The sequence below is a fragment of the Enterobacter sp. TCD1-1 genome (assembly GCF_020567405.1).
GTDB classification, from domain to species: Bacteria; Pseudomonadota; Gammaproteobacteria; order Enterobacterales; family Enterobacteriaceae; genus Enterobacter; species Enterobacter quasiroggenkampii.
Genome location: NZ_JAJCXF010000001.1, coordinates 2119466 through 2177136, shown reverse-complemented (window position 1 = coordinate 2177136; position 57671 = coordinate 2119466). Strand labels below are relative to the sequence as shown.

At 54.5% G+C, this 57671-nt stretch carries 51 protein-coding genes, 4 tRNA genes and 1 other annotated feature (1 of these 56 cut by a window edge); of the genes, 27 read left to right on the top strand and 28 right to left on the bottom strand.

Annotated features, from left to right (window positions below):
* The 7 genes from LJA86_RS10530 to LJA86_RS10500 all read left to right on the top strand — a co-directional run.
* Positions 1-923, top strand: the 3' portion of a protein-coding gene (locus tag LJA86_RS10530) for a rhamnan synthesis F family protein (protein ID WP_047074845.1). It extends 994 nt beyond the left edge of the window; the window shows 923 of its 1917 coding nt (coding positions 995-1917); the start codon falls outside the window, past its left edge; the stop codon is at positions 921-923.
* Between the two features lie 2 nt (positions 924-925).
* Complete coding sequence (locus tag LJA86_RS10525; protein WP_045908610.1) at positions 926-1780, top strand: NAD-dependent epimerase/dehydratase family protein; 855 nt, start codon at positions 926-928, stop codon at positions 1778-1780.
* A complete protein-coding gene (locus tag LJA86_RS10520; RefSeq protein ID WP_229226118.1) occupies positions 1752-2672 on the top strand; it encodes a glycosyltransferase family 2 protein in 921 nt (306 codons plus the stop codon). The genes LJA86_RS10525 and LJA86_RS10520 overlap by 29 nt, the downstream gene beginning before the upstream one ends.
* Entirely contained in the window at positions 2669-3442 is a 774-nt protein-coding gene (locus tag LJA86_RS10515; RefSeq protein ID WP_229226117.1) for a glycosyltransferase family 2 protein, read from the top strand. Before LJA86_RS10520 ends, LJA86_RS10515 begins: the two co-directional genes overlap by 4 nt.
* Before the next feature lie 240 nt (positions 3443-3682).
* Positions 3683-5089, top strand: a complete 1407-nt coding sequence (gene gndA / locus LJA86_RS10510; RefSeq protein ID WP_039266706.1) for an NADP-dependent phosphogluconate dehydrogenase — start codon at positions 3683-3685, stop codon at positions 5087-5089.
* 231 nt (positions 5090-5320) lie between these two features.
* Positions 5321-6487 carry a UDP-glucose 6-dehydrogenase gene (gene ugd, locus LJA86_RS10505; protein WP_045908606.1) on the top strand — a complete coding sequence of 389 codons (1167 nt, stop codon included), beginning with the start codon at positions 5321-5323 and terminating at the stop codon, positions 6485-6487.
* Between the two features lie 185 nt (positions 6488-6672).
* Complete coding sequence (locus tag LJA86_RS10500) at positions 6673-7746, top strand: acyltransferase family protein (RefSeq protein ID WP_229226116.1); 1074 nt, start codon at positions 6673-6675, stop codon at positions 7744-7746.
* 258 nt (positions 7747-8004) lie between these two features.
* Here LJA86_RS10500 and LJA86_RS10495 read toward each other — a convergent pair whose 3' ends face one another.
* The 10 genes from LJA86_RS10495 to hisL form a co-directional block, all read right to left on the bottom strand.
* A complete protein-coding gene (locus LJA86_RS10495) occupies positions 8005-9009 on the bottom strand; it encodes an NAD-dependent epimerase (RefSeq protein ID WP_045908604.1) in 1005 nt (334 codons plus the stop codon).
* Positions 9010-9151: 142 nt separating this feature from the next.
* Positions 9152-9763, bottom strand: a complete 612-nt coding sequence (hisIE, locus tag LJA86_RS10490) for a bifunctional phosphoribosyl-AMP cyclohydrolase/phosphoribosyl-ATP diphosphatase HisIE (protein WP_045908603.1) — start codon at positions 9761-9763, stop codon at positions 9152-9154.
* Positions 9757-10533, bottom strand: coding sequence for an imidazole glycerol phosphate synthase subunit HisF (gene hisF / locus LJA86_RS10485; RefSeq protein ID WP_048029350.1), 777 nt, complete (start codon positions 10531-10533; stop codon positions 9757-9759). The genes hisIE and hisF overlap by 7 nt, the downstream gene beginning before the upstream one ends.
* Positions 10515-11252: a 1-(5-phosphoribosyl)-5-[(5-phosphoribosylamino)methylideneamino]imidazole-4-carboxamide isomerase gene (hisA, locus tag LJA86_RS10480; RefSeq protein ID WP_229226115.1), complete on the bottom strand. Its 738-nt coding sequence runs from the start codon at positions 11250-11252 to the stop codon at positions 10515-10517. Before hisA ends, hisF begins: the two co-directional genes overlap by 19 nt.
* Positions 11252-11842, bottom strand: a complete 591-nt coding sequence (hisH, locus tag LJA86_RS10475; protein ID WP_045908601.1) for an imidazole glycerol phosphate synthase subunit HisH — start codon at positions 11840-11842, stop codon at positions 11252-11254. The genes hisA and hisH overlap by 1 nt, the downstream gene beginning before the upstream one ends.
* Entirely contained in the window at positions 11842-12909 is a 1068-nt protein-coding gene (hisB, locus tag LJA86_RS10470; RefSeq protein WP_229226114.1) for a bifunctional histidinol-phosphatase/imidazoleglycerol-phosphate dehydratase HisB, read from the bottom strand. Before hisB ends, hisH begins: the two co-directional genes overlap by 1 nt.
* Positions 12906-13967, bottom strand: a complete 1062-nt coding sequence (gene hisC, locus LJA86_RS10465) for a histidinol-phosphate transaminase (RefSeq protein WP_021241431.1) — start codon at positions 13965-13967, stop codon at positions 12906-12908. The genes hisB and hisC overlap by 4 nt, the downstream gene beginning before the upstream one ends.
* Positions 13964-15268: a histidinol dehydrogenase gene (gene hisD, locus LJA86_RS10460; protein WP_229226113.1), complete on the bottom strand. Its 1305-nt coding sequence runs from the start codon at positions 15266-15268 to the stop codon at positions 13964-13966. The genes hisC and hisD overlap by 4 nt, the downstream gene beginning before the upstream one ends.
* A 5-nt stretch (positions 15269-15273) precedes the next feature.
* The gene (gene hisG, locus LJA86_RS10455; RefSeq protein WP_000886595.1) at positions 15274-16173 is read right to left on the bottom strand and encodes an ATP phosphoribosyltransferase; all 900 of its coding nucleotides are present in this window, start codon (positions 16171-16173) and stop codon (positions 15274-15276) included.
* Between the two features lie 45 nt (positions 16174-16218).
* Positions 16219-16342, bottom strand: a sequence feature (His leader region).
* On the bottom strand, positions 16318-16368 hold the full coding sequence (gene hisL, locus LJA86_RS10450; RefSeq protein WP_001364200.1) for a his operon leader peptide: 51 nt from the start codon (positions 16366-16368) through the stop codon (positions 16318-16320). (Overlaps the previous feature by 25 nt.)
* 175 nt (positions 16369-16543) lie before the next feature.
* Between hisL and LJA86_RS10445 the strand changes: the two genes are divergently transcribed.
* From LJA86_RS10445 to plaP, 4 genes are all read left to right on the top strand, one after another.
* Complete coding sequence (locus LJA86_RS10445; RefSeq protein WP_111968054.1) at positions 16544-17368, top strand: SDR family oxidoreductase; 825 nt, start codon at positions 16544-16546, stop codon at positions 17366-17368.
* A gap of 41 nt (positions 17369-17409) precedes the next feature.
* Positions 17410-18339: a LysR substrate-binding domain-containing protein gene (locus LJA86_RS10440; RefSeq protein WP_045908598.1), complete on the top strand. Its 930-nt coding sequence runs from the start codon at positions 17410-17412 to the stop codon at positions 18337-18339.
* A 219-nt stretch (positions 18340-18558) separates the two neighbouring features.
* A complete protein-coding gene (gene yoeI / locus LJA86_RS22275; protein WP_100245854.1) occupies positions 18559-18621 on the top strand; it encodes a membrane protein YoeI in 63 nt (20 codons plus the stop codon).
* Positions 18611-19969, top strand: coding sequence for a putrescine/proton symporter PlaP (plaP, locus tag LJA86_RS10435; RefSeq protein ID WP_008499462.1), 1359 nt, complete (start codon positions 18611-18613; stop codon positions 19967-19969). Before yoeI ends, plaP begins: the two co-directional genes overlap by 11 nt.
* Positions 19970-20092: 123 nt before the next feature.
* On the opposite strand, the gene sbcB is transcribed toward plaP, so the two are convergent.
* On the bottom strand, positions 20093-21529 hold the full coding sequence (gene sbcB, locus LJA86_RS10430) for an exodeoxyribonuclease I (protein WP_370974986.1): 1437 nt from the start codon (positions 21527-21529) through the stop codon (positions 20093-20095).
* A 198-nt stretch (positions 21530-21727) separates the two neighbouring features.
* Between sbcB and dacD the strand changes: the two genes are divergently transcribed.
* From dacD to LJA86_RS10410, 4 genes are all read left to right on the top strand, one after another.
* On the top strand, positions 21728-22894 hold the full coding sequence (gene dacD, locus LJA86_RS10425) for a serine-type D-Ala-D-Ala carboxypeptidase DacD (RefSeq protein ID WP_032646438.1): 1167 nt from the start codon (positions 21728-21730) through the stop codon (positions 22892-22894).
* Positions 22895-23013: 119 nt separating this feature from the next.
* A complete protein-coding gene (gene sbmC / locus LJA86_RS10420) occupies positions 23014-23487 on the top strand; it encodes a DNA gyrase inhibitor SbmC (protein ID WP_045908596.1) in 474 nt (157 codons plus the stop codon).
* A 92-nt stretch (positions 23488-23579) separates the two neighbouring features.
* Entirely contained in the window at positions 23580-24638 is a 1059-nt protein-coding gene (locus LJA86_RS10415; RefSeq protein WP_045908595.1) for an FUSC family protein, read from the top strand.
* 158 nt (positions 24639-24796) lie between these two features.
* Positions 24797-25132, top strand: a complete 336-nt coding sequence (locus LJA86_RS10410) for a DUF496 family protein (protein ID WP_008499467.1) — start codon at positions 24797-24799, stop codon at positions 25130-25132.
* A gap of 47 nt (positions 25133-25179) precedes the next feature.
* Here the strand turns inward: LJA86_RS10410 and LJA86_RS10405 are convergent, their stop codons facing one another.
* Both LJA86_RS10405 and LJA86_RS10400 read right to left on the bottom strand, forming a co-directional pair.
* Complete coding sequence (locus LJA86_RS10405; RefSeq protein ID WP_229226112.1) at positions 25180-25515, bottom strand: gamma-glutamylcyclotransferase family protein; 336 nt, start codon at positions 25513-25515, stop codon at positions 25180-25182.
* A gap of 53 nt (positions 25516-25568) precedes the next feature.
* Positions 25569-25644: transfer RNA gene (locus LJA86_RS10400), tRNA-Asn, on the bottom strand.
* A gap of 161 nt (positions 25645-25805) precedes the next feature.
* Between LJA86_RS10400 and emmdR the strand changes: the two genes are divergently transcribed.
* Both emmdR and LJA86_RS10390 read left to right on the top strand, forming a co-directional pair.
* Positions 25806-27260 (top strand): multidrug efflux MATE transporter EmmdR, encoded by a 1455-nt coding sequence (gene emmdR / locus LJA86_RS10395; protein WP_306580310.1) that lies wholly within the window; start codon positions 25806-25808, stop codon positions 27258-27260.
* A 103-nt stretch (positions 27261-27363) separates the two neighbouring features.
* Positions 27364-27439: transfer RNA gene (locus LJA86_RS10390), tRNA-Asn, on the top strand.
* A 145-nt stretch (positions 27440-27584) separates the two neighbouring features.
* Here LJA86_RS10390 and LJA86_RS10385 read toward each other — a convergent pair.
* The 3 genes from LJA86_RS10385 to shiA form a co-directional block, all read right to left on the bottom strand.
* Positions 27585-29357, bottom strand: a complete 1773-nt coding sequence (locus LJA86_RS10385) for an aminopeptidase P family protein (protein WP_229226111.1) — start codon at positions 29355-29357, stop codon at positions 27585-27587.
* An 18-nt stretch (positions 29358-29375) separates the two neighbouring features.
* On the bottom strand, positions 29376-30830 hold the full coding sequence (locus LJA86_RS10380; RefSeq protein ID WP_045908120.1) for an AMP nucleosidase: 1455 nt from the start codon (positions 30828-30830) through the stop codon (positions 29376-29378).
* A 73-nt stretch (positions 30831-30903) separates the two neighbouring features.
* Positions 30904-32220, bottom strand: a complete 1317-nt coding sequence (gene shiA, locus LJA86_RS10375; RefSeq protein ID WP_229226110.1) for a shikimate transporter — start codon at positions 32218-32220, stop codon at positions 30904-30906.
* 256 nt (positions 32221-32476) lie between these two features.
* On the opposite strand from shiA, the gene pagP reads away from it, so the two are divergent.
* The gene (gene pagP, locus LJA86_RS10370) at positions 32477-33052 is read left to right on the top strand and encodes a lipid IV(A) palmitoyltransferase PagP (RefSeq protein ID WP_229226109.1); all 576 of its coding nucleotides are present in this window, start codon (positions 32477-32479) and stop codon (positions 33050-33052) included.
* On the opposite strand, the gene LJA86_RS10365 is transcribed toward pagP, so the two are convergent.
* Genes LJA86_RS10365 through LJA86_RS10355 form a run of 3 tightly spaced genes read right to left on the bottom strand, consistent with a single transcriptional unit; the run spans position 33049 to position 38158 of the window.
* Entirely contained in the window at positions 33049-34014 is a 966-nt protein-coding gene (locus tag LJA86_RS10365) for an acyltransferase (protein ID WP_063622046.1), read from the bottom strand. The genes pagP and LJA86_RS10365 overlap by 4 nt on opposite strands.
* Positions 34011-37073, bottom strand: a complete 3063-nt coding sequence (locus LJA86_RS10360; RefSeq protein ID WP_229226108.1) for an efflux RND transporter permease subunit — start codon at positions 37071-37073, stop codon at positions 34011-34013. The genes LJA86_RS10365 and LJA86_RS10360 overlap by 4 nt, the downstream gene beginning before the upstream one ends.
* Positions 37073-38158: an efflux RND transporter periplasmic adaptor subunit gene (locus LJA86_RS10355; RefSeq protein ID WP_229226107.1), complete on the bottom strand. Its 1086-nt coding sequence runs from the start codon at positions 38156-38158 to the stop codon at positions 37073-37075. The genes LJA86_RS10360 and LJA86_RS10355 overlap by 1 nt, the downstream gene beginning before the upstream one ends.
* Positions 38159-38554: 396 nt before the next feature.
* Here LJA86_RS10355 and LJA86_RS10350 point away from each other — a divergent pair, with 396 nt between their 5' ends.
* The 3 genes from LJA86_RS10350 to ldtA all read left to right on the top strand — a co-directional run bounded on the left by LJA86_RS10350 (position 38555) and on the right by ldtA (position 42685).
* Positions 38555-38986 carry a universal stress protein gene (locus tag LJA86_RS10350; protein ID WP_028019628.1) on the top strand — a complete coding sequence of 144 codons (432 nt, stop codon included), beginning with the start codon at positions 38555-38557 and terminating at the stop codon, positions 38984-38986.
* Positions 38987-39033: 47 nt separating this feature from the next.
* Positions 39034-41727, top strand: coding sequence for a cation-transporting P-type ATPase (locus LJA86_RS10345; protein WP_229226106.1), 2694 nt, complete (start codon positions 39034-39036; stop codon positions 41725-41727).
* Positions 41728-41788: 61 nt separating this feature from the next.
* Positions 41789-42685: a L,D-transpeptidase gene (ldtA, locus tag LJA86_RS10340; protein ID WP_229226105.1), complete on the top strand. Its 897-nt coding sequence runs from the start codon at positions 41789-41791 to the stop codon at positions 42683-42685.
* Positions 42686-42819: 134 nt separating this feature from the next.
* On the opposite strand, the gene LJA86_RS10335 is transcribed toward ldtA, so the two are convergent.
* A tRNA-Asn gene (locus tag LJA86_RS10335) sits at positions 42820-42895 on the bottom strand.
* 320 nt (positions 42896-43215) lie between these two features.
* Between LJA86_RS10335 and nac the strand changes: the two genes are divergently transcribed.
* Positions 43216-44133, top strand: coding sequence for a nitrogen assimilation transcriptional regulator NAC (gene nac, locus LJA86_RS10330; RefSeq protein ID WP_045908128.1), 918 nt, complete (start codon positions 43216-43218; stop codon positions 44131-44133).
* A 96-nt stretch (positions 44134-44229) separates the two neighbouring features.
* Entirely contained in the window at positions 44230-45180 is a 951-nt protein-coding gene (gene cbl, locus LJA86_RS10325; protein ID WP_028013741.1) for an HTH-type transcriptional regulator Cbl, read from the top strand.
* 42 nt (positions 45181-45222) lie between these two features.
* Here the strand turns inward: cbl and LJA86_RS10320 are convergent, their stop codons facing one another.
* Positions 45223-45831: a glutathione S-transferase family protein gene (locus LJA86_RS10320; RefSeq protein WP_229226104.1), complete on the bottom strand. Its 609-nt coding sequence runs from the start codon at positions 45829-45831 to the stop codon at positions 45223-45225.
* A 170-nt stretch (positions 45832-46001) separates the two neighbouring features.
* Between LJA86_RS10320 and LJA86_RS10315 the strand changes: the two genes are divergently transcribed.
* From LJA86_RS10315 to LJA86_RS10305, 3 genes are all read left to right on the top strand, one after another.
* The gene (locus tag LJA86_RS10315) at positions 46002-46895 is read left to right on the top strand and encodes a LysR substrate-binding domain-containing protein (protein WP_229226103.1); all 894 of its coding nucleotides are present in this window, start codon (positions 46002-46004) and stop codon (positions 46893-46895) included.
* A gap of 175 nt (positions 46896-47070) precedes the next feature.
* Entirely contained in the window at positions 47071-47424 is a 354-nt protein-coding gene (locus tag LJA86_RS10310; RefSeq protein ID WP_229226102.1) for a type II toxin-antitoxin system RelE/ParE family toxin, read from the top strand.
* A gap of 4 nt (positions 47425-47428) precedes the next feature.
* Complete coding sequence (locus tag LJA86_RS10305; protein WP_029741460.1) at positions 47429-47731, top strand: XRE family transcriptional regulator; 303 nt, start codon at positions 47429-47431, stop codon at positions 47729-47731.
* A gap of 68 nt (positions 47732-47799) precedes the next feature.
* Here the strand turns inward: LJA86_RS10305 and LJA86_RS10300 are convergent, their stop codons facing one another.
* The gene (locus LJA86_RS10300) at positions 47800-48720 is read right to left on the bottom strand and encodes a LysR family transcriptional regulator (protein WP_229226101.1); all 921 of its coding nucleotides are present in this window, start codon (positions 48718-48720) and stop codon (positions 47800-47802) included.
* A 141-nt stretch (positions 48721-48861) separates the two neighbouring features.
* Between LJA86_RS10300 and LJA86_RS10295 the strand changes: the two genes are divergently transcribed.
* Positions 48862-49251, top strand: a complete 390-nt coding sequence (locus tag LJA86_RS10295) for a RidA family protein (RefSeq protein WP_229226100.1) — start codon at positions 48862-48864, stop codon at positions 49249-49251.
* A gap of 192 nt (positions 49252-49443) precedes the next feature.
* Here LJA86_RS10295 and LJA86_RS10290 read toward each other — a convergent pair.
* The 6 genes from LJA86_RS10290 to LJA86_RS10265 all read right to left on the bottom strand — a co-directional run bounded on the left by LJA86_RS10290 (position 49444) and on the right by LJA86_RS10265 (position 57650).
* Positions 49444-49519 (bottom strand) — tRNA-Asn (locus LJA86_RS10290).
* 164 nt (positions 49520-49683) lie between these two features.
* Positions 49684-51873, bottom strand: a complete 2190-nt coding sequence (locus LJA86_RS10285) for a TonB-dependent siderophore receptor (protein WP_229226099.1) — start codon at positions 51871-51873, stop codon at positions 49684-49686.
* Between the two features lie 26 nt (positions 51874-51899).
* The gene (locus LJA86_RS10280; protein WP_229226098.1) at positions 51900-53225 is read right to left on the bottom strand and encodes a lysine N(6)-hydroxylase/L-ornithine N(5)-oxygenase family protein; all 1326 of its coding nucleotides are present in this window, start codon (positions 53223-53225) and stop codon (positions 51900-51902) included.
* A complete protein-coding gene (gene iucC / locus LJA86_RS10275; protein ID WP_324254937.1) occupies positions 53222-54964 on the bottom strand; it encodes an aerobactin synthase IucC in 1743 nt (580 codons plus the stop codon). Before iucC ends, LJA86_RS10280 begins: the two co-directional genes overlap by 4 nt.
* Positions 54961-55908, bottom strand: coding sequence for a GNAT family N-acetyltransferase (locus tag LJA86_RS10270; RefSeq protein ID WP_229226097.1), 948 nt, complete (start codon positions 55906-55908; stop codon positions 54961-54963). The genes iucC and LJA86_RS10270 overlap by 4 nt, the downstream gene beginning before the upstream one ends.
* On the bottom strand, positions 55908-57650 hold the full coding sequence (locus LJA86_RS10265) for an IucA/IucC family protein (protein WP_229226096.1): 1743 nt from the start codon (positions 57648-57650) through the stop codon (positions 55908-55910). The genes LJA86_RS10270 and LJA86_RS10265 overlap by 1 nt, the downstream gene beginning before the upstream one ends.
* Between the last annotated feature and the right edge of the window lie 21 nt (positions 57651-57671).

Sequence of the window (57671 nt, the reverse complement as noted above, 5' to 3'; positions counted from 1 at the left end):
TTTCAACCTCAAGCGAAAAAGATGCATCCATACTAAGAGAAAAAACGAAAGATATCGGGCAGTATGTTGAGGTTCGCGTCGTTGAGGAAAACAGAGGACGTGATATGTCCTCATTATTTATCACATTTAAGGACATTGGTACCAGTGATAAATATGATTATATCTGTCGCTTACACTCGAAAAAATCCCCGCAGAATGGATTTGCACGTGCTGATTCGTTTAAAAAACATCTCTATGAGAACCTTCTCGGGTCACCAGAATATATTACCAACGTTATTGGTTTGATGAACAAGCGTAATGATATAGGAATAATTTGTCCACCGCTTGTTCACATCGGTTTCCCTACAATGGGCCATGCCTGGTTTGCAAACTATTGGCCAACAAGTGAATTATGTAAGAAGCTTGGCGTTGTTGTTCCATTGGATGATGACACTCCTGTTGCAGTATATGGGACGATGTTCTGGTTCAGGCCCGCTGCTTTACGTCCTTTATTTGAGCATAATTGGAAATGGACAGATTTTAATGCTGAGCCAGCGCATGTCGATGGTAGTTTATCGCATGTTCTTGAGCGCATTATTAGTTATGTAGCAAAAAATGAAGGATTTAGTGTTTATAGTGTAATGACACCAACTCAAGCAGAAAAGAATTATGCTAAGTTAGAATTTAAGCATCAGAAAATTATGTCTGCCCTGCCTAATGGTGACGTTTACTGGCAATATTCAAGCTTGCTTAGGTTGTTTACCGAAACTAAATCGGGTAAACCGGATTTCCTTGCTGTATTAAGCGGATGTTCAAGACTGCTGTTTAGTTCGTTTAGACGTACGGTTTGGGATAAATATCCTCGTGTGGCTAAAACGCTATATGGACCATATCGTTTAACGAAAAAAGCCTATAAACTTGTAAAATTTAAGAAGAACAACTGATTATGAAAATTGCTGTTACTGGTGCTGGTGGTTACATAGGTAAACATGTCGTGAAAGCATTGACTTCAATGCATCACGATGTTGTCGCAATAACATATCCCGGTTCAAGAAATACGATTACATCGGAAGTTCTTGAAATGGATATTTTAGATGCGAGTGATGATAAAATCATTGAAGTTTTCTCTGACTTTGATGCTGTGCTTCATCTAGCCTGGAGTGCTGGTTTTAACCATCACGACCAGGGTCATATCGCTAATGTTATGAACCACTATCGATTTTTAAAAGCCTTGATTAGCGCAGGTGTACAAAATATTTCAGTGGCCGGAACCATGCATGAAATAGGTTATCATGTTGGGGAGATTACTGAAAAGACGGCTTGTAATCCTAGTAACCCTTATGGGATCGCGAAAAATTTCTTACGCCAGATCTGCACTTATGAAATGGAAAAGGCCGGAATTTCATTAAAATGGCTGCGTATGTATTACATAACTGGTGATGACAGAAACAGTAATTCAATTTTCTCAAAAATAATGGCTGCAGAAGATGCCGGTAAAGAAACTTTCCCACTTAACAGTGGAGAAATGCTGTATGATTTTATCGACGTTGAATGCCTTGCAAAACAAATCGCGACAGCGACTATCCAGACAGAGGTTGCTGGAGTGATTAACTGCAGTAGCGGCAAACCGAAAAGTTTACGTACAGCAGTAGAAGAGTTTATAGAACAGCATAGACTCAAAATTAAACCAGTTTATAATGTATTCCCAGCTCGTGCCTATGACTCTCCAGCTATCTGGGGTAATAGTAATAAAATTGAGCAAATCATGGCAAATGGTTGCACTGATGACAAGCAGGGATAATTCTCAGCCACACAAGGTTATAGCAATTGTTGTAACCTTTAATCCTGTAACAACCAATCTATCGTCACTTGTCTCTCAGTTAGAGACACAATCCTATCGAACTATTATCGTCGACAATGGTAGTGACAATATTGAGGATATTTCCAGGCTTCAGACTTCCTGCTCTAACGTTGAGCTTTTATCCCTTTCTGATAATATCGGTATTGCCGCTGCTCAAAACAAAGGTATCCGCCATGGTCTTACTCTTGGCGGAGATTTTACATTATTCTTTGATCAAGACAGCAGTATAGCTGAAGATTTTGTCAGCAAAATGGTCGAAGATTTTGTATCTCTTAAGCAGAGTTACAATATTGCTGCTCTTGGACCAACACTGCAGGATAGCCGCTATAAAAAAATATATCCTGTAATTAGAATGTCCAGGCATGGCTTACGTACTAAAATCATTCCCGATATAACATCATCTAAACCTGTTGAAGTGTCATGCGTTATTGCCTCAGGATGTCTTGTCGATAATAAGGTTTTATTGTTAGACAACCTTATGGACGATTCCCTTTTCATTGATTATGTTGATACTGAATGGTGTTTAAGAGTTATTAGCCGTGGTTTTAAAATCTTTATTACTCCAAATGTCATTATGCAGCATGAAATAGGTGATGCTCATATTGAAATGTTGGGGTTTGTTATTCCTGTTCACTCTGCATGGCGCCGTTATTATCGAGTCAGGAATGGTGTTTTTATGTTAAAAATGCCTCACATCCCAAAGCTATTAGCTATTCGGGAAATTGTTTTTTCTTTTGTGCATCAAATGATTTTACTTTATAAAAGTAAAAACATTGAATACCTGAAGGTATATTTCCGTGCAATGTCAGATGCAGTCAGAAAATTATTATGATACACATAATAGTAGTAAGTCATTTTCATGATGATTATATCAAGTCATTAATTAATAAAATTAATGATTCTCAGTATGATGCGAGCTCTCTATTTAGAATATACATAAAAGATAATGTAAATAGCCTTGGATTGCGAGAGTTTTGCGCGAGCGAAAAGATTTGTTATATTCCATCTCTTGAGCGTTCGGGGTTTTCACGCAATAACAATCATGCTGTTGCAAAGATAATTGAAGATTATTGCGTTAATGTTCAGGAAGATTATTTCTTATTTCTCAATCCAGACGTATTGGTCGATGCTGACACGCTTAAACAATTAAGTGGAATACTTGCATGCCATAAATATGATCTCTTTACAGCTGATCTCTACAAAGATCAGAATTTGACTGTACGAGATCCCTCAGTCAGACATTTTCCCAAATTAGTTAACTTCTTTACTTCGTATTTTCTGGGTTATAATAAAAGTATAATAGATCGCTCTGATATTAACACTCATCAGGTTGTTGACTGGTGCGCCGGTTCTTTTTTAGGGATGAAATGCTCGGTTTTTAATCAAATCAATGGTTTCGATGAGCAATTTTTTATGTACTGTGAAGATATCGACATTTGTATCAGAGCAAAAAATGCAGGTTATAAATTAGTCTATCTTCCTGAATTAAAAGTAGTACATTTTAGTCAAAATGATAATAGAACATTGTTTAGCAAACATTTTCTATGGCATCTGAAAAGCGTTATGTACATGTTTCGTAAACATGTTTTAAAAGTTTGCTGAAATTAAAGGCGATCGGAGAACGTGTAAATTGCAATTACTTCAGATGGTAATTCAGTATGCCTCGCTGCGTAACATTTTTTGGTCTGAAATGTTTTCCGAAATGTGCACTTAAGGTTAAACAGATGGGACAAGAAGTTTACATGGCTACTGTTCATCGCAATAAATTTTAAGTTAACATGTTTACACTTTGTATCGCCGGGAAGAATCCGCTGGCGTATCCACACCTGACAGGAGTACGTAATGTCCAAACAACAAATCGGTGTTGTCGGTATGGCTGTTATGGGGCGCAATCTGGCGCTCAACATCGAAAGCCGTGGCTATACCGTTTCCGTTTTCAACCGTTCCCGTGATAAGACCGAAGAAGTGATTGCCGAGAACCCAGGCAAGAAACTGGTTCCTTTCTATACGGTGAAAGAGTTCGTTGAGTCTCTGGAAACGCCTCGTCGTATCCTGTTAATGGTGAAAGCAGGTGCAGGTACCGATGCTGCTATCGACTCTCTGAAGCCTTACCTCGAAAAAGGCGACATCATCATTGATGGCGGTAACACCTTCTTCCAGGACACCATCCGTCGTAATCGTGAACTTTCTGCTGAAGGCTTCAACTTCATCGGCACCGGTGTTTCCGGTGGTGAAGAGGGCGCGCTGAAAGGCCCATCTATCATGCCTGGCGGCCAGAAAGATGCATACGAACTGGTTGCACCTATCCTGACCAAAATCGCAGCCGTGGCTGAAGATGGTGAGCCTTGCGTAACCTATATCGGTGCGGACGGTGCAGGTCACTATGTGAAAATGGTGCACAACGGCATCGAATACGGCGATATGCAGCTGATTGCGGAAGCATACTCTCTGCTGAAAGGCGGCCTGAACCTCACCAATGAAGAGCTGGCGGAAACCTTCACCGAGTGGAACAAAGGCGAGCTGAACAGCTACCTGATTGACATCACCAAAGATATCTTCACGAAAAAAGATGAAGAGGGTAAATACCTGGTTGATGTGATTCTGGATGAAGCAGCGAACAAAGGCACCGGTAAATGGACCAGCCAGAGCTCTCTGGATCTGGGTGAACCACTGTCTCTGATCACCGAATCTGTTTTCGCGCGTTACATCTCTTCCCTGAAAGAGCAGCGCGTGGCGGCATCTAAAGTGCTGTCTGGCCCGCAGGCTAAACCAGCGGGTGATAAAGCGGAGTTCGTTGAGAAAGTGCGTCGTGCACTGTACCTGGGGAAAATCGTTTCTTACGCGCAAGGCTTCTCTCAGCTGCGTGCGGCATCAGACGAGAACAACTGGGATCTGAACTATGGTGAGATCGCGAAGATTTTCCGCGCGGGCTGCATCATTCGTGCGCAGTTCCTGCAGAAAATCACCGATGCCTATGCTGAAAACGCCGGTATCGCCAACCTGCTGCTGGCACCGTACTTTAAGAAAATTGCGGACGAATACCAGCAGGCGCTGCGTGACGTGGTTGCCTACGCTGTGCAGAACGGTATCCCGGTTCCGACCTTCTCTGCTGCAGTAGCCTACTACGATAGCTATCGTGCTGCGGTACTGCCGGCTAACCTGATTCAGGCACAGCGTGACTACTTCGGCGCACATACTTACAAGCGTACTGATAAAGAAGGTGTGTTCCACACGGAATGGCTGGATTAATCTGATTTAACCTCAGGTTGTATGCAAACCCGGAGATATTCTCCGGGTTTTTTTTACATCAAAATAATCACCAAATGTTCGAAGTAGTCTGAATGTTGTCACGAGACGGGCTAATCCTCTGGCTTCGCCTTGACAGTCCCACAAGGCAGGAGGTAAAAAGCCCAACAGTCATTGGTTATCATGATGGTCCTCGGGTCATCTTAACAGTTCACTTACAGAAGTTACTCGCAAATGAAAATAACTATTTCCGGTACAGGGTATGTAGGTCTCTCCAACGGTATTCTTATTGCTCAGAATCACGAAGTGGTCGCGCTAGATATCGTTCAGGCCAAAGTGGATATGCTCAATAAGAAGCAGTCCCCGATTGTAGATAAAGAGATTGAAGAGTATCTGGCAACGAAGCCGTTAAACTTCCGCGCTACGACTGACAAGCGTGATGCTTACGTGGGGGCAGAATATGTGATTATCGCCACCCCTACAGATTACGATCCCAAAACCAACTATTTTAATACCTCAAGCGTTGAGTCGGTCATCCGTGATGTCATTGAGTTCAATCCAGATGCGGTCATGATCATTAAATCCACCATTCCGGTTGGTTTTACCCAGTCGGTTAAAGAGAAGTACGGTATCGATAACGTTATTTTCTCGCCAGAATTCTTGCGTGAAGGTCGCGCGCTTTACGATAACCTGCATCCATCACGAATCGTGATTGGCGAACGCTCTGAGCGTGCAGAGCGCTTTGCGGCACTGTTGCAGGAGGGCGCGACGAAGAAAGATATTCCGACGCTCTTTACCGACTCAACAGAAGCGGAAGCCATCAAGCTCTTTGCCAACACCTATCTGGCAATGCGTGTTGCTTACTTCAATGAACTGGACAGCTATGCTGAGAGCCTTGGACTTAACAGTCGTCAGATCATCGAAGGTGTTTGCCTCGATCCACGAATTGGTAACCATTATAACAATCCCTCTTTTGGCTACGGCGGTTATTGTCTGCCTAAAGATACTAAGCAGCTACTGGCAAACTATCACTCCGTTCCAAACAATATTATCTCGGCGATTGTGGACGCCAACCGCACACGTAAAGATTTCGTGGCGGACTCCATTCTTTCCCGTCAGCCAAAAGTGGTGGGCGTCTATCGTCTGATTATGAAAAGTGGATCCGACAACTTCCGCGCTTCATCCATTCAGGGGATCATGAAGCGTATCAAGGCCAAGGGGGTACAGGTCATTATTTATGAACCTGTCATGCAGGAGGACGAGTTCTTCCATTCGCGCGTTGTGCGGGATCTAAATGCATTCAAGCAAGAAGCCGATGTAATCATTTCTAACCGCATGGCTGAAGAACTGGCGGATGTTGCAGATAAAGTCTACACGCGCGATTTATTTGGTAGCGACTGATTGAACATTCTGGCACCCCAACCTATGGTGGTGCCAGTTTGAGCTGTCTATTTATAATTATGCGCATCGTGCCTACCTAAGTGATTTCTCATATCGAATGTCCATTGAATTGCTGATATTTATTCAATAGTATTACATTCGCTATCTATATTTCTGTTTTTGAAATGACCACTGGAATATGATAAATGAACAATAATAATGTAACAACTTCAAATATGCGTCTATTTGCGCCAGATTTCATAAGAGTGATATCATTTTTTATGATCGTATTGTTCCATTATAATGTGGAAATATATTATAACTACCCCGGTTTTTTAAAGCTCGGTGAATTGTCCTATTTCGGTCAGACAATGGGTGATGTTGGCATTTCTATGTTTATCATTATTTCCGGGTTGTCTTTGGTTATCAGCACCAAAGACAATAATGACTATGTTCTTTTTCTGAAAAAAAGAGTGCTTGCAATATTCCCATCGTTTTGGATAAGTTATTTAATTGTTGCTGCACTTATGCTAATTATCAAAGGCAGTTTTGTTGGAGATGGGCATTATTGGAAATTTATTCTCTCAATAATTGGTCTTGATGGCTTTTTTCTTTATCGGATGCAGAACTATTATCTGGTGGGGGAATGGTATACAGGTTATATGATTATCACATATCTATTCTTTCCTGTGCTGTATGAAGCTCTCAAGAAAATGCCAGTAATTGCATGGGGAGTCGTGTCAGCTATATTTTTTGCTGTTGGACTTAACTATCAAAAACTGTTCTCTGTTTATATTAATTGTAATCCTCTTATGCGGTTGCCAGATTTTTTATTTGGCATGAGCTATGCTTATTTTATTTTAAAGGACAAAAAAAATCGTCTCTATACAATGTTAGCAGGAATGTTAGCCTTAGCTATTGCAGTTCCTGCTCGTGAAAGCATAATGCCGCAACTGTACATGTTAATTTTTGGTGTTTCTTTATTTTCAATAGCTGTTTATTTGATTGAGTTTTTGGGAAGTATAGACTGGCTCAGAAACATTACCAGTTATTTTGCAAAACATGCATTCGTTGCATTTTTATTTCATCATCAGATTCTCTATTTTGTCATGAGTAAAATTGGCGGGCGTATTTCTTCAGGGCTTGAGTCTTTGTGTGTGTTTTTATTTATACTTTTCTCAAGTGTTGTTATGGCAATATTGACGGAGCCCTTAGTCAAGATCTTAACTAAAAAAATGAGAGCTATCTTGTTACCTTCTGTTTCGACTTCCAGTCGTTAATTATACTCATGAAGACGCATCTGGGAAAACGGATGCGTCTTTTACGTTGTTTATTGGAATTTTGATAGTAAGTTGTCTTATTTTTAAATAGCCAGAAATAAAAATACTGCAACCACGACAAAACTATCAGGAATGACTTGTGATATATAATTAAAACATGCTGATGTTGGCGGTGTTATATTATTAACCCAAAATGAAAAATCCACCTTTAAAAAGGTGGATAGAGAGGGTTTTTAAATATTATGCCTGTGTATAGTTTTAAAGCTTATAAAAAGCCCGATACCAGTCCACAAAATTCTTCACGCCTTCCTTCACCGACGTTTTCGGCTTAAACCCAATCACGTCATAGAGCGCCGTGGTATCCGCGCTTGTTTCGAGCACGTCACCTGGCTGAACAGGCATCATATTTTTATCCGCTTCTTTGCCTAACGCTTCTTCCAGCGCGGTGATGTAATCCATCAGCTCTACGGGCGCACTGTTGCCAATGTTGTAAACACGGTACGGCGCAGAGCTGGACGCCGGGGACCCTGTTTCAACGGTCCAGTTCGCATCGACCTGAGGGATAACATCCTGCAGGCGAATAATCGCTTCAACAATATCATCGATATAGGTGAAGTCGCGCTTCATCTTGCCATAGTTGTAAACATCAATACTTTTGCCTTCAATCATGGCCTTAGTAAATTTAAACAGCGCCATGTCCGGACGGCCCCATGGCCCATACACGGTGAAAAAGCGCAGGCCGGTCGTCGGCAGATTGTAAAGATGAGAGTAGGTATGCGACATCAGTTCGTTGGATTTTTTCGTCGCGGCATACAAGGAAACCGGGTGATCAACCGAGTCATCGGTGGAGAACGGCATCTTTCGGTTCAGGCCGTAAACAGAGCTGGAAGAAGCATACAGTAAATGCTGCACCTTGTTGTGTCGGCAGCCTTCCAGTACGTTGAGATGGCCGATAAGGTTTGATTGCGCGTAAGCGTGCGGATTTTCCAGAGAGTAACGTACGCCAGCCTGCGCGGCGAGGTGGATCACGCGGTCAAACTTCTCAGCGGCAAACAACGAGGCCATCCCTTCGCGATCGGCCAGATCCAGCTTATGGAAAGTGAAATTGTCGGACGTAAGTAGATCCAGTCGCGCTTGCTTCAGATTGACATCGTAATAGTCATTAAGGTTATCAATTCCTACAACCTGATGTCCTGCCTGCAGCAGGCGCTCGCTGACGTGGAAACCGATAAAGCCGGCAGCGCCGGTGACCAGAAATTTCATCTTCAACCTCAATGTTAAATGAGTAACTCTTAACGCATAAAATCGTGCGTTTACACTATCGGCTGATGATACCCGCTCACGGAAGGAATGATAACTGCTTTATTACAGGAAAAGGGGAGCGAGCGCTCCCCCGGTAGGATGTTTATTTATGTCTTTTACGTAAATTCTCAATCACCGCCGTCAAATCCAGCGCCTGATCCTGCAGGAGCACCAGCAGGTGATACATCAAATCAGAGGCTTCATTCGTCAGCTCCTCGCGGTCATGCACGGTCGCGGCCAGCGCAGTCTCAACGCCTTCTTCACCCACCTTCTGCGCAATACGCTTGGTTCCGCTAGCGTACAGCTTCGCGGTATAAGAACTCTCAGGATCTGCCGTTTTACGCTCTGCCAGCAGCTGCTCCAGTTGATACAGGAACAGCCACTGATGACTCGCCTCGCCGAAGCAGCTGCTGGTGCCCTTATGGCAGGTCGGGCCGATTGGGTTTGCCAGCACCAGCAGGGTATCGTTATCGCAGTCAGGCGTAATGCTGACCACGTTCAGGAAATGACCCGAGGTTTCCCCTTTGGTCCACAGACGCTGTTTCGTGCGGGAGTAAAACGTCACTTTGCCGCTTTCGATCGTTTTCGCCAGCGCGTCCTGGTTCATATAGCCCAGCATCAGCACTTCGCCTGAGATGGCATGCTGGACAACCACCGGCAGTAATCCGTCCGTTTTTTCCCAGTCCAGCTGCGCCTGTTGTTGCTCTGTTAACATACCCTGATCTCCACGCCCTGGTCGGCCAGGTACGTTTTTAACTCACCAATATTAATAATCTGTTTGTGGAACACGGAAGCGGCCAGCGCGCCGTCCACGTTAGCATCGCGGAAGGCTTCGAGGAAATGTTCCATGGTGCCCGCGCCGCCGGAGGCAATCAGCGGAACGTGGCAGACTGCACGGACTTTTTTCAGCTGCTCAAGGTCATACCCGTTACGCACGCCATCCTGGTTCATCATGTTCAGCACAATCTCGCCCGCGCCACGTTTCTGCACTTCCTGCACCCAGTCGAGCGTTTCCCACTGTGTTACGCGCGTGCGGCTTTCGTCACCCGTATATTGATTGACGTGGTACTTGCCCGTTGCGGCGTCATACCAGGTGTCGATCCCAACCACAATACACTGCACGCCAAAACGATCGGCGAGGCGAGTAATCAACTCCGGGTCGGCCAGGGCAGGGGAGTTGATGGAAATCTTGTCGGCACCAAACGAGAGAATTTGGGCCGCATCGTCAGCGGATTTAATCCCGCCCGCCACGCAGAACGGAATATCGATCACTTCCGCCACGCGAGCTACCCAGCTTTTGTCGACTACGCGGCCATCGCTGGACGCGGTAATATCGTAGAACACCAGCTCGTCTGCGCCTTCATCAGCATAGCGTTTTGCCAGCGGAACGATGTCGCCAATGATCTCGTGGTTGCGGAACTGCACGCCTTTCACGACCTGGCCGTCACGTACGTCCAGGCAAGGGATTATCCGTTTTGCCAGCATTGAATCGCCTCCGTCACCGTAAATTTACCTTCCAGCAGGGCTCGGCCCACAATCACGCCCTGTACGCCCGTTCCGCGCAGCGCGGCAATATCGTTTAAATCACCAATTCCGCCCGAAGACTGGAACGCCACCTGCGGATAACGCGCGCAGATCTCTTCATACAGCGAGACGTTGGAGCCCGCCAGCGTGCCGTCACGGGAGATATCCGTGCACAGCACGTGCTTCAGGCCAACGGGGAGATACATCTCGACCAGCGCCTCCAGCATCACGCCGGAGTTTTCCTGCCAGCCGCTGACCGCCACCTGCTTATTACCTTGTTCATCAATGCGCACGTCCAGCGCCAGTACCAGCGCGTCGGCGCCAAAGCGGCGGAACCAGCCTTTTACGATCTCAGGCTCTTTCACCGCGGTTGAACCGACCACCACGCGCGCTACGCCCGCGTCCAGCAGTGCCGCAACGTCATCTTCTGTACGTACGCCGCCGCCCACCTGTACCGGCACATCAACACCGGCAACCAGATTTTTCAGCAGAGGGATCTGGCGTTTTGCCGGGTCTTTCGCACCCGTTAAATCGACCAGATGTAGCACCTGAGCCCCCTGGGCGGCATAATCCTGCAGACGCGGCAGCGGATCGTTTCCGTAGTCTCGCTGCTGCCCGTAATCGCCCTGATGAAGACGGACAACCGTGCCGTCAATTAAATCTAACGCGGGAATAATCATCACATCTCCAGGAAGTTTTTCAGCAGCTGCGCGCCCGCGGCGCCTGAGCGCTCCGGGTGAAACTGTACGCCGAAGAAATTGTCTTTCTGCACGGCTGCGGTAAACGCCTCGCCGTAAGTGCACTGGGCGATCGTATTCGCGTTCACCGGCATGGCGTAGCTGTGTACGAAGTAAAAATACGCGCCGTCTTCAATGCCGCGAAAAAGCCTGTCGCCCGCTTTGGCGTACACGCGGTTCCAGCCCATATGCGGCAGAGGCAGACCGTGGTCGGTCATCTTCGGCACGTCTTCGTCGATAATGCCCAGCAGGTCAACGCCGTTATTCTCTTCGCTGCGGCGGCCAAGAATCTGCATGCCCAGGCAAATCCCCAGCACCGGCTGAGTACAAGCCTTGATCAGATCGACCAACTCGCGCGCGTGGATCTGATCCATCGCCGCCTGCGCAGTGCCCACGCCCGGCAGGAATAACTTATCGGCACGCAGCACCACGTCCGGGTCACGGCTGACCACCGGCTCGTAGCCGTGGCGTGCAATCGCCGACTTTACGGAGTTCAGGTTGGCGCATCCGGTATCCAGAATCACCACGTTCATTACAGGACTCCTTTTGATGAGGGCAGGGCGTCACCTTCCACGCGGATTGCCTGGCGCAGCGTGCGGCCGAAGGCCTTGAAGAGACTCTCTACGCGGTGGTGGTCGTTCTTGCCTTTGGTCTTAAGGTGCAGCGTCAGGCCCATGGTGTAGGACAATGAACGGAAGAAGTGCTCCACCATTTCGGTGCTCAGATCGCCCACGCGCTGGTAATTGAAGTCTGCTTTATATTCCAGGTGCGGACGTCCGGAGATATCCATCGCACAGCGCGCCAGACACTCGTCCATCGGCAGGACAAAGCCAAAACGGTTGATGCCGCGTTTATCACCGAGCGCCAGCTTGAGGGCTTCACCCAGCGCCAGGCCGGTATCTTCCACGGTATGGTGATCGTCAATATAAAGATCGCCTTTTACCGTGATCTCCATGCGGAAACCGCCGTGGGTGGCAATCTGATCCAGCATGTGGTCGAAGAAACCCACGCCGGTGTGGATCTTGCTGCCGCCTTCGCGGTCCAGCCAGACCTTCACATCAATCTGCGTCTCTTTGGTGTTACGTTCAACGTGCGAGTAGCGGTCACGTTTTGTCAGTTGTTCGCCAATCATCGCCCAGTTAAGGTTGTTGCGGTCGTAGCGAAGCCCCGCGATGCCCATGTTTTCCGCGAGCGTAATATCAGTGATGCGATCGCCGATGACATAGCTGCTGGCCTTATCCAGCACATCCTCTGCCAGATAGCGCTCGACCAGCTTCACCTTTGGCTTACGGCAGTCGCACTCGTCGGCTGGCATGTGCGGGCAAATCAGCACTTCATCAAACACCACGCCCTGAGAGGTCAGCACCTGCATCATTAAATTATGCGGGCCGTCAAAGTCTGCCTGCGGGAAGCTGTCGGTACCCAGACCGTCCTGGTTGGTGATCATCACCAGCTTGTATCCGGCTTTTTGCAGCTTGAGCAGCACTGGGATCACGTCAGGTTCAAACGCCAGCTTGTCGAATCGGTCGACCTGAAAATCAGCTGGTGGCTCCGAAATAAGGGTGCCGTCACGATCGATGAAAAGGATCTTCTGGGTCATACTTTCTCCGCTTTCAGGGCGTCAATTACGCGCTGGCTCTCTGCGCGGGTGCCGACGGTAATGCGCAGGCATCCGCTTAGAGAAGGTTGTTTATTCTGGTCTCGTAAGATAATGCCCTGATCCCACAAAGATTTAAATACGGCGCTGGAGGCGGTAAAGCGCACCAGGATGTAGTTGGTTTCCGAGTCGAATACCTGCTCCACGCACGGGATATCCTTCAGGGCGGTCACCAGGTACTGACGTTCCTCCAGGATTTGCGCCACGCGCTCGCGCATCGCGTTAATCCCCTGAGGCGTCAGCGCCTGTGCCGCAATATCGGCAACCGGCGTCGAGAGCGGGTACGGAGCGATCACCTTCAACAGCAGGTCGATGACCTCTTTATTCGCCAGGGTGAATCCGCAGCGCAGACCCGCGAGGGCGAAAGCCTTCGACAACGTACGCAGCACCACCAGGTGCGGATATTCTTCAAGCCAGCCAGCCAGCGTCGCCTGCGGGCAGAACTCAATATAGGCTTCGTCGGCCACCACCAGCGCTTTTCCGCGCGTCATCTCCAGCAGGGTTCGGATATCCTGTGGGTTAATAATCTGCCCGGTCGGGTTGTTTGGACTACAGACAAAGACGACTTTTACGCCGTCAAGATTGTCGGCAATGCCCTGCAGATCCAGCTGCCAGTTCTCCAGGGAGAGCACGTTGCGGCACGCCACCCCAAAGGTTTCCGCGCTGACGCTGTACATGCCGTAGGTCGGCTGACAGTACATGACGGCGTCTTTGCCCGGCTCGCAGAACGCGCGGATCAGCAGCTCAATGCCCTCATCCGCGCCGCGGCTGACCAGCACCTGCTCTGGCTTCACGCCAGCATACTGCGCGTAGTTTTCGATTACCGCCTTCGGCTGACACTCCGGATAACGGTTCAGCGTTTGCTGCGACAGCTCAAACTGCACCGCCGTTGGATATTCGTTGGCGTTCAGCCAGACATCCCCTTTGCCGCCCAGACGACGCGCAGACTGATAGGGCGTCAGGCGACGGACATTTTCGCGGGCTAATTCTTCAATGTTCATGCTTGCTCCTTCAGGGCTGCAACGCGCAGCGTAACGGCATTTTTGTGGGCGGTCAGGCGCTCGGCGGCGGCCAGAGTTTCAATGGTGGACGCCAGTGAGGCAAACCCTTCGCGGGAGAGTTCCTGCACGGTCATGCGTTTCTGGAAATCCGCCAGTCCCAGGCTGGAACAGGTTGAGGTATAACCATACGTTGGCAGCACGTGGTTGGTGCCGGAGGCGTAATCGCCCGCGGACTCCGGAGACCAGTCGCCGAGGAACACCGAGCCCGCGCTGGTAATGCTGTCGACCAGATCGCGCGCATTGCGGGTCTGAATAATCAGGTGCTCCGGACCGTACTGATTAGAAATAGCAATGCACTGCTCGATATCGCGCGCCACAATCAGACGGCTGGCCGCTAACGCCTGGCGTGCCGTGTCGGCGCGGGGCAGGTCGGCAAGCTGACGCTCCACGGCTTCGCCCACGCGTTTCGCCATATCGGCATCCGGCGTCAGCAGGATGACCTGCGAATCCGGGCCGTGTTCCGCCTGGGAAAGCAGGTCGGACGCGACGAAATCCGGCGTGGCGCCGCTGTCGGCAATCACCAGCACCTCAGACGGGCCGGCAGGCATATCGATGGCCGCGCCGTCCAGACGCTGGCTGACCTGACGCTTAGCCTCGGTCACATACGCATTGCCCGGGCCAAAGATTTTGTCGACCTTGGGAATGGATTCCGTGCCGAACGCCAGGGCTGAAATCGCCTGCGCGCCGCCCACTTTATAGACCGCCTGCACGCCGCACAGCTTCGCCGCATACAGGATCTCGTCGGCTATCGGTGGCGGCGAGCACAGCACCACTTTCTGACACCCGGCAATGCGCGCGGGAGTCGCCAGCATCAGTACGGTGGAGAAAAGCGGGGCAGAGCCGCCAGGAATATAGAGGCCGACCGACGCAACCGGGCGGGTTACCTGCTGGCAACGCACGCCGGGCAGGGTTTCCACATCTACGGTCTGCAGCTTTTGCGCGGTGTGGAAAGTATCAATGTTTTTCACCGCAACGGCCATCGCCTGCTTGATGTCATCTCCCAGACGATTGCTGGCATCAGTCATTTCCTGCTCGGTAACCTGTAATGCGCCGACTTCCGTCTTATCAAACTTTGCACTGTATTCACGCAGCGCGTCATCGCCGCGGGCTTTGACGTTATCCAGGATCTCCGCCACGGTGCGCGAGATGCTATCAGAGGCGGAAATCGCCGGGCGCATTAGCAGCTCGCGCTGCTGTGCGTCGCTACAGGTATTCCAGTCGATGATTGTGTTAAAGCTCATGGTCATTACTCCATCATCTTCTCAATCGGCAGCACCAGGATGGAACTTGCGCCCAGCGCCTTCAGTTTTTCCATGGTTTCCCAGAACAGGGTTTCGCTGCTCACCATGTGCATCGCCACGCGCTGCTGATCGCCCGCCAGCGGCAGGATGGTTGGGCGCTCGGCGCCCGGCAGCAGGGCAATGACTTCATCCAGACGCTCGGTTGGGGCGTGCATCATGATGTATTTGGATTCACGCGCCTGAATGACGCCCTGAATACGGGTCAGCAGTTTGTCGATCAGCTGCTGCTTAGCGTCGGCCATCTCGCCGTCACGCTGAATCAGGCACGCTTTGGAGCGGTAGATCACCTCCACTTCGCGCAGACCGTTTGCTTCCAGCGTCGCGCCGGTAGAGACCAGGTCACAGATGGCGTCCGCGAGACCCGCACGCGGCGCCACTTCAACAGAACCGTTCAGCAGACAGGATTTAAACTGCACGCCTTTCTGATCCAGATAGCGCTTTAACAGGTGAGGGTAGGAGGTGGCGATACGTTTGCCGTTCAGCGCGGCCGGGCCGTCCCACGCTTCATCAACCGGCGTTGCCAGCGACAGGCGGCAGCCGCCGAAGTCCAGACGACGCAGGGTGAAGTAACGCGGGTCTTCGCCCTGCGCGCGGCGGGTCAGCAGCTCTTCTTCCAGTACGTTTTCGCCGATGATGCCGAGGTCAACGACGCCATCCATGACCAGGCCGGGAATATCGTCATCACGCACGCGCAGAATGTCGATGGGCATGTTTTCAGCCAGAGCAATCAGGCGCTGGGTGTGCAGGTTAATTTTAATCCCGCAGCGGGCCAGCAGTTCGCGTGAATCGTCACTCAAACGGCCTGATTTTTGAATAGCTATGCGTAAACGTGAGTTATCTAACATTCTTTATTCCTCGTTAACCTGTTTTAACCTGTCTGAATTCGGTCCAAAAAAAAGCCCCCGGAAGAAGATCTTCCGGGGGCTTTTTCATGCGTTCATGCACCACTGGAAGATCCAAACGTCTTCCAGCACACATCGCCTGAAAGACTAGTCAGGATGATGGTGATGATGGTGGTGTTTAAATTGAACGCGTGTCATATAAATTCTCGATGAATGCTTATTCATTTGATGTCTTTTAACCTAAACCAGTTGTGCGACATATTGCAAGGGCTTTTTTTGATCATTAATTCATTTCATATTGATGCTATGAATTGTGTGTTCTGCCGGGCTGGCGTAGCCTTATGAAAGACGAGTAAGAGTCAGGAGAATTCGCATGAAAAAGGTCGCGATTGTCGGTTTAGGATGGCTGGGAATGCCGTTGGCGATGTCATTAGCCGCGAAAGGCTGGCAGGTGACCGGGAGTAAGACCACCCGAGATGGGGTCGAAGCGGCGCGCATGTGCGGTATTGATGGCGTTGAACTGCGTCTGGAGCCGGAACTGGTGTGTGATGCGGACGATCTGGACACCCTGATGAACGTCGATGCGCTGGTGATTACGCTACCCGCGCGGCGCAGCGGCCCGGGCGAATCATTTTACCTGCAGGCGATGCAGGAGATTGTCGACAGCGCGCTGGCGCATCATGTTCCGCGCATTATTTTTACCAGCTCGACGTCGGTGTATGGTGAGGTGGAGGGCGTAGTAAAAGAGACTTCCGAGCGCCGTCCCGTTACGGCGAGCGGTCAGGTTCTGAAAGAGCTGGAAGACTGGCTGCATCATCTTCCCGGCACCCAGGTTGATATCGTACGTCTGGCGGGGCTGGTAGGCCCGGGTCGTCATCCGGGACGCTTTTTTGCCGGGAAGTCGGCGCCAGATGGCCAACATGTTGTCAATCTTGTGCATCTTGATGATGTGGTTGGCGCGATTGAGCTACTCTTACAGGCTCCGAAAGGCGGACACATCTATAATATATGTGCACCGTCTCATCCGTCGCGCAGCACGTTTTACCCGCTGATGGCACGTCAGCTGGGCCTGGCTCCGCCGGTCTTTGGTGAGACAAAGGATGGCAGTAAAGGCAAAATTGTTGATGGCAATCGCATTTGTCATGAGCTGGGGTTTGAGTATCAGTATCCCGATCCGCTGGTGATGCCCATGGAATAAATCCCGCAGCGGAGACCGTCGCACACCGAAAGGGGGCGAGCATGAAACCGCTGCTGGATGTTCTTATTATTCTGGATGCACTGGAAAAAGAGGGGAGCTTTGCCGCTGCGTCGGCAAAGCTCTACAAAACCCCTTCGGCCCTGAGCTATACCGTCCAAAAACTGGAAAGCGACCTCAATATCCAGATCCTCGATCGCTCCGGGCATCGCGCCCGTTTTACCCGCACCGGACAGATGCTGCTGGAAAAAGGCCGTGAAGTCCTCCATACCGTTCGTGAACTCGAAAAACAGGCCGTCAAACTTCACCAGGGATGGGAAAACGAGCTGGTGATTGGCGTGGATGACACTTTCCCGTTTTCTCTCCTGACGCCGCTGATTGAGGCCTTCTATCAACACCACAGCGTGACGCGGCTGATCTTTATCAACGGCGTGCTGGGGGGCTCCTGGGATGCCCTAACCCAGGGCAGGGCGGATATTTTTGTCGGTGCACTCCACGAGCCTCCCCAGTTGAGTGAGTTTGGCTTTGCGCGTCTGGGCGTGCTGGAGCAGGTGTTCGCCGTAGCGCCCCATCATCCGCTGGCTCAGGAAGCTGAGCCGCTTAACCGCCGCGTGATTAAAGGCTACCGCGCCATCGTGGTCGGGGACAGCTCTCGCCCGGAATGTGCGGTTTCCTCGCAGTTGCTTGACGAGCAGGAGGCCATCACCGTTTTCGACTTTAAAACCAAGCTGGAGCTGCAAATCAGCGGTCTGGGCTGCGGCTATTTACCCCGCTATCTGGCACAGCGGTACATTGACAGCGGTGCGCTTGTTGAAAAACAGGTACTTGCTCAAAACAGCCATGAATCGGTATGGGTGGGCTGGAATGAACAGACCGCCGGGCTCGCCAGCGCCTGGTGGCGGGACGAAATTTTAGCAAATAGTGCTATCGCTGCTGTATATGCTCAGGGCAGTGCCGAGAAATCAGCCAGTTAGAAAAAAGAAAATTACCCGCTGCGTTGCAAAGTATTGCCTTTTGTATCCGATGTGGGGCAAAATGCGGCCGCTGCAACCAAATGAATAATCGACGATATAAAAGGCGTCGGTTATTTTTTTTTGCATGTACGAAACGAAACTAAAAACCAAGAGGCCGGGCTTCGTACCGGATAGATATTTACTAAAATCCGACAGTTGTTGTCGCTGAGGAAGAAAGAAATGGGGCAATTTTTCGCTTACGTGGCGGTTATCACCGTAAAGGAGATTAACTATGTCGCATAACGCAACTCCAAACACCTCTCGCGTGGAATTACGTAAAACGCTTACGTTGATTCCGGTTGTTATGATGGGCCTGGCCTATATGCAACCGATGACGCTGTTCGATACATTCGGTATCGTATCAGGCCTCACCGACGGTCATGTGCCGACGGCTTACGGCTTCGCGCTGATTGCGATCCTCTTTACCGCGCTGAGCTACGGTAAACTGGTGCGTCGCTATCCGTCTGCGGGTTCCGCCTACACCTATGCCCAGAAATCCATCAGCCCGACGGTTGGCTTTATGGTGGGCTGGTCTTCGCTGCTCGACTATCTGTTCGCGCCGATGATCAACATTCTGCTGGCAAAAATCTATTTTGAAGCGCTGGTGCCATCGATTCCCTCGTGGATGTTCGTCGTGGCGCTGGTGGCCTTTATGACGGCCTTTAACCTGCGCAGCATCAAGTCCGTTGCCAACTTTAACTCTGTTATCGTTGTGCTTCAGGTTGTGCTGATTGCGGTTATTCTTGGCATGGTTATTTACGGCGTATTCCACGGCGAAGGCGCGGGCACCCTGGCGAGCAGCAAACCGTTCTGGTCTGGTGATGCGCATGTGATCCCGATGATTACCGGGGCAACCATTCTGTGCTTCTCCTTTACCGGTTTTGACGGGATCAGCAACCTGTCTGAAGAAACGAAAGATGCAGAGCGCGTGATTCCTCGTGCCATCTTCCTGACGGCGCTGATTGGCGGTCTGATCTTTATTTTCTCAACCTATTTCCTGCAGCTGTATTTCCCGGATATCTCTCGCTTCAAGGATCCGGATGCGTCTCAGCCGGAAATCATGCTGTATGTGGCGGGTAAAGCGTTCCAGGTCGGCGCGCTGATCTTCTCCACCATCACCGTACTGGCGTCCGGTATGGCCGCGCATGCAGGCGTTGCGCGTCTGATGTACGTAATGGGCCGCGATGGCGTATTCCCGAAAAGCTTCTTCGGCTACGTGCATCCAACCTGGCGTACCCCGGCGATGAACATTATCCTGGTCGGTGCGATCGCGCTTCTGGCGATTAACTTTGACCTGGTGATGGCAACGGCGCTGATTAACTTCGGTGCGCTGGTGGCGTTCACCTTTGTTAACCTGTCGGTTATCTCTCAGTTCTGGATCCGTGAAAAGCGTAACAAGACGCTGAAAGATCACTTCCAGTATCTGTTCCTGCCGATGTGTGGTGCCCTGACCGTGGGCGCGCTGTGGGTTAACCTGGAAGAGAGCTCGATGGTGCTTGGCCTGATTTGGGCGGGTATCGGCCTGGTTTACCTGGCCTGCGTCACGAAGAGCTTCCGTAACCCGGTTCCTCAGTACGAAGACGTCGCGTAAGACTGTGTCGGGTGGCGGCTACGCCTTACCCGACCTACATACCCCGTAGGCCCGCGTAAGCGCAGCGCCACCGGGCAAAAAAAAAGCCGGAGACATCGCCTCCGGCTTTTTTATACCCATCGATCAAACTATCTCTTGCGCGTACTGGTACAGGGATTTCAGCAGTGCCTGTTTCTCAGCATTCCCTTCATACTGGCCATAAAGCATTTCCAGCTCCTGGGCGTAGTTGTGCAGATACTCTGGCGTAAACACGTTGCGACGGTGCTGCAGCCAGCGTTCCTGCTCTGCTTCATCCAGGGTTCCCGGGTAATTACGCGCGCGGTAATTAAACATCAGCTTTTCGATGCGCTTATCAGCGAAGGTGATATCCAGCGCCGGTAAGTTACGCGGCTCGGTTTGCAGAACGATATTCATGGCCGCGCGATCGGCATCACTGAAGAAACCGTTATAGAGCTGGGCGTCCACGTTTTCAGACGGCACGAACGGCTCGGCTTCGGCAAAGATGGCGACCACTTTCTCGCGCACCTGTGGATTTTCACGCAGCACTTTGAGATTATCGAGGCAGTGCTGGCGGTTTATGCCCAGCCTGTCAGCATCTTCCGGGCGCAGCGTATTCGCCTGCGCCAGGACCGGACATTTATTGATATGCACCAGTTTGACCGGCACCGCAGGCAGATCGCCGAGTTCATTCTTCGGCGTGTACAGCCGTTCACGCAGGGTATCGCTGTCGAGCTCCAGCAGCGGTGAAATATCGCCCGCCAAATCCACCATGATGACCGCATTACGGTTGTCCGGATGCCACGCCAGCGGCGCAACCCAGCTGGTATTGCCGCGCCATGCGCCAAACATGCCGGAAATATGCACCAGGGGTTTCATCTGCGGTACGTCGATAAGGGTCATAAGCTTCTGCTTGCTGCGATGGCTGAGCAGATACTCGAACAGTCGTGGCTGCGCGCTTTTCACCAGCTTCGCCATGGCAATGGTGGCATAGACGTCCGCCATCGCGTCGTGGGCATTGCTGTGCTCAATGCCGTTGGCGCGCGTCAGGTGTTCCAGCCGGAAGCTGGTCAGCCCTTCCTCATTTTCTGGCCAGTGAATGCCCTCAGGACGCAGGGCGTAGCAGGCGCGCATGATGTCGAGCAAATCCCAGCGAGAATTGCGGTTCTGCCAGCTCCAGGCATAGGGATCGTAGAAGTTACGATAGAAGATGTTGCGCGTCACTTCGTCATCGAAGCGGATGTTGTTATAACCGACCACGCAGGTGTTGGGGACGGTAAATAAGTCGTGGATGCGTCGGGCGAATTCTGCCTCGTTAACGCCTTTTTCCCGCGCTTCCTGAGGGGTGATCCCGGTGACCATGACCGCGCCGGGCTGCGGCAGATAGTCATCCGCAGGCTTGCAGTAAAAGACCTCGGGCTCGCCAATGATGTTGAATTCGTCGTCGGTACGGATGGCGGCAAACTGCGCCGGTCGGTCCAGCGCCGGGTGCGTGCCAAAGGTTTCGTAATCGTGGAACAAAAAAGTCGGGCGAGCGGCAGAGTCAGACACCAGTAATACCATCCTGTTAAAAAATGACGTCACTATGGTAAACGATCGTGCGGGTCAGACCGAATAAAAAGCACCGCCGCGTCGCAAATTTGCGCGCCAGCTTCAGAGAAAAATCTGCGTTCTGTCACATTTTTTTGCAATTAAGCCAGGTAACGACATCAGAACTCCCGTAAAAAGGTCATCGATTTTTAATGACCTGAGGATATACCGTTGAAACGCCGTCTGTTTATTGCTGTTTCTTTACTCGCTTCGAGTGTCTCATCTGCTTTTGCGGCCGAACCACTGGATTTTTCGCCGCAGCCTCCGGCCATTCAGGCGGGCTCCTGGGTGCTGATGGATTACACGACTGGTCAGATTTTAACGGCGGGCAACGAACATCAACAACGTAATCCGGCGAGCCTGACCAAGCTGATGACGGGCTATGTAGTGGATCGGGCCATTGATAGCCACCGCATTACCCCGGATGACATCGTCACCGTAGGACGTGATGCCTGGGCAAAAGGGAACCCGGTGTTTGACGGTTCATCGCTGATGTTCCTGAAAGAGGGCGATCGCGTCTCCGTGCGCGATCTGAGCCGCGGCCTGATTGTCGATTCTGGCAACGACGCCTGCGTGGCGCTGGCCGATCACGTGGCGGGCGGGCAGCCGCAGTTTGTGAAGATGATGAACGACTACGTGCAGAAGCTGAACCTGCGCGATACGCATTTTGAAACCGTCCACGGGCTGGACGCGCCGGGCCAGCACAGCTCGGCGTATGACCTGGCCGTTCTCTCCCGGGCCATCATCCACGGCGAGCCTGAGTTTTATCATATGTACAGCGAAAAAAGCCTGACCTGGAACGGAATCACCCAGCAAAACCGTAACGGCCTGCTCTGGGATAAGACCATGAACGTGGACGGGTTGAAAACGGGGCATACCTCAGGGGCCGGTTTTAACCTGATTGCGTCTGCCGTAGACGGCCAGCGCCGGTTAATCGCGGTGGTGATGGGGGCGGATAGTCCGAAAGGGCGCGAAGACCAGGCCCGGAAACTGCTGCACTGGGGGCAGCAGAATTTCGATACGGTGCAGATCCTGCATAGCGGTAAAAAAGTAGGGACAGAGCGCATCTGGTACGGCGATAAGGAGCAGGTGAAACTGGGCACCGATCAGGACTTCTGGCTGGCCTTGCCGAAAGCAGAGGTTCCCAACATCAAAGCCAAGTACGTTCTGGATAAAAAAGAACTGGAAGCGCCGATTGCTGCGCATCAGCGGGTCGGGGAGATTCAGCTCTATGACCGCGACAAGGTGGTAGCCCACTGGCCGCTGGTCACGCTGGAAGCCGTTGATAAAGGCGGCCTGTTCTCTCGTCTGAGCGATTATCTGCATCACACGCTTTAACTGTTGCTGAGCAGACTGGCAGGGTTGCGAGTCTGCTCACATAATAAACACTCCTCGTTTGCTGATAATCATAATCCCGTTTTATAGTGTATAAATATACAGTGATGAGCGGAGGCAGTATGGACTACAGCATTACGCAGCAACAGAAACGTAAGATTGCCGGTTTTCATTTGGTCGGCCCGTGGGAACACACGGTAAAACAGGGCTTTGAACAGCTGGTCATGTGGGTCGACGGGCGTCACATTGAGCCGCTGGAGTGGGTGGCAGTCTATTACGATAACCCGGATGAAGTCCCGGCAGAAAAACTGCGCTGTGATACGGCCGTGACGGTACCGGATGATTTTGTCATCCCGGAAAACAGCGAAGGCGTCATGATGACGGAAATCGCGGCCGGGGATTATGCCGTGGCGACGGCGCGCGTGGAAAACTACGACTTCGCCACGCCGTGGTATCAGTTCTTCAATTCCCTGCTGCAGGACAATAAGTACCAGATGGCGCTCAAACCCTGCTTCGAGCGCTATCTCAATGACGGCAATGCGGACGGCTACTGGGATATCGAAATGTATATCGCCGTCGAGCACAAAACGGTTTAAGCCTGCTAAATGAAGGGTTTTTCAGCCGGGAGCGATCCGCCCGGCTGAAAACACAGTACAATTGTGCTTTGCCGTGTAGCTGGAGAGCGGGTGTGCGTCCCGACAAATCATTAACCCCTTTTGAAATTCGGTTGTACAAACACTACCGCGTGGTGCACGGGTGTCGCATCGCGCTGGCGTTCGTGTTGACGTTTGTCCTGGTGCGTTTGCTGGAGGTTCCGGAAGGAACGTGGCCGCTGATCACGCTGGTGGTGGTGATGGGGCCCATCTCGTTTTGGGGCAACGTTGTCCCGCGCGCTCTGGAGCGTATTGGCGGGACCGTGTTAGGTTCGGCCCTGGGGCTTATTGCCCTGAAGCTGGAGCTGATCTCGTTCCCGGTCATGCTGGCATGGTGCGGTGCCGCCATGTTCCTGTGCGGCTGGCTGGCGTTGGGTAAAAAACCGTATCAGGCGCTGCTGATCGGTATTACTCTCGCGGTGGTGGTCGGTGCGCCCGCCGGGGATATGACTACGGCGCTGTGGCGAAGCGGGGATGTCATCCTGGGTTCACTGCTGGCGATGCTCTTCACCGGTATCTGGCCGCAGCGTGCTTTTCTGCACTGGCGTATTCAGATGGCCAGTTACGTCACCGCGTTTAACCGCGTCTATCAGGCCGGTTTTTCCCCGAATCTGGTTGAGCGCCCGCGCCTGGAAAAGCACCTGCAAACCATCCTTAACGACGTGGTCAAAATGCGCGGCTTGATCACGCCAGCCAGCAAAGAAACCCATATTCAGAAATCAATTTTCGAAGCCATTCAGACGGTGAGCCGCAATCTGGTCTGCATGCTTGAACTGCAAATCAACGCACACTGGGCCACGCGCCCCAGCCATCTGTTGATGCTTAACGCGCAGACTCTCAAAGAGACCCAGCAGATGACGCAGCAAACGCTGTTGACCATCGCCCATGCGCTCTACGAAGGTAACCCGCAGCCGATCCTGGCCAACAGCGAACGTCTGAATGAGATCGTCGCGGAACTGAAGCAGTTAATCAATGAGCGCCAGAGCGATAACGTGGCGGAAACGCCTATTCATGGCTACGTCTGGCTGAGCATGGAACTGGCGCGGCAGCTTGAGCTGTTATCGCACCTGATTTGCCGGGCGCTGCGCAAATAAAAGGCGTATGTGACGCCTGCTGCTTCGATTCAGCAGCAATTGGGGTTATGATAGCTTTAAACGATATACTCATTGTCATTCGCGGCCGCTGTCAGTAAGGTTATTGTTACAACGGTTGCTTTAACGAATCCGAATCTCACATTATCAGGGGTGTAAAAATGGAAACTACCAAGCCTTCGTTCCAGGATGTTCTGGAATTCGTCCGCCTGTTCCGCCGCAAAAACAAACTGCAGCGTGAAATCCAGGACGTTGAGAAGAAGATCCGTGACAACCAGAAACGTGTTCTGCTGCTCGACAACCTGAGCGACTACATCAAGCCAGGCATGAGCGTTGAAGCTATTCAGGGCATCATCGCCAGCATGAAGAGCGACTATGAAGACCGTGTTGATGACTACATCATTAAAAATGCTGAGCTGTCCAAAGAGCGTCGTGACATCTCTAAAAAGCTGAAAGTGATGGGCGAAATCAAAAACGGCGAAGCAAAAAGCGAGTAATCGCAGCGAATAGTGAAAAAGGCTCTCTGGTGACAGAGAGCCTTTTTTTATGGTTCAGAACGCGGCTGTAGCTGGTAAATCCAGGCTTGAACCTGCTCGCCTTCAGAGGTGGTCACCGTGACCTCAACCCGATCGTAGCCGTCTTCAAACTCATCCAGCATTGACCAGTGTGCGGCAAGGTGATCAGAGATAAACAGAAAGCCTTCGACGCGGGGGCCATCGGGGTGGAGCACGATCCCCGGGAAGTCCGCCGCAGCGCCCCAGCCGCGTTCGTAGAACGTACCGGAGACGAAACCGGCCAGCCATTCGCCACCGATGTTTTCAAGAATATGCGCATTTGAGTGGCCCGGGCGCAGCGTGCCGTAGACAAACAGAGCGTTCATTTTCCCTCATCCGCAAAGCAAAAAGCCTGCTTTAAAAGCAGGCTTTTCAAATTTGGCTCCTCTGACTGGACTCGAACCAGTGACATACGGATTAACAGTCCGCCGTTCTACCGACTGAACTACAGAGGAATCGTTGTGGAGGCTTATCTTAGCGGCGAAAAAAGTTTTGTCAAACCTGATCTTAGGGAAAATCGACTGATTGCTGATTCTGTCGTCAGTTTGTTGTAAATCCACACATCTTTTTCCGGAAAATACTTTGCAGGATGAGCATTTCTCCCCCATTATTTGAAATGGAGTTTCAACTTTTCTCGCTAAGGTCCATTTTGAACGTCACTGCCTCCTTACGCCAGGCGATCGCGCGCACGCCATGGTATGCAAAACGTAAAAGTTATCGGGTTCTCTTCTGGCGTGAAATCACCCCTCTTGCCGTGCCTATCTTCCTGGAAAATACCTGCGTTCTGCTGATGGGGGTGCTGAGCACCTTCCTGGTGAGCTGGCTGGGAAAAGAGGCGATGGCGGGGGTAGGTCTGGCGGACAGCTTTAACATGGTGGTGATCTCGTTCTTTGCCGCGATTGACCTCGGGACGACGGTAGTGGTGGCCTTTAGCCTCGGCAAGCTGGATCCCAAACGTGCGCGCGAGGCGGCACGCCAGTCGCTGATGATCATGACTATCTTTTCGACCGTTCTGGCGGCGGTGATCCACTATTTCGGCAAAGAGATCATCGATTTTGTCGCCGGGGAGGCCACGAACGAGGTTAAAGACCTGGCGCTGACCTATCTGGAGATGACCGTCATCAGCTATCCGGCGGCGGCCATCGCCCTGATTGGCAGCGGCGCGCTGCGCGGGGCAGGGAACACTAAAATTCCGCTGCTGATCAACGGCGGAATGAATATCCTGAATATTATCATCAGCAGCGTGCTGATCTACGGTGTGTTCTCGTGGGACGGGCTGGGCTTCGTCGGTGCAGGACTGGGGCTAACCATTTCACGCTATATCGGTGCGGCGGCGATTATCGGCGTGCTGATGGCGGGGATCACCCCCTCGCTGCGCCTCACGCTGAAGAGCTATTTCCGCCCCTTTAATTTCGCCATTATCTGGGAAGTGATGGGGATCGGCATTCCCGCAAGCATTGAGTCGGTGTTGTTTAACGGCGGGAAATTACTGACGCAGATGTTTGTCGCCGGGATGGGCACCGACGTGATCGCCGGTAACTTCATCGCCTTCTCCATTGCTTCGCTGATTAACCTGCCGGGTAACGCGCTGGGCTCTGCATCGACCATTATCACCGGGAAACGGCTCGGGAAAGGGCAGATCGGCCAGGCGGAGCGACAGCTGCGCCACGTTTTCTGGCTGTCGACCATTGGACTGACCGTGATTGCCTGGGGAACCGCGCCGTTTGCCGGGCTGATGGCCTCGTTCTATACCCATGAAGACGACGTTAAAGAGGTTGTAAAAGTCCTCATCTGGCTCAATGCGGCTTTTATGCCTATCTGGGCGGCCTCATGGGTACTGCCTGCCGGGCTGAAGGGGGCGCGCGACGCCCGCTTTGCGATGTGGGTGTCGATGCTTGGCATGTGGGGATGTCGCGTCGTGGCGGGGTATACGCTTGGGGTAATGCTCGGATGGGGTGTGATCGGCGTCTGGCTGGGGATGTTCCTGGACTGGGCCGTGCGGGGCGCGCTGTTCTACTGGCGTATGGTCAGCGGGCGCTGGCTATGGAAATATCCGCGACAAAATGCCTGACAATTGCGCGAAGTGGAGAATAAATCGTCAAACGATCGGAAATATGCATTCTGCCTTTGACATCCCGGGAGCGCATCGATAATATGCGCCCCGTTCACACGATTCCTCTGTAGTTCAGTCGGTAGAACGGCGGACTGTTAATCCGTATGTCACTGGTTCGAGTCCAGTCAGAGGAGCCAAATTTGAAAAGCCTGCTTTTAAAGCAGGCTTTTTGCTTTTCTGCATCGGGTAAAATTGTCGGGTGGCGGCTTCGCCTTACCCGACCTACAAAAACCTCGAATCGTAGGCCGGGTAAGGCGAAGCCGCCACCCGGCAAAAGCCGCACTATCCGTTCACACGAACCGGCGCCGTCGCCTCTACCAGCCACGGACGCGCATCGCTGTTTACCCGCGGTGACAGCGCCTCGCGTACCTGCTGGTGATACGCATCCAGCCACTGCTTTTCCTGCTCGCTCAGCAAATGCAGCTCAACCTGGCTTAAGTCGATCGGGATCAGCGTCAGCGAGGCAAACCTGCAGAACCCTGGACGGCTCTCCACAATCTCCACCTGGTTTTCAATACGAATACCGTGGCTATCGCCCAGATAGTATCCCGGTTCAATCGTCATGATATTGCCCGCCACCAGCGGCCACGGGTTGACCTTTTTGGCAATGCGATGCGGATTCTCATGGATAAGAAGCTGATGACCCACGCCATGCCCCGTGCCGTGATCGTAATCCAGTCCCATCTCCCACAGCGGACGACGCGCAAAGGCATCCAGCTGATGTCCCTGAGTCCCGGAAGGGAACTGCAGGGTAATCAGCGACAGGAAGCCTCTCAGCACGGCGGTGTAGTGCAGGCGCTGCTGCGGGTCGACCTTACCCCATGCCAGCGTGCGCGTGGCGTCGGTGGTGCCATTCACGTACTGACCGCCGGAATCGTTCAGGTAAAAATGGTCATGACCGATGGGCTTGTTGCTGGCCTCGCTCGAATGATAGTGGCACATCGCCGCATTGCTCGAAGAGGCGGAGATGGTCGCAAAACTCTGCTCGATGAACCCGGGCTGCTGTTGACGGAACGCCAGCTGCTGCGCCTGAACTTCCAGCTCGGTGAGCGGATTCCCTGCCGCCTCGCGCAGCGGCACTTCACGGCTCAGCCAGGCCAGGAAGTTGACCCAGGCGGCGCCGTCCTGGTGATGACACGCGCGATAACCGGCCAGCTCAACCGGGTTTTTGGTGGCTTTCATCAGGGTGATGGGGTCGGTCCGCCAGACAATCTCTCCCCGGGGTTCGATGGCAAAGCGCAGGGCGACCGGCGCGGAATCGGCATCAACCATCACCCGTTTTCCTGCAGCAATCTGCTGGCAGCGTTCGACAAAGGCGTCCTGCGGCGCAATGGTAAACGCATTGCGCACGTCTTCCGGTAGGGCGCCGAGCTTGCTGTCGTTAACAAACCACTCAACGTGGCCGTCACGGCCCAGAAGAGCAAAAGAGAGCGGTACCGGGCTGTAAGGGATATCCGCGCCACGGACGTTTAACAGCCAGGCGATATTATCCGGCAGGGTAACGGCGAGATAATCGGCATTGCTTGCAGCCAGCACGGCGGCGACGCGCTGACGTTTATCAGCGCTGCTTTCACCGCTGTATTCAACCGGCATTTCCCGGATAAGCCCCGCCGGTGCGGCAGGGCGGTCAGTCCATAGTGTGTCAAACGGCGAGGCTTTCAGCGGGACCAGCTCGCAAGGCGTGGCAGACAGTTGCTCAAACTCTGAATGGGTCATCAGCATTTGGTCAAAACCGATGCGCGTGCCCGCCTCGACGTTTGCCGTCAGCCAGTCTGCCAGCGGCTCGTTGTGCAGATGGTGGATCTCAACCTCATCCATATTCACCTGAACGCGGGCCTGCACCTGATAGCGCCCGTCGACGAACAGCAGCGCTTTATCCTTCAGTACAAGCGCGACGCCAGCAGAGCCGTCAAAGCCTGTCAGCCAGGCCAGCTTTTCGTCACAGGGCGCGCAGTATTCGCTCTGCCACGCATCCGCACGCGGGACGATCATCCCGTCGAGATGGCTGGCCTCAAGCCAGTGGCGCAGGGCAGAGAGCGGAGATGTGCTGGACATGGTTATTCCTTATCGTTATTAGCGGAACGGCGGCTCGTTGAAGGTGCGCAGCTTGCGGGAATGGAGCCGGTCACCTTCTGCCCGCAGCAGGTCAATGGCGCGAATGCCAATTTGCAGATGTTCGGATATCGCCCCTTCATAGAAACGGTTGGCCTGACCGGGCAGCTTAATTTCGCCGTGCAGTGGCTTATCGGAGACGCAAAGCAGCGTGCCGTACGGGACGCGGAAGCGATACCCCTGTGCGGCGATGGTGGCGCTCTCCATATCAATGGCCACCGCGCGGCTCAGGTTGAACCGCAGCGCGGAGGCGGAGTAACGCAGCTCCCAGTTCCGGTCATCCGTCGTGACGACCGTACCGGTGCGCAGGCGCTGCTTAACCTCTTCACCCGGCATGCCGCTGACCTCTTTGGTCGCGTCATACAGCGCACGCTGCACTTCGGCGATGCTCGGGATTGGGATATCCGGCGGCAGCACCGCATCCAGCACGTGGTCATCACGCAGATAGGCGTGGGCAAGCACGTAGTCGCCAATCAGCTGGCTTTCACGCAGGCCGCCGCAGTGGCCGATCATCAGCCACACGTCCGGACGCAGCACCGCCAGATGGTCGCAGATGGTCTTGGCATTTGACGGGCCCACGCCGATGTTAATCAGCGTAATGCCCTGACCGTCGGCGGTGATCAGGTGCCAGGCGGGCATCTGATGTTTTTTCCAGGCCAGGTCGGAAATGGCCTGCTCGGGCGCTTCGGTCTCCGCAGTGATCCAGATCCCTCCCGCACAGGAGAGGGCGATATACGGGCTTTCCGGGTCGAGGATCTGGCTGCAGCCCCAGCGGACAAACTCGTCAACGTAGCGGGTGTAGTTGGTAAAGAGGACGAACGGCTGGAAATGTTCGACGGGCGTGCCGGTGTAGTGGCGCAGACGCGCCAGGGAGAAATCGACCCGGCGGGCATCAAAGTGCGACAGGGGAGAAAATTCTGCCGGGTGATAGATCCCATCGGCCGTCTCATCGCCAATCTGCGACAGTTCCGTCGTCGGGAAGTGGCGGGTTAGCCCCGCGCTCATCGAACGGTCGAGGGTTAACGCCGAACCGTCAATCACGTAGGGGTATGGAATTTCATGCTGCGAGGGCTCAACGTGAATGTGCGCGCCGTAATCCTGATACAGCAGCGTAAGTTGTTCTTCGAGGTACGGGCGGAACAGGGCCGGGCGGGTGACGGTGGTGCTGTAGCAGCCGGAGTGGGTAAAACGGGCGTAGGCACGGGTTTTCGGTGTTGTGCTGGCGCTGCCGTCCCAGGTCACAGAGAGCGATGGATAAACAAAAAGGCCCTCGGTTCTGGCCTTTTCGTCGGGAAGTTTCCCTGTTTCGATATATTCGCTGATGGCGCTGCGCAGCGCGTTGACGGACTGTTCATACAGCGCGTCGAGTTTTTCCAGCGCCTGAGCCGGGGTCAGGCTGGAGCCCTTATTATTCATCTCTGTCTCCTTGTTCCACAGGTGTGCGACTCTACCCGATAGTATGTCACACGCCTGTGAAACAAAAGTGAGATCAGCGGTGGCTCGTCTCTTTCATCAATAGCGCCGTTGCCGCCGACAGCAGGCAACCGGCCAGCAGATAAACCGCCACGCTGTGCCAGTTACCGCCGGAGAAGGTCACCAGCGCGGCGGCAATAAACGGCGTAAACCCGCCGCCGACCACGCTTGCGACCTGGTACCCCACGCCCGCGCCGCTGTAGCGGTAGCTGGCGCCGAACAGTTCGGTAAACATCGGCTGCTGCACGCAGACCACCATATCGTGAGCGATGTTCGCGAGCATGATGGCAAAGAAGACAATCCAGAAGATCGACTGCGCCTCCAGCGCCATAAAGAATGGCCAGGCGCTGAGGCTCCCAATCAGCGCGCCGGTGATGTAGACGCGACGGCGGCCAAACCGGTCCGCCAGCCAGGCGAAGCAGGGTATCGTCAGACAGCTGATCCCGCCGACCAGCAGGCCGATATTCAGGAACAATTCACGGGGCAGGCCGAGATTCTGCGTCGAGTAGTTCAGCGCAAAGGCGGTGACGATATACATCGTCAGCAGCTCGCACAGGCGCAGGGCGATAATTTTCAGAAAAGCGCCAGGGTGCCGAATCAGGGCTTCCATCACCGGCAGCCGCTTTTTGACGGCCGGTTTTTCCTGCTGCTGCTGTTCGAATTCAGCGGACTCCTCCATGCCGTTACGGATCCACAGTGCGGCAATCACCAGCACGATGCTGAAGATGAACGGAATGCGCCAGCCCCAGCTCAGGAACTGCTCGTCGGTGGTGAGCTGGCTGATTAACGACACCAGCCCTGTAGAAAGCAACAGCCCTACGCCGTACCCGACCTGCACGCCGCTGCTGTAAAACGCTTTCTTATTTTTTGGCGCGCTCTCAACGGATAGCAGCGCCGCGCCGCCCCATTCGCCGCCCACGGCGAAGCCCTGAATGGCGCGTAATGTCACCAGCAATACCGGGGCCCACCAGCCAATGGCGGAAAACGACGGGAGAATGCCTATTAGCGCGGTGGCGATCCCCATCATCCAGACGGTGAGCATCAGCATGCGCTTGCGGCCCAGGCGGTCGCCGAAGTGGCCGAAGATCACCCCGCCCAGCGGGCGAAACAGAAAGCCGACGCCGAAGGTGGCAAACGCGGCGAGCGTACCCATCGCAGGGCTGATCTGGGGGAAGAATTCACGGTTAAACACCAGCGCGGCGGTAATGCCGTAAAGCAGAAAATCATACCAGTCGACGACGGCACCCGCGAAGCTGCCGAGTGCGGCGCGGCGGGCACGATTGAGCGAAGGTGTCTCCGCGTTGGGACGATCGGAGATGAGGGTGGAGTCCATAGTTGTCCTGTCCGTACTGATTTTTTAATTATTGGTATAAGAAAAGGTCACTCACATTGCGCCCGTCATATAAACGGAACCTATGAGACTACCGCGACAAAACGCCTGAGAAAACGTTTTTATCTTTCCGGAAGGTGCTGAATAAATAAATTTCATCCACACCTGCGGCGAGATAATTGCCTCTTCTGGCTTCGCTAAGTGCTGAATGGTTTACAGTAATAGTGACCGCCGCGTGAGTTAAGCTGAGGGAATAACGATGCAACGCACCTTTTCGGCATTCTGGATGATTCTGTTTTTATTCGTCGCACCGCTTCAGGCGGAGCCCAACGTCTATGGCGAGCAACGCATCAGCGGCTGGTGGAATGCGTTGACGGAAGACATTTCGCAAACCTGGGCGCAGCCTCAGCGTTACGATCTGTACCTGCCGTTTCTGAGCTGGCACGCTCGCTTTATGTACGACAAAGAAAAATCCGACAAGTACAACGAAATGCCGTGGGGAGGTGGGCTGGGCGTTTCCCGCTATAACGAAGAGGGTAACTGGAGCGCGCTTTTCGCGATGATGTTCAAGGACTCGCACAACGAATGGCAGCCCGCGATGGGCTATGGCTGGGAGAAGGGCTGGTATCTGGATAATGCCAGAGATTTCCGCCTTGGGCTCGGTGCCGCCGCGGGCATCACGGCGCGCGATGATTTTGCGAACTATGTCCCGCTACCGTTCATCTTCCCGCTTTTTTCGGCCAGCTATCAGCGCGTTACCGTCCAGTTCACCTATATTCCCGGGACTTATAACAACGGCAACGTGCTCTTTGCCTGGCTGCGCTTAGGCTTTTAAAGGGTGATCACCTTTTTTGCCACGGCGTTAGACAATACCAGCATGGAGAAGAGAACAGAGGTGACGAACGTAAGTACAATCAACGCCAGCTTCATGCCGAGTGACGTCACCGGTATCAGCGCCGTCAGCAGATGAAACACCGAGTAGTGCACAATATATACGCCAGTCATCGTTTTGCTGATGGCGGCCAGTATGGACTCCTTAAACTCAGCATTGCGGCGAAAGCGCACGCCGTTCGCCGCAATCACCAGGGCAATAATCAGGATGTAGATCTGCGAGCCGGTGAGGATAAAGGCGTTTCTGTCGGCCTTAAACAGGGCAAAAAAGAAGTGGCGCTCGTAAAACCAGGTGAAGAGATAGATAAACGGGATGGCGATAACCGCCGCCCGGACTACATTTTTGCGGCTTATCCACTCGGCGATTTTAGGATCGCAGAAGAGTTGCCCCGTCAGATAAAACAGCAGCCACGTCCACAGTCGATACTGCGGTGAAAGAGAAAGGGCGTGCGTTTCAGGATAAAGCGCCGATAACAGATCGTATCCGTAGGAAAAGAACAGCAGGGCAGCAATCGCGCCGCAGAACAGCGATCTCCGCTGGCTAAGCCACTCTACCGCCGGGTGGAAGGTGTAAATCACGACAAAGGCGAACACGAACCAGGGCTGGATTAAATACCCGCGCTGATAAGGCTCCCACAGGTAGTAGATCGTTATCCAGAACAGAAAAACAATCACAAGACTTTTAATTTTACCCAGCTGCCAGCGCGTGCCGTGCCGGGATTGTCCGTCGAGATAGCCCGACACCACAAAAAACAGCGGTGTAGCGATCGTCGAGATAAAGGTTAAAAACCCCAGGATCCAGTGATAGTCATAATCATAATGATCCCAGGTATTGTAGATGGTGAAGAAGGTCACCGCCGTCATACAGCCCAGCGTCTTGATAATGTTCAGCCCTGTCGCATTCATTGTTGTTTGGCTTCGTCCTTACGATGGAAACACGCATAGATCACGGGGAGTACCAGTAGCGTCAGGATTGTAGCAAACCCCAGTCCAAACATAATCACAACAGCCATGCTCTGGAAGAAAACATCCAGCAGTAGCGGAGCCAGGCCAAGTACGGTCGTGAACGCGGTGAGCAGGATAGGGCGCAGGCGCGAGGTGGCGGCATAAACGATCGCACTGTGCTGATCCTTTTGCGTTTTCTGCTGTTCGATCTCTTCCACCAGCACGATGCCGTTGCGGATGAGCATTCCGCTCAGGCTCAGCAGACCAATCAGCGCCATAAAGCCAAAGGGAATGCCGGTAATTAAAAATCCTGGTGTGACGCCAATCAACGCCAGCGGTACGGTCAGCCAGATTGCGACGGCATTTTTTACCGAGCTGAACATCAGCACCGTAATGACAAACATCACCAGATACCCGAGAGGCAGCGTTGTGAACAGCCCTTGCTGCGCTTCACTGGAGTTTTCCGCATCGCCCCCCCACTCGATGCTGTAACCGTGTGGCAGGGGAAGGGCATCTACCTGCGGCTTCACGCGGGCGAGAATATCGCCGGAGGTTTGTTGGGTCAGCGGGTCCGGGTCCGTCTGAACCGTCAGTACCCGCGAGCGGTCGCGTCGAAGAATGAGCGGATCTTCCCACTCCAGAGAGAAGCGACTGACGACGTTACTCAGCGGGATATACTGCTGCCGCGCCTGGCTCCATACCAGCACGTTGTTCAGGTGGCTGGCATCCAGCCTTTCGCTTTCCGGGGGCCTCACCACCACGGGCAGCAGGTCGCTGCCTTTCCGATACAACCCCGCCCGGCTGCCGGAGAAATTCATCTCCAGCGCGTTGTCGACGTCCTGTTTATCCACGCCAAGCTCGCGTCCCAGCGCGGCAACGTACTGCGGGCGGATCACTTTGCTGCGGTTTTGCCAGTCGTTTCGGACGCTCCCCGTAGCCGGATCGCGCGCCAGAATATCGTCCACCTGGCTGGCAATCAGACGCAGCCTGTCAGGATCCGGGCCTTTAATGCGCACTTCAATGGCGCTGTCGCCGGAAGGGCCAAACATCACCCGTTTCGTGCTGGCGTTCACCTGCGGGTAGTTTCGCGCGATGTACTCGTCAACGTGGCGGGTCAAGGAGGAAATGTTACGCTGGTCATCCATGCGCACCATGATCTGCGCATAGTTGCTGTACTGCCGCTGTCCGCTGTAGGTCAGAATAAACCGCATGCTCCCCTGACCGATGGTGGAGACGGTGGTTTCCACGCCGGGCTGGCCCTTGATGGTTTTCTCAATATCACCGGTCATTTTCTCGGTCCATTTGATATCGGTCCCGTAGGGTAACCACAGGTCGACAAAGAAAATCGGCGTATTGGACGACGGGAAAAAGTTTTGCCGCACCGCGCCAAACCCCCAGACAGACGCGGCCAGCAGGGCCGCCATCACTACCAGCGTCGGTGCCTTATGGTGCAGCAGCGTGTTAAGCAGGCGCTGATAGAGGCGGTAGAGACGTTTGTCGTAAGGATCTGACTCGTCAGTGGTCTCCGGCGCGCTGTCGTTTTTAAACAACCACCACTTAATCATCACCGGGGTGAGGGTGAGCGCCGAGAACCAGCTCAGCATCAGGGAAATCAGCAGCACCTGGAAGAGGGATTTACAGTATTCCCCGGTGGAATCCTGCGACAGCCCGATAGGCGCAAACGCAAGGATAGCGATCACCGTCGCCCCCAGCAGCGGCAGGGCGGAGCGACGGATGATAGTGTTAACGGCGGTCAACAGCGGGGAGCCCTGCTGTCGGGCAATCAACACCCCTTCGACAATGACGATGGCGTTATCCACCAGCATGCTGAGGGCGATAATCAGCGCCCCAAGCGAGATGCGCTGTAGCTCAATGCCCCAGAGATACATAATCAGCAGCGTGCCCAGCACGTTAAGCGCGAGGGAAAACGCGATGATGATCCCGCTGCGTACGCCCATAAAGATCAGCAGCACGCCGATGACAATCGCCAGCGCCATCAGGAAGTTAATAATAAAACCGTTAACAGAGTGGCCCACTTCGGCTGCCTGATCGTAAAACAGGTCTATCTGTATGCCTGCCGGTTTTTCCGCCGACATCTGGTTTAGCTTCGCCTCCAGCGCGTAGCCCACGTCGATCACGTTCACACCGGGAATAAACGAGACGCCCATGGTGACGGCTTTTTTGCCGTTGGCATGGTAGATACTGGCTGGCGATTCGTTCAGCCCGCGCGACAGCGTGGCGATATCCCGCAGACGCGTCGCCGCCCCCGTGCCGGAAGGCGTGATGATGAGATCCGCCAGTTCATCAAGATTCTCGAATTCACCGGTCGGGTGCAGACGAATGGATTCGCTGCCAGAGGTGATTTCTCCGGCGCTGGAAACGACGTTAAGCCTGCTGAGCAGGCCGGAAAGCTGGTTCAGGGTAATGCCGCGCGCGGCCATTTTGGTCAGGGAAATATCGATATTGACCTGTTGGCTAATCGCTCCGCCGATAGCAACCTTCGCGACCCCGTGGACCAGAATCAACTCGCGGCGCAGCTGCTCCGCGTATCTCACCAGTTCAGGATTACTGAATTCATCCCCGGAAATGGCGAAGAAGAAGCCGAACACGTCGCCGAAATCGTCATTCACAAAGGGCGTGACGACGCCGGGCGGGAACTGACGCGAGGCGTCGCCCACGCGGCGGCGCAGTTCATCCCAAATCTGCGGCAGTTCATTTGAGTGATAGCGTGACGCGATGTTAACGGTGATTTGCGACAAACCGTTTGAAGAGATGGAGCTCACGTTGTCCAGATAAGGCAGCTGCTGAAGGGCATTCTCCAGCGGCAGCGTCACCTCTTCTTCGACCTGCTGAGCGGATGCGCCGGGGTAGTGGGTGACCACCACTGCGGTTTTGATGGTAAAAGCGGGATCTTCCAGCCTGCCGATATTCAACAGCGCGAAAATACCCCCGATGCCCAGCAGCAGAATCGTTAGCCAGACGCGAACAGGGTTATTAATAAATTGACGAGAGATATCCATTACAGTCCCCGTTCACGCGTCCAGATACGCACCGGCTGGTTAGTATGCAGCTCCCCAACGCCTGCGGCTACGACGCGCTCACCCGCCTTAAGCCCGCTGGTGATCACCACGCCTTCGGTAATCACTTGCCCCACGCTGACCTTGCGGTCTTCAAGATGGAGCGTGTCGCCTTCTCCTGCCACAACCCAGACGTGCGGCTCATTGCGCGGGCTGTTGTCCGGGTTAAAGACTGCCTCAACCGGTACGACCAGCGCCTGAGTGCCCGCGCCAGCCGGGAGGTTGGTTAAATTAATGGTCACCGTACCGCTTACGCCACCGACGGCGGGAAAATCATCTGGCCGCGGCATGGTGAGTATTACCTGCCAGGTCAGGGTATTACTGTCGCTGCTGCCCGAGTGTTCTTTATAAACGGCGGTAAATTCCCGATCCGGAATGGCGTTAATTCTCACTACCGGGCGATACTGCGCGTTGCGAATATCAAAGGTTTTAAACAGGTTTTCAGGGATGCTGAACACCACGTCAAGCAGATCGGTGCGGGTTAACGTCGCGATGGGCTGACCGGCAGACACCACCTGATGGTTTCGGACATGTACGCTGGCCGCCGTCCCGCTGAAGGGGGCGACAAGCGTCATTTGATTCAACTCTTCTCGGGCGATCTGTAGCGCCGCATTCGCCGAATCGCGGTTCGCACGCTGCACGTCCATTTCGGCTTTCGAAATCGCCTGGCGGCCCGCCAGCGTCTGGAAGCGATCGAATTGCCTCTGGGCCAGCGTTGCCGCCGTTTGTCTGTCATTAACCCGCTGCTGGGCTTCACGGGCATTCAATCTTGCAAGCTGTTGACCCTGCTTGATGACTGCGCCCTGACGCACATCGAGCGCTTCAATTTGACCTGCGCGCTTGAAGGAAAGGTCTGTGGCATCGCCCGATTCAATGCGGGCGGGAAAAACGCGCTGCTGGGCGTTACCGGGAACCGTCACCTCCGCTACTTTTACCATTCTGGGCAGGGGGGAGACGTCTTTGGGTTTCGGGTCGCACGCTGTGAGCGTTAACAAAACGAACGGTAAAAGAGAGAGGTAGCGGTTCACTGTATTCCCCTAATAAATAACTGTTTTATTTATTCCATAACCTGGACAGGGGTGACACTATTCTGCCAGAACAGTGACGACCATATAGGTAAATAAACCAATCGCCGTGCTGGCGATAATGGCAAGCGCAATAAACATACCCAGTCGGATCAGGCTTATACCATACATACATTCCTCCATGAGCCGGAAGCGGTGGCTAACTATGAGCATAGTCGGCGAAAAGATAAATGTTAAATAACCATTAGCAGTGGGGAAGCGCTAAACCTGATATTCCTGTGCTACGTTTAATATTATTCATCTCTTTTTACCGTAACTGGCATTAAGGGCAACCCCCTGCATTTAATGCGTTTTTATGCTTCATTCACTCTCATGTTGGTTATAAAAAGGATGCTCGATATGTATAAAAACATTCTCGTTCCGGTGGACGTCTACGAGACAAGCCTGGCGGATAAAGCGTTGCAACATGCACAGTTTCTGGCGCAAAGCGCATCGGGTGACATTCATTTGCTGCACGTCATGCCCAAATTTTCAGCCGAACTGACGCGCGGTTTTATTTCAGATGCGCGCAAGATGGATGAATATATGATTAATAATTCGAAAGAAAAACTGTCTGACCTGGTCAAAAAATTGAATCTGCCAGAAGAGCGGGTTCATCTCCATGTTCGTAGCGGAAATGTTCGTGATGAGGTTATTAAGCTGGCGGATGAACTTGCTGCTGGCGCGATTATTGTCGGCTCTCGAAATCCAAATATTCAAACCCATTTGTTAGGATCGGAGGCGGCAAGTATTGTCCGTTACGCCCATGTTCCTGTTTTCGTTATTCGTTAATTACATGAAAGCAAGGTGATTTCTGAATAGAACCTGAGGAAGGAACGATGAAAACAGGAAAACCTGAACGTCCGTATTATCAACAAACCGTTGACGAAACCCTGTCGAATATCCACTCCACTCTGGAAGGACTTAGCGGCACTGAGGCATCAGCCCGACTTCAGCAGCATGGTGAGAATGCATTGCCGCAAAAAAAGGGCAAACCCGCCTGGCTGCGCTTCCTGGCGCATTTTAACGATGTATTGATTTACGTTCTGCTGGTGGCCGCGTTGCTTAAGCTCTTTATGGGCCACTGGGTAGACATGTTCGTGATCCTGGGGGTTGCCATCATTAACGCGCTGATTGGCCATATCCAGGAGAGCAATGCTGAAAAATCGTTGCAGAGTATTCGCAATATGCTCTCCAGCGAAGCCGTGGTGGTACGACAGGGGAATCATGAAACGATCCCCACCACGTCGCTGGTCCCGGGTGATATCGTGGTGATCCGCGCCGGGGATCGTATTCCTGCGGACCTGCGTGTGATTGAAGCGCATAACCTTCGCGTGGAGGAGGCCATCCTGACCGGCGAATCCACCGTTGTTGAAAAAAACAGCGATGCGCTAAGCGGGGAACTGCCTTTAGGTGACCGGTATAATCTGCTTTACTCAGGCACCACCGTCAGCTCCGGCGGCGGTAAAGGCGTGGTGGTGGCAACCGGGGGCGAGACCGAGCTTGGCCACATCAATCAGATGATGTCCGACATTGAAAAGCACCGCACGCCGCTGATGGTGCAGATGGATAAGCTCGGTAAAACCATCTTCATTACTATCCTGGTCATGATGGTGGCGCTGTTTGTTTTCAGCCTCTTGTTCCGGGATATGCCGGTTTCTGAACTGGTGCTGTCGCTTATCAGCCTCGCCGTTGCCGCCGTGCCGGAAGGCCTGCCGGCCATCATTTCCATCATCCTTTCGCTTGGCGTACAGGCCATGGCGCGTCGCAAGGCCATCATTCGTAAGTTGCCCACGGTGGAAACCCTGGGCGCAATGACGGTCATCTGCTCGGATAAAACCGGCACCCTGACGATGAATGAAATGACGGTCAAAGCGGTGATTACCGCTGAGACGACCTATCGCGTGGAGGGCGACAGCTACGAACCGGTGGGGAATATTCACCCCGTAGATGACCCGACGCCCGTCAGCGTGACGCAGGGGTCCCTGCTGGAACGCTACCTGCGCACCATTGACCTCTGTAATGACAGCCAGCTGATCAAAGACGAGCAGGGGCTGTGGAAAATCACCGGGGGGCCGACCGAGGGCGCGCTGAAGGTGCTGGCGGCGAAAATCCTGCTCCCAGCGCTTGATACGGAAATGCGCAGTAAAATCCCGTTTGATTCGCAGTATAAATACATGTCCACGCTCTACCGGCTGGGTGAAGAAGAGGTGATTTTAATCACTGGCGCGCCGGACGTCCTGTTCCGCCTCTGTCAGTACCAGCAGACGAATGACGGACTGCAGCCGTTCGATCAACCTTACTGGGAAGGCAAGATCGAAGAGTATGCCCGGGAAGGGTTGCGTATGGTGGCTGCGGCCTGGAAACCTGCCCGCGAGGGACAGCGCGAGCTGGATCACCCGGACCTGCGTGATGGCGTGATCCTGCTGGGTATTGCGGGAATGATGGATCCGCCGCGTCCGGAGGCCATTACCGCGATCGCCGACTGTCTGCAGGCCGGGATTCGCGTGAAAATGATCACCGGCGACCACCCGCAAACGGCCATGAGCATTGGGCAAATGCTGGGGATTGGTAACGCTGCAAGCGCTATCACCGGACGCGAGCTGGAGGCGATGGACGACCGTCAGCTGAGCGACGCCGCGCAGCAGTACGATATTTTCGCCCGAACCAGCCCGGAGGATAAATTCCGCCTCGTGCAGGCCCTGCAAAGTAAACAGGAAGTGGTGGGCATGACCGGGGATGGCGTAAATGATGCTCCGGCGCTCAAGCGGGCGGATGTGGGTATCGCCATGGGGATTAAGGGGACAGAGGTCACCAAGGAAGCCGCCGACATGGTGTTAACGGATGACAACTTTGCCACCATTGCCAGTGCGGTGCACGAGGGGCGTCGTGTTTACGATAACCTGAAAAAAACGATTCTCTTCGTTATCCCGAGCAACATTGCGCAGGCCCTGCTAATCATCATCGCGCTGCTGGCGGGGAACCTGATCCCGCTGACGCCGGTCCTGATCCTGTGGATGAACATGGCGACGTCGGCAACGCTGTCGTTTGGCCTGGCGTTTGAAGCGGGTGAGAAGGACATCATGAACCGGCCACCGCGTAAGGCGAATCTGCATGTGATGGACGGCTATGCCATCTGGCGCGTGGTGTTTGTCGGTCTGATGATTGCCATCAGCGCTTTCGTGTTGGAAGCCTGGCTACAGCCGCGCGGTTACTCGGCGGAATTTATCCGCACCGTGCTGCTGCAAACCCTGGTGACCGCGCAGTGGTTTTACATGCTTAACTGCCGCGTTAATGACGGCTTCTCGCTGAGCAAAGGCCTGCTGGCGAATAAAGGGATTTGGATCGTGAGCGGTGTACTGCTGGCGCTACAACTTCTTATCATTTACGCACCGTTCATGCAGATGCTGTTTGGCACCGAAGCACTGCCGTTCCGCTACTGGGTCATCACCTTCCTGATTGGTTTTGTGATGTTCCTTATTGTCGAGGCGGAAAAAGTGCTGACGCGCAGATGGCGCAAAACCGAGGCGTAATAGCGTAAACTGAGAAAGCCTGCCTGAGTCGAGGCTTTCTCTTTTTTGAGCACAGGAAATTATGATGCGATTTACCTGGTTCGTCCTTACGCTGTGTGCCGCTGTACCCGGCGCGTTTGCCGTAACCTATACCTTACCGCCGGAAGGCAGTCGTCTGGTGGGAACCCCGATTATCATCACCGTTCCCGAGCGCAATACGTTACCGCTTGAGGCCTTTGCCGCGCAGTACGGGCAGGGGCTAAGCAATATGCTGGAAGCGAACCCGGGGGTGGATCCTTTCTTGCCCAAATCCGGCACCCGGCTGGTGATTCCCCAGCAGCTGATTTTGCCCGACACCGTCCGCGAGGGGATTGTCGTTAACGTGGCGGAAATGCGTCTCTACTATTATCCACCGGGCAGCAATACCGTTGAAGTGCTGCCCATCGGCATCGGTCAGGCCGGGCGCGAAACCCCGCGTAACTGGGTAACGGCGGTTGAACGTAAGCAGGTGGGGCCAACCTGGTCTCCGACGCCGAATACGCGCCGTGCCTATGCGGCAGAGGGGAAAACGCTGCCTGCCTTCGTGCCCGCCGGACCGGATAACCCGATGGGGCTGTATGCGATCTATATTGGCAGGCTGTATGCCATACACGGCACAAACTCGAATTTCGGCATTGGACTGCGGGTGAGCCAGGGCTGTATTCGTCTGCGCAGTAACGACATCAAATACCTTTTCGATAATGTCCCCGTTGGAACCCGCGTACAGCTTATCGATAGGCCCGTTAAAGTCACCACGGAACCGGACGGCAGCCGCTGGGTGGAGGTTCACGAGCCATTATCACGTAATCGCGCGGAGTTTGAATCGACCCGGAAAGTGCCTCTGCCAATGTCAGCCGCGCAGCGGACGCAGTTGATAAACGAGGGGGCGGGAGCCGAACTGGAACGGCGGTCAGGGATGCCGGTGAAGCTTGCTTATTGAGGCTGTGTTGCCCGGTGGAGCTGCGCTTACCGGGCCTACAGTCCCGTAGGTCGGGTAAGGCGAAGCCGCCACCCGACAATTTTACCCGACGCAGAAAAGCAAAAAGCCTGCTTTAAAAGCAGGCTTTTCAAATTTGGCTCCTCTGACTGGACTCGAACCAGTGACATACGGATTAACAGTCCGCCGTTCTACCGACTGAACTACAGAGGAATCGTGTGAACGGGGCGCATATTATCGACCTGCGTTCACCTTGTCAAAGGGTGGATCGCCGCCTTTTGATCGTTTGCTGACAAAATCGGCAAAGTGATGTTTTTGACAGCGGAATGCACCGCTTTGGTGCGGGTATACCTCTAATGGGGCAGATCATAAACTGCTGTTTCGGTAATAAAACCCCCCTCCATGATTAGGTTTCCTTATTTTCAGGCGCTTAGCGCCCAATTCAGACCGCCTGGTAAAAGTGGCATTCATATTGCAAAACCTGTTCAACAACGACAGCCGGTTCCGGCACAGCATTTCGAACAGGGGGCAAAATGAACTTAAGACGACTGAAATACTTCGTAAAAATCGTCGATATCGGCAGCCTGACTCAAGCGGCAGAAGTGCTGCATATCGCGCAGCCTGCGCTGAGCCAGCAGGTGGCTACTCTGGAAGGCGAGATGGATCAGCAGCTGTTGATCCGCACCAAACGCGGCGTCACGCCCACGGAAGCCGGTAAGATCCTGTATACCCATGCGCGCACCATTCTTCGCCAGTGTGAACAGGCGCAACTGGCGGTGAATAACGTGGGGCAGACCCTGAGCGGGCACGTGTCCATCGGGCTGGCGCCGGGAACGGCGGCATCGTCCATTACCATGCCGTTGCTGCAGGCCGTCCGCGCTGAGCTGCCTGAAGTGCTGGTCTATCTGCACGAAAACAGCGGTTCTGTCCTGAATGATAAACTGCTCAGTGGCCAGCTGGACATGGCGGTCCTTTACGATCGCTCCCCGGTTGCCGGGATCACCAGCCAGCCGCTGCTGAAAGAAGATCTCTACCTCGTGGGCACCCGCGACTGCCCGGGCCAGAGCGTCGACCTTACCGCCGTGGCAGAAATGAACCTCTATCTGCCGCGCGACTACAGCGCCGTGCGCGTGCGCGTGGACGAAGCGTTCTCCCTGCGCCGCCTGACGGCCAAAATCATCGGCGAAATCGACTCGATCTCCACGCTGACCGCAGCCATTGCCAGCGGCATGGGGGTGACCGTTCTGCCGGAGTCCGCAGCACGCTCGCTGTGCAGTGCGGCAAACGGCTGGATGGCGCGGATCACCACACCTTCCATGAGCCTGCCGCTGTCGCTGAACATGTCCGCACGCGGTTCGCTGTCGCCACAGGCGCAGGCGGTAAAAGAGATTTTGATGTCGCTGGTCAGCAAGCCATCGCTTGAGAACCGTGAACTCCAGCTCGTGAGCTGATATTCCATAAAAGCATAAGATGCTGGTTTTTATTATTTGTTCTGCAGCACGGCTGACTCTAACAATAGAGCTATGTCAGATGCGCCGGAGTGAATCGTGAATTTCCAGCAACTTAAAATTATCCGTGAGGCGGCCAGGCGGGACTACAACCTGACCGAGGTCGCCAATATGCTTTATACCTCTCAGTCCGGCGTCAGCCGCCATATCCGCGAGCTGGAAGAGGAACTGGGCATAGAGATCTTTATCCGTCGCGGCAAGCGGCTGCTCGGCATGACGGAGCCGGGTAAGGCTTTGCTCACCATCGCTGAGCGGATCCTCAACGAGGCCAGCAACGTGCGTCGCCTGGCGGATCTCTTCACCAATGACGCCTCGGGCGTGCTCACCATCGCCACCACCCACACCCAGGCGCGCTACAGCCTGCCGCCGGTGATTAAAGCGTTCCGCGAACTTTTCCCTGACGTCCGTCTGGAGCTTATCCAGGGCACGCCGCAGGAAATTGAAGTGCTGCTGCAAAACGGTGGGGCGGATATCGGCATTGCCAGCGAACGCCTGAGCAACGATCCGCTGCTGGTGGCTTTCCCCTGGTTCCGCTGGTACCACAGCTTATTACTTCCGGTCGATCATCCGCTGAATCAGGTTTCTCCCCTGACGCTGGAAGACATTGCGAAATGGCCACTCATTACCTACCGCCAGGGGATCACCGGACGCTCGCGTATTGATGAAGCTTTCAACCGTAAAGGATTAACGCCGGACATCGTGCTGAGTGCGCAGGATTCTGACGTGATCAAAACCTACGTCGAGCTGGGGCTGGGCATTGGCCTGGTGGCGGAACAGTCCAGTGGAGAACGCGAAGACGGGAACCTGGTGCGTCTTGACACGCGTCATCTGTTTGACGCCAACACCGTCTGGCTCGGCCTGAAGCGCGGACAGCTGCAGCGCAACTATGTGTGGCGCTTTATCGAGCTCTGCAACGCCGGGCTGTCGGTGGATGAGATTAAACGCCAGGTGATGGAGCCGGAAGAAGTGGCGATTGATTATCAGATTTAGGTGCGGGTTTGCCCGGTAGCGAGTGCTTACCGGGCTCGCCACTTAGCTGAATGGGTATTTTCTAAAGACCGCCTGTGATTCGAATGATTCGGCAAGCGACTGGATCGCGCTAAACTCCGCTGCACTAACGACGTGCGGGATCATCGACTGCATAAACGTCCAGACAACCGTGCTGGTAATGGCCACCTGATTGGGCACTGTGGTGACCGGACGCGCCTGCAGTAATCTATTCCATTCCCTGCAGGCCGCCAGCAGTTGGGTTGTAATGCGTTCGACCCATGCATCATGCTGCTTCTCAACCGGGCGCAGGTTGTGTTCATACACATTTTGCACGGCTTTCTCCGCAGCGGCGAGGATAAAGCCCAGCGTCTGGAGATCGTTTGCCAGCGCATCCGGATCGACAGGCAAGAGTCTGCGCTCAGGGGCGGCCTGAGCCTCAAAATAATTCAGTATCAGCGAGGAATCCATCAGACGTATTCCGTTATCCAGAACCAGCGTCGGGGCTTTTACCGCGGGGTTGATCCGGGAGAACGCGTCGAAGGTGCTAAAGACTGACAGCGGCTGGCTTTCAAACTCAACGCCATAAAGCTCAAGGGAGATCGCCACGCGCCGTACATAAGGTGAATCCATCATGCCAACAAGCTTAATCATCTTTCCCGTTTTCCTGTCTCTGTGAAAGAACGCGTCATTGAAAAGGATGACCCGACATTACAATACAATTTGCATGGTGAATATCTTCAGTATCTTACCGTAAGGGTTAGTATTACTGACATATGATCAGGTTGCCGCTGTATATCCAGCGCAGATAAGGAAGTGCTTTCATGTCGGATTTTCCACCCATTGCCAGTTTGCGAAGCTTTGAAGCCGTCGCCCGTCTTGGCAGCGTGACGCTGGCGGCGAAAGAACTCCACGTTACCCATTCCGCTATCAGCCAGCAGATCAAAACGCTGGAGGAGATGGTGGGCGTAAAGCTGTTTATCCGTCAGGGGCGAGGAGTGCAGATCAACGAAGAAGGGCGGCTCTATGCCTTACAGGTACGCGAAGCGTTGAACCACATCGCGGATGCTACCCGACTCGTACAGGTGAAGCCGAGAAAGCAGGAGTTGACGCTGGCGATGGTGCCGTCATTTGGATGCCACTGGTTATTACCGCGTCTGGCTCGTTTTCGGGCGAAATATCCGCTTATTACCCTGCGGATCCAGGCCAGCCTGACGGTCACCAGCCTGCAGCAGGAAGGGATAGATATCGCGATACGGATGGGGCAGGGAAACTGGGAAGAGAGTGAAAGCCATTATCTTTTTTCCGATGAGCTTATTGTGGTGGCCGCACCGGGCTATAACGGGGGCGTGCTGCCCGCTACGCCAGCGGAGATTGCAAAGAGTCATATTATTTTCTCCATGGAGTCGTGGAAAGCATGGTGCATGAATGCGGGTCTTGAGAAAGAGATCGTGCCTGGCGGTTTATGCGTTAACGACTCGAATTTAATTATCGAAGCCGTCCGGCTTGGAGAAGGCATCGCGCTGGAGCGCCGCTCTCTGGTTCAGGATGCCATCACCCGAGGTGAACTGGTCCAGCTAACCTCCATCACCGCACCATATCCCTGGCCTTACTGGTTGGTAACGGCGCAGTCAACGGAGGCGAAGCCGGAGGTGACACTCTTTAAGGCATGGCTGGAGGAGGAAGTGGCGGCCTGGAAGCAGTTGACCGGATCCTGAGTTTTTTCGATGCTGCTCGTAACAAAATGAATATCCGATAAGAGATACACAGAATTACTCCTACACGCATTCAGTATTCCCGTAACCCACAAGAATCTTCTTTTCCATCTCTGCATAATCATTGCTATAGCTTTGCATGTATATAGTCTTTGATCTATATTTGATGGGAGGCCTTGTGTGGGCAATTAACATGACGGACAGGTTTGATCGCTGGTTCACTTCGCTTGACGATACGGATCGCGCCAGCGTACTTGCAGCACTGCTTGTTTTGCGAGAGAAGGGGCCGGGTTTATCGAGACCCTACGCTGATACGCTTAAAGGCTCTCGTCACAGCAACATGAAAGAGCTACGTATTCAAAGTAAGGGTGATCCATTACGGGCGTTTTTCGCCTTCGACCCAAACCGTACTGGCATCATGCTTTGTGCTGGCAATAAGGTCGGTAATGAAAGGCGATTCTACGATGAGATGCTTCTCGTTGCTGATCGGGAATTCACTCACTGGCTGAATACATTAAAAGAGAGGGAATAGCGCGATGGGAAGAACCCTTGAGCAGCTTATAGCGGATGAAAAGCCTGAAGTTGTCGCCAGCGCTCAGGCAATAGCAACGGATATTTTGCTCAATATTCATCTGGCTGAGTTACGTGAGAAAGTACAAAAAACGCAAGTAGAGATGGCACAGGCTCTGGGTATCAGACAGCCTACCGTTGCGGTAATGGAAAAGCCCGGGCGCGATTTGAAACTCTCTTCTCTCAAGCGTTACGTTGAGGCTGCGGGCGGAAAGCTGCGGCTTGATGTTGAGCTGCCAGATGGCTCGCACTATGAGTTTGTGCTGTAGGGCAGAAAAGCAGGCTTCAAAACCTCCAGAATAACCGTCAATCGGCGGTGATGAGCGAATAGATGTCGTTACTTATTGGTGGTAGTGGGGACATGCTGCTGCATCAATTCAACGATCCAATCAATAAAAACGCGCAGTCTGGCGTTGACATGGCGGTTCGGCGGAAACGCCAGGTACAGGGGCATTGGGTTAATACGCCAGTCTTCAAATAGCGGAATCAAAGAGCCAGCAGCCTGATGCGCTGCCGCCATATAGACCGGCAGCGCAATCACGCCTATCCCGGCTAACCCAGCTTCGAGGTAAGCATTGCCATCATCCACGGCAAGCACATAGCTGCCCTTGATTTCAATATGTTCACTCTCTCTGTGCAGTACCAGAGGATCAATCTTACCGGTGCGTGAGGATAAGAATCCCACTATGCGATGGTCGGTGTTTTCCAGCTCACGCGGATGCGCAGGGGCGCCAAGGCGTTCCACATAGCTCGGTGCGACGTAAACACCGATTTGCAAATCGCCGACATGGCGCGCGATCAGGGACTGGTCGTTGATTTCGCCACCGCGCAGGACGCAATCCACGTTGTCGCCGATCAGATCCACCACCCGGTCACTCACGCCCAGGTCGAATTGAATATCAGGATAGCGTGCGTGAAAAGCTGGCAGCGCGGGCACCAGCACCAGGCGGGCGAGAGGCGTGGGCACATCTATCCGCAGGCGTCCCCTGGGGAGCATCGTCGCACTGGACAGGCTGTTTTCAGCATCTTCCATATCCGCCAACAGGCGGATGACGCGCTCGTAGTAGATCGCGCCATCGGGAGTGACGCCGAGCCTGCGGGTGGTGCGATGGAGCAGCTTGACGCGCAGGCGCGCTTCCAGATGCTGAATGAGCTGCGTCACTGTAGTTTTGCTCATATGAAGCGTTTGGGCAGCCTTTGTAAAACTGCCTGCCTCCACCACGCGAGCAAAGGCGCGCATCGCATCGAAACGATCCATCACTTGTCCTCTCTTTTCACCGATTGTTTGGATATTACAAACAATGATGGACAAAGTCGCTTGTTTATCCGCCAGAACCTGCACCTGTAAAGTGTCTGTATGTTCACCGGGCAGATTTCGCCTCATTACAAAGGTACAAATATGACAACACGCGAAGCCGTTTTTCCCTTGGGACGCCAGGCGCTTTATGAGCTCAATCGGTATTCACCCGCCATCAAATCTAACGGCTTCCTGTTTGTTTCGGGGCAGGTGGGTAGCCGGGAGGATGGTTCGCCTGAACCCGATCTGAAAGCGCAGGTCAGGCTGGCTTTCGATAATCTTAATACTGTCCTCGCGGCTGCGGGCTGCACGTTCAGTGACGTGGTTGACGTGACCCTCTTTGTCGTCGATCCCGCGTCAAACCTCGACGTTATCTGGAGTATCCTGCCAGAATATTGGGGGGAAGCGCCTTACCCTACGTTGACGGGGATCGGCGTGACGTGGCTGTACGGATTCCAGTTTGAGATAAAGGTGATTGCCCGGCTGCACTGACCCCTACGGGTCTTTCCGCCAGTTGAAAGATAAAACAGAGGTAAATTGATGAAAGCAGCGGTTTATTGCCCGGTGGCGCTGCGCTTACCGTGCCTACGGTCCCGTAGGTCGGGTAAGGCGAAGCCGCCACCCGACAATTTTACCCGACCCAGAAAAGCAAAAAGCCTGCTTCAAAAGCAGGCTTTTCAAATTTGGCTCCTCTGACTGGACTCGAACCAGTGACATACGGATTAACAGTCCGCCGTTCTACCGACTGAACTACAGAGGAATCGTGTGAACGAGGCGCATAGTAGCGACCTCACTACGCCTTGTCAAAGGGTGAAAACGCACTTTTCGTTCGTTTGCCGACAATTTCAGCAAATCGCTGATTTTATAGTAAATTTGCTTCGAAATTACACAGCAAATTGCGCCGCCCGCAGGCGGCGCGCAGGATTAGAACAGAACGGAGTAGTTCAGACCAAACGTCCGTCCGCGGCCTTTGTAGGTATAAAGACCCGGTGCACCGTAGGTTGGGCTATACAGCCCCGGCGCGCGCTGGCCCCAGGCGGTGGTGTAGTCTTTGTCCAGCAGGTTTTCCACGCTGAAGCTGACTTTACCCACCGGCAGGGCGTAGCTGCCCAGGAAGTCGACCGTGTTGTAGCCATCGATCTTCTTGCCGTCGGCGTCAGAGACGTCAAAGGTCTGCGTGCTCTGTACGCGCAGGGTCCAGTCGCCCGGCGCCCAGTTGACCCACGCGCTGGCTTTTGACGGGCTGGCGCTGTCGACCGTCAGCTTCTCCCATTTCCCGTTTTCGCGGGTTTCAGACTTAATGGCGTTAAAGTTCGCGCCCGTGCTCCAGTCGCTGTTGGTGAAGAAATAGTCCACCTGACCTTCCACCCCGTAGATACGACGCTTGTCGTCTTCCAGGTTGATGGTCATATCCGTCTTGTTAATGGTGATGGTTTTATCCGAGAGCGAGTAATACGCCGCAACCTGCGTGCGCAGATTATCCCCGGTGTAGCGCCAGCCCAGCTCATAAGCGTTGACCTTGATACCGTCCAGCTTCGAGTCATTCACGTTGACGCTGTTCAGCAGGCGATAGTGACCGTTGCTGAGCTGATAGGTCCCGGAGCCGTAGTACTTCGCCAGGTCCGGAATTTCGAAGCCCTGGGAGAAATTAAACCACACCTGCTGCTGTTCGGTCAGGCGACCAAGGATCCCGGCGTTAAACAGGAAGTTGTTGTAATCGGTTTTCCCACCCGGCACCGCGTCGGCGGAGGTGGCTTTCCCGGTAGCGATGGCCTGCTGCTGGGTGTAACCGACAAAATCGTCTACCTTGTTCTCGGTGTACTGGTAGCGCACGCCGCCGCTCAGGGTGATGGCGTCAATATCGTAGCTGGCCTGCAGGAACGGGGCGAGGTTGGTGATGCTGTAGCCCGGGTAGCGGCCCACGTTGTAGGCGTTATCCAGCTCCATGCCGCCGCTCGCTGCAGCTTTGCTCAGGTTAAAGAACTGCTGGTTGGCGTCGAAGGTTTCGTGGTCGGCATCCATACCCCAGGTCAGCGTTAAATCGTCCACCGGCTTGCTGTTCAGCGTCAGCTTGCCGCCGTAGAAATCAGTTTTCTGCTGCGACGCGCCGATGCTGCTGACCACGCCTTTGGTCAGGGTCGGGAACGGATAGTAGGTCAGGCTCTCGTCGCGATAGTAAATCTGCGCGACCAGATCCTGGCCCCAGAAATCGGTATTGGAGTACTGCAGGTTGATCAGATGGCGCTCGGTACCCGGCACGCGGTCAGAATCGAGGTTACCTTTGTTGTACGCGGTCGCATCCCCCGTGACCGCCGAGAAGTTCTTCCCGAGATACAGACCATGCTTGCCGTCGGACTCGCTCTTGTAGTACTGAGTGGTCAGCTGCAGCTGCTGGTGATCGTCAATATTGAGGGTGCCTGTGCCCATCACATCGATACGGTCGGAATACTGTAAGCCGGTCTGGGTGTTATCAATAATCACCTCGTCGCCGTTGCCATCATACCAGCCGCCGTAGCGCTGATACGACACCGACAGACGACCGGAAGCGTTATCGTTGCCGCCGCTGACCGCTGCCGATACGTTCTCATCATGGTCGTTGTGGCTGTTAAACCCGCTTTTAGCACCTGTCTGGAACTCGACTTCAGTCTCAGGCTGGCCCTTTTTGGTAACGATGTTCACCAGACCACCGGTGCTGCCGCCGCCGTAGAGTGACGTGGCGCCGGAGATGACTTCGATACGGTCAATGTTGAACGGATCGATAGAGTCGAGCTGGCGGCTGTCGCTGCGGGACGAGTTCAGGCGCACGCCGTCCACCATTACCATCATGGAGCGACCGCGCAGGTTCATGCCGTAGTTGGTACGTCCCTGGCTGCTGACGTCCATACCCGGGATCAGCTGTGCCAGCACTTCTTTAATCTCTTTCCCGCCCTGAACCTGCTGCTCAATTTCAGCCCGCTCAATGACCCAGGTGGTCTGCGCCATCTCCGCCACGCTGCGGTGCGCACGGCTGGCGGAGACCACGATATTTTCTTCCTTTTGTTCTTCCGCCCACGCAGAGGTAGAAAGCAATGCAAGCAAGCAAGGATTTAAAACCCAAAGATGAGAACGTTTCATTGTTATGTTGACCCTGATTGTGTGTGTCAGTACTCGGTGGTTTTTGCTAATGATTTAACAACCTGACTGTTCTCCGGGCTGGTGGTGCTTCGCCAGTGGATAACGCCAGGGGTGGTAGCCAGCTCAAACGGCTCGTCAGCGTGCGCGCGATTCAGAATGCGCGCCGCGCGCCAGGCCATCAGACTGAGCTGGGGTTCGGCAATGCCGAGACGGTGCATCCCGGCATTCACGGCAAACAGGCGGTTGCTTTGCGGACCGTCCCATTCGAGGGTGAAATCATTGTTGATGCAGAAGGCTTCGTCCGTATCCAGATGCAGGCGGTGAGACAACGGCGCGAGGAACGCCGGCTGCACGGCGCGATAGCCGGTGGCAAAGATCGTCACGTCGCTCTCCAGCTGCTCTCGCCCGCCGTCGAGGTGATGCTGTGTGCTCAGGCGCTGGCCGTTTTCCAGGCGCGTCAGGGCTGTCACCGAGCGGGACGGCATCAGGTGCGCCCAGGGTTTTTCACGCAGCACTTCGAAGCGGTGATACATCGCGCGGTAAATCGCCAGCAGTGACTCGGTGGTGATGCCGTCGGAGGTCATCTTCTGCTCGTGCAGCATCTGACGACGCGCCTCTTCACCGAGCGTGGAGAAGCTGTCCACGTACTCCGGCGTGAAATACTCGTTAGCAAAGGCGGCTTCATCCAGCGCGTTGTAGTTGTTGCGGCGCGATACCCAGTTCAGGCTCAGCGGCTGGCCCCATTCGCCACGGAAAATATTCAGGAACAGGTCGGCACCGCTCTGGCCGCCGCCGACGACGGTAACGCGCTTGCCCGTAAGATCCGGCGTGCGCAGCATCATCTCGCTGGCGTGGAAGCAGCTATCGTCCTGCGTAGTGACGCAGTCCGGCAGGTTGATCTGCTTACCGATCCCCACGCAGACGTGGCGCGCCAGGAAGCGATCGCGTTGGGTTACTACCTCAAACAGGCCGCTTTTCTCATCAAAGCTCACCTGCTGCACCTGCTGGCTGAAGGCGAGGTTGGTGAGGTTGTCCGCCGCCCAGCACAGGTAATCGGCAAACTCTTCCCGCGAAACGGTGCGCTGTTCGGTGGTCAGGAAGCGGTAGAACTTTTTACGCTGCACCAGGTAGTTCAGGAAGCTGTGGCGGTTGGTCGGCTCCACGGCGCTGACCAGATCCTTCAGGAAGCTGGTCTGCATGTGGCAGTCCGGCACCATCATCCCCGGGTGCCAGGAAAAGTGCGGTTTGCGCTCAAGAAACAGCGAGCTAAAGCCGTCCAGCCCTTCCGCCAGCGCGGCGATGCTGAGGTTAAACGGGCCGATACCAATGCCGATGAAATCATAGGTTTTCATTGCGCTGACTCCCGGGAGGCCAGAAAAAGAGGGTTATCAAGGTCGGTGACGTAGTTCGGCAGCATGCGGCTACCGCCGTCGTGTTCGGAGAAGGTCAGTTTGACCGGGTTGAGGATCACGCGAATAATATGCGGCTTAAACAGGTCGAACTTCGCGAAGCGGTCGGCAAGCTCGGGGTGCGCGGCCATATAGCGGTGCAGAACTCCGGCGAGGATCTGATAGAAACGCGTTTCGCTGACGCCGCTTTGCAGCGTGAGGCGTGAGATAAAACGCAGCACCGTCACAAAGTTGCCGGTTTGCAGATCGTGAATGATGTAATCCGCGCTCAGGCGTGCCGTAACGGCCTTCACCTGTTCCGGCAGGCTCTGGGCCTGCGGGAAATCTTCATCCACCAGGCGCATATCGCCCTGAAAATCCTTCAGCAGGATGCGCTGCGGGATATAGTCCTTCATCACCAGCGTCACGTTCTGGCCGTGGGCGATCAGCGCCACGCCGTAGCGGCAGAGCAGGTGATAGAACGGGATCACCGATGCCTCAAACAGCTTTTCCAGCCATGCCTCGGCGCTTAACCCGGAGCGGCTGATCCACGCGTCGATCAGCGCACACCCGGCGTTGTCGGTTTCCATTAGCGCAGCCAGGAGCACCGCCTGTTCGCCGTCCTGCAGATAGCAGGACGGGTTCTCGCGCCAGATCACGCCCAGCATCTCCTGATAGCGATAGGGCGCTTTCGGCAGCGCCGCATAGCCCGGGTGCGACAGGTATCCAGCAGCGGGCTCACCCAGCACCTGCGCGCCAGAGCGGGCAAGCGTGGCGTCGCTGGCGAACTGCTGCTGCAGCCAGCGCGAGGCCAGCGGCCCGGCGGCAATGTATTTGCCCGGAATACCGCGATAGCAGGAGGTGTTGTAGATCGTCAGCGGGAGCTTGATGTCAAACGGCGCGCTACGGCTGGCGTTGGTGAGCGTGCGCAGGGACTGCTGCGCCAGGTACTCATCGCCAAACTCGCCCAGCTCAACCATCTCACCGCGCGCCAGCTGCGCCAGGAAATGAATGGCGATCTTCTGCTGCCATTGCCACGGGTGCAGCGGCACCGGCAGCCAGCTCTCGTCGAGACCCAGCGCCTGCCAGCGGGCGTCAAAGCGGGCGCGCTCGGCGTTGTCCATGGCGCTGGCCAGCAGGGCGCTGATATCACAATCGACGTCGCTGCTCCAGACCAGATGCTCCCGCTGAACGGCAACCCAGTGCAGACGAAAACGTCCGCGATACTCAGGCGCGTACTGACGCAGCGCGTCCAGACCCCAGCCGCGGCGGCCTTTGTTGAAAATAAACTTCGGGTGACCGCGCATCAGGCACTGTAATTCGTCCGGATCGAGGTGGATCAGCGCGTCCGCGTCCAGCGCTTCACGCGCCTGCAGCAGCTGTATGTCGCCACGCAGCGTGGCGTAGAGATCTTCCATGTGCTCCGCCGTCTGCGCGTCGCTCATCTCCAGCACCTTCGCCAGCTGCAGCAGCGCGCGCTCCGCCTCCACGGCGGCACCGCTGGCGGTGGTCAGGCTGTCCGGGTCGATATGCAACCAGCCCCAGATCCCGCGCGTGGCGCAAAACTGCCAGGACTCGTTGCCCATGGTGATGCGCCAGGCGTCAGACGCAAGCGGCTCGGCGCGCAGGGTGCGTTCATACTCCAGCTCGGCGAGGATCTTCGCCACCATCTCGCGGTTCACTTTTTCCCAGAGCGCGTTCACAGGCCCACCTCGCTGAAGAAGCGGTGACGCTGGCTCATGATGAGACGCGAGCGCTTGTGCGGGAAGTCGAACTCTTTGACCGTGTCGAAACCAGCAGAGTCCAGATGGCGGAACAGGCGCTGGTTGTCGAAGCGTGGCTCGGCAACAATCCGCGTGGTGCGCGGTTCATCCAGATACAGATAGTGGCTCAGACCGCGCAGCCAGCTGCGGATATACTGCGCACCGCGCCAGTTCTCTTCGCCCACCAGCATGTGCAGCCCGCGGTCAAACGGCTGCCAGCGGTAGTGGCGGCCAATGCGGTCTTCCGCCGCCCAGTAGAGTTCAAAATAGCCGAACGGCTGGTCGTCGAAGCAGCCGATAACCGGGTAGCAGTAGGTCGAGTCGAGCTGACGGCGCAGGTAGTTTTCCTGCTCGGCCTGCGGGCCCGCCATCTCCCAGAAGGCGTTCACGCGCGGGTTGTTCATCCATTGGGTAAAGCGCTCGCCGTCCAGCGCCACGTCGGCCACGCGGAAGCTGAGGGTGCGCTTAATTTGCGGATCGTAACGGCGATACACTTCGCCCTGCGGGCGGTGAGGGCGCAGCGGGAAATACAGCTGACGGCTCTCGTCAAACTGCATTCCGCCGCTCGCCTGATGCCGTTCGCCTTTCAGCCACAGCGGCAATTGCCAGAAGGCATTGCGCGCCAGATAATCACCGTGGGCCAGGCCAAACAGCGCCTGCGCCTGGGGTTCATCCTGCCATTCCGCCCACGGCAACGTAATGCCGGTCAGCGCGGGGGCGGCCACAAAAAGCTGATCCAGGGCTTCCATCAACCAGCCGTCCGGGATCCCCTTCAGACGCTCCAGCACCGCGCTGCCGTCGAGACCCAACGCCAGCGGCAGGGTGCGATCCGTTGCGGTGCAGCGAAAGCCGTAGCCGGAATGGACGATATTCGCGATAGCCATCACGCCTTCTCCTTGTAGAACGGGTTACTAAAGTCGAAATAGATCACCGCCGGATCGGCGATGGTGTTTTCATTGCGATCGTGCAAGTAGCAGAAGAAGTTGCCTTTGCAGTTCCAGGTCGGGCTGTCGAGCACGTAGTCGAGGCAGCGGGTCTGCTTCGCCGTGCGGCGCAGTTCCGCCAGCGCGTCGCGCACCCGGGACATCAGGCTCTCCTCGCTGTCAAAACCGGCGGCAGCAAGGGCGGCGGTAACGGCAAGGGTAGAGTTCAGCAGCAGGTAGTAAGGGAAGTAGCGCAGCAGCTGGCTCTCGCCAAAGCGGTTTTCCACCTCAGTTTCGCCAGCTTCTTTCAGCCACGCGTCGGCGCTTTCGGTCCACGCGCTGCCCTGGCAGTCGCGATAGATCAGCCCGACCGGGAAATCCTGCTGCATCTCAACGAGGATATTTTGCTGGTGCGCCAGCAGGACCAGACCGTAGTCCGCTTCGGCGCTGAACAGCGGAAGCAATACGCGGTCGCAGTAGGCGTCCAGCCAGCAGCGGGCGGCCTGAGCGAGCGGTAAATCAAGACGCTGGCTCAGACGGCGCACCGCCGCAGCGAGCAGGCTGTCACCGCCGTCCGGCGCGGCCTGCGTCAGGCTCACCAGCACGTTGGTCTGGGTGGCTGGCGTATCGAACAGCAGATTAACGCGCAGGGCCATCAGGCTCTCTTCCTGAATGACGCCGCTGTCATCGCGCAGTCCCGCCCAGCCGTCTTCCTGCATCACACGCATGGTCGGGTAGCGCGCCTGTAATTCCTGCCAGCGTTCCGTTTTTGCCAGACGCGCCAGACGCATGCCGCGCTTCACCTCTTTCACAGACAGCGTGCGCACGGAGTTGGTCAGGCGCACGCTGAGGGAGAACTTAATCATGTCGCTGTTGGTCTCGCTGTACAGCGAGCGGGAGGAGCTGGTGGGCAGCCACTGTGCGCCCGCTTCACCCAGATCCTGCAGTGAACCGTTTTCCGCCAGACGCTGGCACCAGTCCTGCTCCAGCAGATAGTCGGCCTGCCACGGGTGCATCGGCAGCAGCCAACGGGTATCGGTGAAGTGGCCGAGCAGCTCGGGCGCGCTCTGGGCCGCAAAGCGCAGCAGACGTTCACGCAGGGAGACGTTCAGGCTGTCGCCGGCAACGAGCGTGCTCTCAACGGCAAACCAGCGCAGCGGGAAGCGGGAGGCGAAATCAGGCAGGTAGCGACGCGCCTCGGTTTCGTTGAACGGCTCGTGCGACTTCGGTGCCGGATGAAACGCATGGCCGACCAGCAGCGCCTGTTCCGCGTCGGCAAACGTCAGCGGCTTATCGCGCAGGGTTGCCCAGCGGTGGCGTAAATCAATCGCCTGCCAGGTATGGACATGGCTTTCGAGAACGCGCTGCTTAAAACGCGCCAGCGTATCGGCATCCAGCGAGCCTTTTACGGACGGTTTTTCAAGAATTAAATCAACCAGTTGAGAGAATTTGACGGCGTCACTGCGGTCGCTGTTGCTCTGAATAAGCGTTGCCGGGAAACGGTACTGATGATGCTGGGTGGGAGAGAAATAGCGTACCGGCACCCGAAGCGCCTGGGTTTGGGAAAGCGGGATATGGATCTCAGATAGCGCATCCGCATTGGTAGCGGAGTGATAGCGCCAGTCCTTCGTTTCGCGCAACAGGGCGTTTAAAAAACACTGGGCTGCAACGTCTGTACCGGCGGCGCGGAGCAGAGCACGCATAGATGTACCTCATTCCATGAT

Bases quoted from the DNA above. Each gene is read 5' to 3' on its own strand.
- LJA86_RS10525 (WP_045908610.1), top strand. From the start codon at position 926: ATGAAAATTGCTGTTACTGGTGCTGGTGGTTACATAGGTAAACATGTC.
- LJA86_RS10520 (WP_229226118.1), top strand. From the start codon at position 1,752: ATGGTTGCACTGATGACAAGCAGGGATAATTCTCAGCCACACAAGGTT.
- LJA86_RS10515 (WP_229226117.1), top strand. From the start codon at position 2,669: ATGATACACATAATAGTAGTAAGTCATTTTCATGATGATTATATCAAG.
- gndA (WP_039266706.1), top strand. From the start codon at position 3,683: ATGTCCAAACAACAAATCGGTGTTGTCGGTATGGCTGTTATGGGGCGC.
- ugd (WP_045908606.1), top strand. From the start codon at position 5,321: ATGAAAATAACTATTTCCGGTACAGGGTATGTAGGTCTCTCCAACGGT.
- LJA86_RS10500 (WP_229226116.1), top strand. From the start codon at position 6,673: ATGAACAATAATAATGTAACAACTTCAAATATGCGTCTATTTGCGCCA.
- LJA86_RS10495 (WP_045908604.1), bottom strand. From the start codon at position 9,009: ATGAAATTTCTGGTCACCGGCGCTGCCGGCTTTATCGGTTTCCACGTC.
- hisIE (WP_045908603.1), bottom strand. From the start codon at position 9,763: ATGTTAACAGAGCAACAACAGGCGCAGCTGGACTGGGAAAAAACGGAC.
- hisF (WP_048029350.1), bottom strand. From the start codon at position 10,533: ATGCTGGCAAAACGGATAATCCCTTGCCTGGACGTACGTGACGGCCAG.
- hisA (WP_229226115.1), bottom strand. From the start codon at position 11,252: ATGATTATTCCCGCGTTAGATTTAATTGACGGCACGGTTGTCCGTCTT.
- hisH (WP_045908601.1), bottom strand. From the start codon at position 11,842: ATGAACGTGGTGATTCTGGATACCGGATGCGCCAACCTGAACTCCGTA.
- hisB (WP_229226114.1), bottom strand. From the start codon at position 12,909: ATGACCCAGAAGATCCTTTTCATCGATCGTGACGGCACCCTTATTTCG.
- hisC (WP_021241431.1), bottom strand. From the start codon at position 13,967: ATGAACATTGAAGAATTAGCCCGCGAAAATGTCCGTCGCCTGACGCCC.
- hisD (WP_229226113.1), bottom strand. From the start codon at position 15,268: ATGAGCTTTAACACAATCATCGACTGGAATACCTGTAGCGACGCACAG.
- hisG (WP_000886595.1), bottom strand. From the start codon at position 16,173: ATGTTAGATAACTCACGTTTACGCATAGCTATTCAAAAATCAGGCCGT.
- LJA86_RS10445 (WP_111968054.1), top strand. From the start codon at position 16,544: ATGAAAAAGGTCGCGATTGTCGGTTTAGGATGGCTGGGAATGCCGTTG.
- LJA86_RS10440 (WP_045908598.1), top strand. From the start codon at position 17,410: ATGAAACCGCTGCTGGATGTTCTTATTATTCTGGATGCACTGGAAAAA.
- plaP (WP_008499462.1), top strand. From the start codon at position 18,611: ATGTCGCATAACGCAACTCCAAACACCTCTCGCGTGGAATTACGTAAA.
- sbcB (WP_370974986.1), bottom strand. From the start codon at position 21,529: ATGGTATTACTGGTGTCTGACTCTGCCGCTCGCCCGACTTTTTTGTTC.
- sbmC (WP_045908596.1), top strand. From the start codon at position 23,014: ATGGACTACAGCATTACGCAGCAACAGAAACGTAAGATTGCCGGTTTT.
- LJA86_RS10410 (WP_008499467.1), top strand. From the start codon at position 24,797: ATGGAAACTACCAAGCCTTCGTTCCAGGATGTTCTGGAATTCGTCCGC.
- LJA86_RS10405 (WP_229226112.1), bottom strand. From the start codon at position 25,515: ATGAACGCTCTGTTTGTCTACGGCACGCTGCGCCCGGGCCACTCAAAT.
- emmdR (WP_306580310.1), top strand. From the start codon at position 25,806: ATGGAGTTTCAACTTTTCTCGCTAAGGTCCATTTTGAACGTCACTGCC.
- LJA86_RS10385 (WP_229226111.1), bottom strand. From the start codon at position 29,357: ATGTCCAGCACATCTCCGCTCTCTGCCCTGCGCCACTGGCTTGAGGCC.
- LJA86_RS10380 (WP_045908120.1), bottom strand. From the start codon at position 30,830: ATGAATAATAAGGGCTCCAGCCTGACCCCGGCTCAGGCGCTGGAAAAA.
- shiA (WP_229226110.1), bottom strand. From the start codon at position 32,220: ATGGACTCCACCCTCATCTCCGATCGTCCCAACGCGGAGACACCTTCG.
- pagP (WP_229226109.1), top strand. From the start codon at position 32,477: ATGCAACGCACCTTTTCGGCATTCTGGATGATTCTGTTTTTATTCGTC.
- LJA86_RS10365 (WP_063622046.1), bottom strand. From the start codon at position 34,014: ATGAATGCGACAGGGCTGAACATTATCAAGACGCTGGGCTGTATGACG.
- LJA86_RS10360 (WP_229226108.1), bottom strand. From the start codon at position 37,073: ATGGATATCTCTCGTCAATTTATTAATAACCCTGTTCGCGTCTGGCTA.
- LJA86_RS10350 (WP_028019628.1), top strand. From the start codon at position 38,555: ATGTATAAAAACATTCTCGTTCCGGTGGACGTCTACGAGACAAGCCTG.
- LJA86_RS10345 (WP_229226106.1), top strand. From the start codon at position 39,034: ATGAAAACAGGAAAACCTGAACGTCCGTATTATCAACAAACCGTTGAC.
- ldtA (WP_229226105.1), top strand. From the start codon at position 41,789: ATGATGCGATTTACCTGGTTCGTCCTTACGCTGTGTGCCGCTGTACCC.
- nac (WP_045908128.1), top strand. From the start codon at position 43,216: ATGAACTTAAGACGACTGAAATACTTCGTAAAAATCGTCGATATCGGC.
- LJA86_RS10320 (WP_229226104.1), bottom strand. From the start codon at position 45,831: ATGATTAAGCTTGTTGGCATGATGGATTCACCTTATGTACGGCGCGTG.
- LJA86_RS10315 (WP_229226103.1), top strand. From the start codon at position 46,002: ATGTCGGATTTTCCACCCATTGCCAGTTTGCGAAGCTTTGAAGCCGTC.
- LJA86_RS10305 (WP_029741460.1), top strand. From the start codon at position 47,429: ATGGGAAGAACCCTTGAGCAGCTTATAGCGGATGAAAAGCCTGAAGTT.
- LJA86_RS10300 (WP_229226101.1), bottom strand. From the start codon at position 48,720: ATGGATCGTTTCGATGCGATGCGCGCCTTTGCTCGCGTGGTGGAGGCA.
- LJA86_RS10295 (WP_229226100.1), top strand. From the start codon at position 48,862: ATGACAACACGCGAAGCCGTTTTTCCCTTGGGACGCCAGGCGCTTTAT.
- LJA86_RS10285 (WP_229226099.1), bottom strand. From the start codon at position 51,873: ATGAAACGTTCTCATCTTTGGGTTTTAAATCCTTGCTTGCTTGCATTG.
- LJA86_RS10280 (WP_229226098.1), bottom strand. From the start codon at position 53,225: ATGAAAACCTATGATTTCATCGGCATTGGTATCGGCCCGTTTAACCTC.
- LJA86_RS10270 (WP_229226097.1), bottom strand. From the start codon at position 55,908: ATGGCTATCGCGAATATCGTCCATTCCGGCTACGGCTTTCGCTGCACC.
- LJA86_RS10265 (WP_229226096.1), bottom strand. From the start codon at position 57,650: ATGCGTGCTCTGCTCCGCGCCGCCGGTACAGACGTTGCAGCCCAGTGT.